Source organism: Histidinibacterium aquaticum, from assembly GCF_008710275.1.
Taxonomy (GTDB): Bacteria; Pseudomonadota; Alphaproteobacteria; order Rhodobacterales; family Rhodobacteraceae; genus Oceanicola; species Oceanicola aquaticus.
In genome coordinates, this window is sequence record NZ_VYQE01000001.1 from 941,600 (window position 1) to 993,307 (window position 51,708).

General features: G+C 68.7%; 67 protein-coding genes (2 of these 67 only partly in view). 38 read left to right on the forward strand and 29 right to left on the reverse strand.

What is annotated here, in order from left to right:
• Positions 1 to 353, reverse strand: the start of a protein-coding gene (locus tag F3S47_RS04720; RefSeq protein WP_150444034.1) for a uracil-DNA glycosylase. The gene continues 460 nt to the left of window position 1, outside the view; the window shows 353 of its 813 coding nt (coding positions 1–353); its start codon is at positions 351 to 353; the stop codon falls past the left edge of the window.
• Between the two features lie 117 nt (positions 354 to 470).
• Here F3S47_RS04720 and F3S47_RS04725 point away from each other — a divergent pair, with 117 nt between their 5' ends.
• From F3S47_RS04725 to F3S47_RS04755, 7 genes are all read left to right on the forward strand, one after another.
• Entirely contained in the window at positions 471 to 1,427 is a 957-nt protein-coding gene (locus tag F3S47_RS04725) for an aspartate carbamoyltransferase catalytic subunit (protein ID WP_150444035.1), read from the forward strand.
• Positions 1,428 to 1,490: 63 nt separating this feature from the next.
• Positions 1,491 to 2,012 (forward strand): hypothetical protein, encoded by a 522-nt coding sequence (locus F3S47_RS04730; RefSeq protein WP_150444036.1) that lies wholly within the window; start codon positions 1,491 to 1,493, stop codon positions 2,010 to 2,012.
• Positions 2,009 to 2,437: a hypothetical protein gene (locus F3S47_RS04735; protein WP_317978253.1), complete on the forward strand. Its 429-nt coding sequence runs from the start codon at positions 2,009 to 2,011 to the stop codon at positions 2,435 to 2,437. Before F3S47_RS04730 ends, F3S47_RS04735 begins: the two co-directional genes overlap by 4 nt.
• Positions 2,438 to 2,514: 77 nt before the next feature.
• Positions 2,515 to 3,774, forward strand: a complete 1,260-nt coding sequence (pyrC, locus tag F3S47_RS04740) for a dihydroorotase (RefSeq protein ID WP_150444037.1) — start codon at positions 2,515 to 2,517, stop codon at positions 3,772 to 3,774.
• Positions 3,771 to 4,205 (forward strand): CPBP family glutamic-type intramembrane protease, encoded by a 435-nt coding sequence (locus tag F3S47_RS04745; protein ID WP_150444038.1) that lies wholly within the window; start codon positions 3,771 to 3,773, stop codon positions 4,203 to 4,205. Before pyrC ends, F3S47_RS04745 begins: the two co-directional genes overlap by 4 nt.
• Positions 4,198 to 4,815: a glycerol-3-phosphate 1-O-acyltransferase PlsY gene (gene plsY, locus F3S47_RS04750; protein ID WP_317978254.1), complete on the forward strand. Its 618-nt coding sequence runs from the start codon at positions 4,198 to 4,200 to the stop codon at positions 4,813 to 4,815. The genes F3S47_RS04745 and plsY overlap by 8 nt, the downstream gene beginning before the upstream one ends.
• Entirely contained in the window at positions 4,815 to 5,306 is a 492-nt protein-coding gene (locus tag F3S47_RS04755) for a hypothetical protein (RefSeq protein WP_150444039.1), read from the forward strand. Before plsY ends, F3S47_RS04755 begins: the two co-directional genes overlap by 1 nt.
• Here the strand turns inward: F3S47_RS04755 and F3S47_RS04760 are convergent.
• The 3 genes from F3S47_RS04760 to mobA are packed head-to-tail and all read right to left on the reverse strand — an operon-like array spanning position 5,296 to position 7,291.
• Positions 5,296 to 5,880 (reverse strand): GNAT family N-acetyltransferase, encoded by a 585-nt coding sequence (locus F3S47_RS04760; RefSeq protein ID WP_150444040.1) that lies wholly within the window; start codon positions 5,878 to 5,880, stop codon positions 5,296 to 5,298. The genes F3S47_RS04755 and F3S47_RS04760 overlap by 11 nt on opposite strands.
• A complete protein-coding gene (locus F3S47_RS04765) occupies positions 5,877 to 6,713 on the reverse strand; it encodes a molybdopterin guanine dinucleotide synthesis (protein ID WP_150444041.1) in 837 nt (278 codons plus the stop codon). The genes F3S47_RS04760 and F3S47_RS04765 overlap by 4 nt, the downstream gene beginning before the upstream one ends.
• Complete coding sequence (gene mobA / locus F3S47_RS04770) at positions 6,710 to 7,291, reverse strand: molybdenum cofactor guanylyltransferase MobA (RefSeq protein WP_150444227.1); 582 nt, start codon at positions 7,289 to 7,291, stop codon at positions 6,710 to 6,712. Before mobA ends, F3S47_RS04765 begins: the two co-directional genes overlap by 4 nt.
• Positions 7,292 to 7,370: 79 nt before the next feature.
• On the opposite strand from mobA, the gene F3S47_RS04775 reads away from it, so the two are divergent.
• The gene (locus tag F3S47_RS04775) at positions 7,371 to 8,066 is read left to right on the forward strand and encodes an AzlC family ABC transporter permease (protein WP_150444042.1); all 696 of its coding nucleotides are present in this window, start codon (positions 7,371 to 7,373) and stop codon (positions 8,064 to 8,066) included.
• Positions 8,063 to 8,386 carry an AzlD domain-containing protein gene (locus F3S47_RS04780; protein ID WP_150444043.1) on the forward strand — a complete coding sequence of 108 codons (324 nt, stop codon included), beginning with the start codon at positions 8,063 to 8,065 and terminating at the stop codon, positions 8,384 to 8,386. The genes F3S47_RS04775 and F3S47_RS04780 overlap by 4 nt, the downstream gene beginning before the upstream one ends.
• On the opposite strand, the gene F3S47_RS04785 is transcribed toward F3S47_RS04780, so the two are convergent.
• The 5 genes from F3S47_RS04785 to F3S47_RS04805 form a co-directional block, all read right to left on the reverse strand.
• On the reverse strand, positions 8,376 to 9,017 hold the full coding sequence (locus tag F3S47_RS04785; RefSeq protein WP_150444044.1) for a hypothetical protein: 642 nt from the start codon (positions 9,015 to 9,017) through the stop codon (positions 8,376 to 8,378). The genes F3S47_RS04780 and F3S47_RS04785 overlap by 11 nt on opposite strands.
• Before the next feature lie 5 nt (positions 9,018 to 9,022).
• A complete protein-coding gene (locus F3S47_RS04790) occupies positions 9,023 to 9,157 on the reverse strand; it encodes an aa3-type cytochrome c oxidase subunit IV (protein WP_150444045.1) in 135 nt (44 codons plus the stop codon).
• Positions 9,158 to 9,229: 72 nt separating this feature from the next.
• Positions 9,230 to 9,688: a DUF6173 family protein gene (locus tag F3S47_RS04795; protein WP_150444046.1), complete on the reverse strand. Its 459-nt coding sequence runs from the start codon at positions 9,686 to 9,688 to the stop codon at positions 9,230 to 9,232.
• Positions 9,689 to 9,748: 60 nt separating this feature from the next.
• Positions 9,749 to 10,786 (reverse strand): MBL fold metallo-hydrolase, encoded by a 1,038-nt coding sequence (locus F3S47_RS04800; RefSeq protein ID WP_223877718.1) that lies wholly within the window; start codon positions 10,784 to 10,786, stop codon positions 9,749 to 9,751.
• Positions 10,783 to 12,480, reverse strand: a complete 1,698-nt coding sequence (locus tag F3S47_RS04805) for an acyl-CoA dehydrogenase (RefSeq protein WP_150444047.1) — start codon at positions 12,478 to 12,480, stop codon at positions 10,783 to 10,785. Before F3S47_RS04805 ends, F3S47_RS04800 begins: the two co-directional genes overlap by 4 nt.
• A 120-nt stretch (positions 12,481 to 12,600) precedes the next feature.
• On the opposite strand from F3S47_RS04805, the gene F3S47_RS04810 reads away from it, so the two are divergent.
• A complete protein-coding gene (locus F3S47_RS04810) occupies positions 12,601 to 13,536 on the forward strand; it encodes an L-threonylcarbamoyladenylate synthase (protein WP_150444048.1) in 936 nt (311 codons plus the stop codon).
• A 122-nt stretch (positions 13,537 to 13,658) separates the two neighbouring features.
• Here F3S47_RS04810 and F3S47_RS04815 read toward each other — a convergent pair whose 3' ends face one another.
• Genes F3S47_RS04815 through ubiA form a run of 3 tightly spaced genes read right to left on the reverse strand, consistent with a single transcriptional unit; the run spans position 13,659 to position 16,911 of the window.
• A complete protein-coding gene (locus F3S47_RS04815; RefSeq protein WP_150444049.1) occupies positions 13,659 to 13,988 on the reverse strand; it encodes a hypothetical protein in 330 nt (109 codons plus the stop codon).
• Positions 13,975 to 15,891 carry an OmpA family protein gene (locus F3S47_RS04820; protein ID WP_150444050.1) on the reverse strand — a complete coding sequence of 639 codons (1,917 nt, stop codon included), beginning with the start codon at positions 15,889 to 15,891 and terminating at the stop codon, positions 13,975 to 13,977. Before F3S47_RS04820 ends, F3S47_RS04815 begins: the two co-directional genes overlap by 14 nt.
• Before the next feature lie 60 nt (positions 15,892 to 15,951).
• A complete protein-coding gene (ubiA, locus tag F3S47_RS04825; protein WP_150444051.1) occupies positions 15,952 to 16,911 on the reverse strand; it encodes a 4-hydroxybenzoate octaprenyltransferase in 960 nt (319 codons plus the stop codon).
• Between the two features lie 16 nt (positions 16,912 to 16,927).
• On the opposite strand from ubiA, the gene F3S47_RS04830 reads away from it, so the two are divergent.
• The 5 genes from F3S47_RS04830 to F3S47_RS04850 all read left to right on the forward strand — a co-directional run bounded on the left by F3S47_RS04830 (position 16,928) and on the right by F3S47_RS04850 (position 20,840).
• Positions 16,928 to 17,638 carry a 16S rRNA (uracil(1498)-N(3))-methyltransferase gene (locus tag F3S47_RS04830; protein ID WP_150444052.1) on the forward strand — a complete coding sequence of 237 codons (711 nt, stop codon included), beginning with the start codon at positions 16,928 to 16,930 and terminating at the stop codon, positions 17,636 to 17,638.
• On the forward strand, positions 17,635 to 18,465 hold the full coding sequence (locus F3S47_RS04835) for a GNAT family N-acetyltransferase (RefSeq protein WP_150444053.1): 831 nt from the start codon (positions 17,635 to 17,637) through the stop codon (positions 18,463 to 18,465). The genes F3S47_RS04830 and F3S47_RS04835 overlap by 4 nt, the downstream gene beginning before the upstream one ends.
• Entirely contained in the window at positions 18,458 to 18,976 is a 519-nt protein-coding gene (locus F3S47_RS04840; protein WP_150444054.1) for a hypothetical protein, read from the forward strand. The genes F3S47_RS04835 and F3S47_RS04840 overlap by 8 nt, the downstream gene beginning before the upstream one ends.
• A 102-nt stretch (positions 18,977 to 19,078) precedes the next feature.
• A complete protein-coding gene (locus tag F3S47_RS04845) occupies positions 19,079 to 20,449 on the forward strand; it encodes a glutamate--cysteine ligase (protein ID WP_150444055.1) in 1,371 nt (456 codons plus the stop codon).
• Between the two features lie 103 nt (positions 20,450 to 20,552).
• Positions 20,553 to 20,840 carry a hypothetical protein gene (locus F3S47_RS04850; RefSeq protein ID WP_150444056.1) on the forward strand — a complete coding sequence of 96 codons (288 nt, stop codon included), beginning with the start codon at positions 20,553 to 20,555 and terminating at the stop codon, positions 20,838 to 20,840.
• Between the two features lie 17 nt (positions 20,841 to 20,857).
• Here F3S47_RS04850 and mscL read toward each other — a convergent pair whose 3' ends face one another.
• The gene (mscL, locus tag F3S47_RS04855) at positions 20,858 to 21,280 is read right to left on the reverse strand and encodes a large conductance mechanosensitive channel protein MscL (protein ID WP_150444057.1); all 423 of its coding nucleotides are present in this window, start codon (positions 21,278 to 21,280) and stop codon (positions 20,858 to 20,860) included.
• 140 nt (positions 21,281 to 21,420) lie between these two features.
• Between mscL and F3S47_RS04860 the strand changes: the two genes are divergently transcribed.
• Positions 21,421 to 22,122: a glutathione S-transferase family protein gene (locus F3S47_RS04860; RefSeq protein WP_150444058.1), complete on the forward strand. Its 702-nt coding sequence runs from the start codon at positions 21,421 to 21,423 to the stop codon at positions 22,120 to 22,122.
• On the opposite strand, the gene F3S47_RS04865 is transcribed toward F3S47_RS04860, so the two are convergent.
• The 6 genes from F3S47_RS04865 to F3S47_RS04890 all read right to left on the reverse strand — a co-directional run bounded on the left by F3S47_RS04865 (position 22,119) and on the right by F3S47_RS04890 (position 28,510).
• Entirely contained in the window at positions 22,119 to 22,565 is a 447-nt protein-coding gene (locus F3S47_RS04865) for a YtoQ family protein (protein WP_150444059.1), read from the reverse strand. The genes F3S47_RS04860 and F3S47_RS04865 overlap by 4 nt on opposite strands.
• A 19-nt stretch (positions 22,566 to 22,584) precedes the next feature.
• Entirely contained in the window at positions 22,585 to 24,978 is a 2,394-nt protein-coding gene (gene pheT, locus F3S47_RS04870; protein WP_150444060.1) for a phenylalanine--tRNA ligase subunit beta, read from the reverse strand.
• Positions 24,979 to 25,082: 104 nt separating this feature from the next.
• A complete protein-coding gene (locus F3S47_RS04875; protein ID WP_150444061.1) occupies positions 25,083 to 25,364 on the reverse strand; it encodes a YrhK family protein in 282 nt (93 codons plus the stop codon).
• Positions 25,365 to 25,422: 58 nt separating this feature from the next.
• Positions 25,423 to 26,496, reverse strand: a complete 1,074-nt coding sequence (gene pheS / locus F3S47_RS04880; protein ID WP_150444062.1) for a phenylalanine--tRNA ligase subunit alpha — start codon at positions 26,494 to 26,496, stop codon at positions 25,423 to 25,425.
• Positions 26,497 to 26,555: 59 nt separating this feature from the next.
• Entirely contained in the window at positions 26,556 to 26,921 is a 366-nt protein-coding gene (locus F3S47_RS04885) for a histidine triad nucleotide-binding protein (protein ID WP_150444063.1), read from the reverse strand.
• 11 nt (positions 26,922 to 26,932) lie between these two features.
• Positions 26,933 to 28,510, reverse strand: a complete 1,578-nt coding sequence (locus tag F3S47_RS04890; protein ID WP_150444064.1) for a DUF5928 domain-containing protein — start codon at positions 28,508 to 28,510, stop codon at positions 26,933 to 26,935.
• 146 nt (positions 28,511 to 28,656) lie between these two features.
• On the opposite strand from F3S47_RS04890, the gene F3S47_RS04895 reads away from it, so the two are divergent.
• Together F3S47_RS04895 and F3S47_RS04900 are read left to right on the forward strand one after the other, a co-directional pair.
• Positions 28,657 to 29,475, forward strand: a complete 819-nt coding sequence (locus F3S47_RS04895) for a sulfotransferase family protein (protein WP_150444065.1) — start codon at positions 28,657 to 28,659, stop codon at positions 29,473 to 29,475.
• On the forward strand, positions 29,447 to 30,196 hold the full coding sequence (locus tag F3S47_RS04900; protein ID WP_150444066.1) for a hypothetical protein: 750 nt from the start codon (positions 29,447 to 29,449) through the stop codon (positions 30,194 to 30,196). Before F3S47_RS04895 ends, F3S47_RS04900 begins: the two co-directional genes overlap by 29 nt.
• A gap of 11 nt (positions 30,197 to 30,207) precedes the next feature.
• Here F3S47_RS04900 and F3S47_RS04905 read toward each other — a convergent pair whose 3' ends face one another.
• Together F3S47_RS04905 and nth are read right to left on the reverse strand one after the other, a co-directional pair.
• Positions 30,208 to 31,197 carry an adenosine kinase gene (locus tag F3S47_RS04905; RefSeq protein WP_150444067.1) on the reverse strand — a complete coding sequence of 330 codons (990 nt, stop codon included), beginning with the start codon at positions 31,195 to 31,197 and terminating at the stop codon, positions 30,208 to 30,210.
• Complete coding sequence (gene nth, locus F3S47_RS04910) at positions 31,194 to 31,838, reverse strand: endonuclease III (RefSeq protein WP_150444068.1); 645 nt, start codon at positions 31,836 to 31,838, stop codon at positions 31,194 to 31,196. The genes F3S47_RS04905 and nth overlap by 4 nt, the downstream gene beginning before the upstream one ends.
• Before the next feature lie 118 nt (positions 31,839 to 31,956).
• On the opposite strand from nth, the gene F3S47_RS04915 reads away from it, so the two are divergent.
• Positions 31,957 to 32,793, forward strand: coding sequence for a methylated-DNA--[protein]-cysteine S-methyltransferase (locus F3S47_RS04915; protein WP_150444229.1), 837 nt, complete (start codon positions 31,957 to 31,959; stop codon positions 32,791 to 32,793).
• 133 nt (positions 32,794 to 32,926) lie between these two features.
• A complete protein-coding gene (locus tag F3S47_RS04920) occupies positions 32,927 to 33,589 on the forward strand; it encodes an OmpA family protein (protein ID WP_150444069.1) in 663 nt (220 codons plus the stop codon).
• A gap of 141 nt (positions 33,590 to 33,730) precedes the next feature.
• On the opposite strand, the gene F3S47_RS04925 is transcribed toward F3S47_RS04920, so the two are convergent.
• The 5 genes from F3S47_RS04925 to F3S47_RS04945 all read right to left on the reverse strand — a co-directional run bounded on the left by F3S47_RS04925 (position 33,731) and on the right by F3S47_RS04945 (position 36,385).
• Positions 33,731 to 34,288 carry a F0F1 ATP synthase subunit B gene (locus F3S47_RS04925; protein WP_150444070.1) on the reverse strand — a complete coding sequence of 186 codons (558 nt, stop codon included), beginning with the start codon at positions 34,286 to 34,288 and terminating at the stop codon, positions 33,731 to 33,733.
• Positions 34,285 to 34,896 carry a F0F1 ATP synthase subunit B' gene (locus F3S47_RS04930; RefSeq protein WP_150444071.1) on the reverse strand — a complete coding sequence of 204 codons (612 nt, stop codon included), beginning with the start codon at positions 34,894 to 34,896 and terminating at the stop codon, positions 34,285 to 34,287. The genes F3S47_RS04925 and F3S47_RS04930 overlap by 4 nt, the downstream gene beginning before the upstream one ends.
• A gap of 88 nt (positions 34,897 to 34,984) precedes the next feature.
• Positions 34,985 to 35,221: a F0F1 ATP synthase subunit C gene (locus tag F3S47_RS04935; protein ID WP_007255395.1), complete on the reverse strand. Its 237-nt coding sequence runs from the start codon at positions 35,219 to 35,221 to the stop codon at positions 34,985 to 34,987.
• 56 nt (positions 35,222 to 35,277) lie between these two features.
• On the reverse strand, positions 35,278 to 36,060 hold the full coding sequence (locus F3S47_RS04940) for a F0F1 ATP synthase subunit A (protein WP_150444072.1): 783 nt from the start codon (positions 36,058 to 36,060) through the stop codon (positions 35,278 to 35,280).
• Entirely contained in the window at positions 36,044 to 36,385 is a 342-nt protein-coding gene (locus F3S47_RS04945; RefSeq protein ID WP_150444073.1) for an AtpZ/AtpI family protein, read from the reverse strand. Before F3S47_RS04945 ends, F3S47_RS04940 begins: the two co-directional genes overlap by 17 nt.
• Before the next feature lie 195 nt (positions 36,386 to 36,580).
• Here F3S47_RS04945 and F3S47_RS04950 point away from each other — a divergent pair, with 195 nt between their 5' ends.
• On the forward strand, positions 36,581 to 36,928 hold the full coding sequence (locus tag F3S47_RS04950; RefSeq protein WP_150444074.1) for an ArsR/SmtB family transcription factor: 348 nt from the start codon (positions 36,581 to 36,583) through the stop codon (positions 36,926 to 36,928).
• 165 nt (positions 36,929 to 37,093) lie between these two features.
• Here the strand turns inward: F3S47_RS04950 and F3S47_RS04955 are convergent, their stop codons facing one another.
• The gene (locus F3S47_RS04955; protein ID WP_150444075.1) at positions 37,094 to 37,975 is read right to left on the reverse strand and encodes a LysR family transcriptional regulator; all 882 of its coding nucleotides are present in this window, start codon (positions 37,973 to 37,975) and stop codon (positions 37,094 to 37,096) included.
• Positions 37,976 to 38,298: 323 nt separating this feature from the next.
• On the opposite strand from F3S47_RS04955, the gene ffh reads away from it, so the two are divergent.
• The 15 genes from ffh (at position 38,299) to F3S47_RS05030 (ending at position 47,497) form a co-directional block, all read left to right on the forward strand.
• Positions 38,299 to 39,783 carry a signal recognition particle protein gene (ffh, locus tag F3S47_RS04960; RefSeq protein WP_150444076.1) on the forward strand — a complete coding sequence of 495 codons (1,485 nt, stop codon included), beginning with the start codon at positions 38,299 to 38,301 and terminating at the stop codon, positions 39,781 to 39,783.
• 4 nt (positions 39,784 to 39,787) lie between these two features.
• Positions 39,788 to 40,336, forward strand: a complete 549-nt coding sequence (locus tag F3S47_RS04965; protein WP_150444077.1) for a GNAT family N-acetyltransferase — start codon at positions 39,788 to 39,790, stop codon at positions 40,334 to 40,336.
• Positions 40,333 to 40,860 carry a GNAT family N-acetyltransferase gene (locus F3S47_RS04970; RefSeq protein WP_150444078.1) on the forward strand — a complete coding sequence of 176 codons (528 nt, stop codon included), beginning with the start codon at positions 40,333 to 40,335 and terminating at the stop codon, positions 40,858 to 40,860. The genes F3S47_RS04965 and F3S47_RS04970 overlap by 4 nt, the downstream gene beginning before the upstream one ends.
• Entirely contained in the window at positions 40,857 to 41,429 is a 573-nt protein-coding gene (locus F3S47_RS04975; RefSeq protein WP_150444079.1) for a GNAT family N-acetyltransferase, read from the forward strand. Before F3S47_RS04970 ends, F3S47_RS04975 begins: the two co-directional genes overlap by 4 nt.
• The gene (locus tag F3S47_RS04980) at positions 41,426 to 41,935 is read left to right on the forward strand and encodes a GNAT family N-acetyltransferase (protein WP_150444080.1); all 510 of its coding nucleotides are present in this window, start codon (positions 41,426 to 41,428) and stop codon (positions 41,933 to 41,935) included. The genes F3S47_RS04975 and F3S47_RS04980 overlap by 4 nt, the downstream gene beginning before the upstream one ends.
• Positions 41,932 to 42,471 (forward strand): GNAT family N-acetyltransferase, encoded by a 540-nt coding sequence (locus F3S47_RS04985; protein ID WP_150444081.1) that lies wholly within the window; start codon positions 41,932 to 41,934, stop codon positions 42,469 to 42,471. Before F3S47_RS04980 ends, F3S47_RS04985 begins: the two co-directional genes overlap by 4 nt.
• Complete coding sequence (locus F3S47_RS04990; protein WP_150444082.1) at positions 42,471 to 42,770, forward strand: chorismate mutase; 300 nt, start codon at positions 42,471 to 42,473, stop codon at positions 42,768 to 42,770. The genes F3S47_RS04985 and F3S47_RS04990 overlap by 1 nt, the downstream gene beginning before the upstream one ends.
• 46 nt (positions 42,771 to 42,816) lie before the next feature.
• Entirely contained in the window at positions 42,817 to 43,212 is a 396-nt protein-coding gene (rpsP, locus tag F3S47_RS04995; protein WP_150444083.1) for a 30S ribosomal protein S16, read from the forward strand.
• Between the two features lie 52 nt (positions 43,213 to 43,264).
• Entirely contained in the window at positions 43,265 to 43,783 is a 519-nt protein-coding gene (rimM, locus tag F3S47_RS05000) for a ribosome maturation factor RimM (RefSeq protein WP_150444084.1), read from the forward strand.
• Positions 43,780 to 44,208, forward strand: coding sequence for a bleomycin resistance protein (locus F3S47_RS05005; protein WP_150444085.1), 429 nt, complete (start codon positions 43,780 to 43,782; stop codon positions 44,206 to 44,208). The genes rimM and F3S47_RS05005 overlap by 4 nt, the downstream gene beginning before the upstream one ends.
• A 92-nt stretch (positions 44,209 to 44,300) precedes the next feature.
• On the forward strand, positions 44,301 to 44,462 hold the full coding sequence (locus F3S47_RS05010; protein ID WP_150444086.1) for a DUF1328 family protein: 162 nt from the start codon (positions 44,301 to 44,303) through the stop codon (positions 44,460 to 44,462).
• Positions 44,463 to 44,554: 92 nt separating this feature from the next.
• Positions 44,555 to 45,349: a tRNA (guanosine(37)-N1)-methyltransferase TrmD gene (gene trmD / locus F3S47_RS05015; protein WP_150444087.1), complete on the forward strand. Its 795-nt coding sequence runs from the start codon at positions 44,555 to 44,557 to the stop codon at positions 45,347 to 45,349.
• A gap of 264 nt (positions 45,350 to 45,613) precedes the next feature.
• Positions 45,614 to 46,027, forward strand: coding sequence for a 50S ribosomal protein L19 (gene rplS / locus F3S47_RS05020; protein ID WP_150444088.1), 414 nt, complete (start codon positions 45,614 to 45,616; stop codon positions 46,025 to 46,027).
• Entirely contained in the window at positions 46,024 to 46,245 is a 222-nt protein-coding gene (gene rpmE, locus F3S47_RS05025; protein ID WP_150444089.1) for a 50S ribosomal protein L31, read from the forward strand. Before rplS ends, rpmE begins: the two co-directional genes overlap by 4 nt.
• 442 nt (positions 46,246 to 46,687) lie before the next feature.
• The gene (locus tag F3S47_RS05030) at positions 46,688 to 47,497 is read left to right on the forward strand and encodes a division plane positioning ATPase MipZ (RefSeq protein WP_150444090.1); all 810 of its coding nucleotides are present in this window, start codon (positions 46,688 to 46,690) and stop codon (positions 47,495 to 47,497) included.
• Positions 47,498 to 47,500: 3 nt separating this feature from the next.
• Here F3S47_RS05030 and F3S47_RS05035 read toward each other — a convergent pair whose 3' ends face one another.
• Positions 47,501 to 48,583 carry a hypothetical protein gene (locus F3S47_RS05035; RefSeq protein WP_150444091.1) on the reverse strand — a complete coding sequence of 361 codons (1,083 nt, stop codon included), beginning with the start codon at positions 48,581 to 48,583 and terminating at the stop codon, positions 47,501 to 47,503.
• A 152-nt stretch (positions 48,584 to 48,735) separates the two neighbouring features.
• Here F3S47_RS05035 and F3S47_RS05040 point away from each other — a divergent pair, with 152 nt between their 5' ends.
• On the forward strand, positions 48,736 to 50,118 hold the full coding sequence (locus F3S47_RS05040) for a bifunctional enoyl-CoA hydratase/phosphate acetyltransferase (RefSeq protein ID WP_150444092.1): 1,383 nt from the start codon (positions 48,736 to 48,738) through the stop codon (positions 50,116 to 50,118).
• A 1-nt stretch (position 50,119) separates the two neighbouring features.
• Positions 50,120 to 51,256, forward strand: a complete 1,137-nt coding sequence (locus F3S47_RS05045; protein ID WP_150444093.1) for an acetate/propionate family kinase — start codon at positions 50,120 to 50,122, stop codon at positions 51,254 to 51,256.
• Between the two features lie 235 nt (positions 51,257 to 51,491).
• Here F3S47_RS05045 and F3S47_RS05050 read toward each other — a convergent pair whose 3' ends face one another.
• Positions 51,492 to 51,708: the 3' end of an aldehyde dehydrogenase (NADP(+)) gene (locus tag F3S47_RS05050; protein ID WP_150444094.1), read on the reverse strand. Its footprint extends 1,310 nt past the window's final position; only the last 217 of its 1,527 coding nucleotides appear in the window; its start codon lies off the right edge, out of view; its stop codon occupies positions 51,492 to 51,494.

Genomic DNA, 51,708 nt, shown 5'->3' on the forward strand with positions numbered 1-51,708 from the left:
CGTGCGCCGGGCTGGCCGTCGGCGAAGACGAAGCTGCGGGCCCCGGCCTTGAGCGCGCAGTGTTCGAAGGCCTGCATGGCGGCAGCGAGCTGGTGCAGGTCGGAGGCCGCTCCGGCGGCGGCACGGGCCTCGGCGACGGGGTCGGGCTCGGCCATCGGCGGGGGCGGCGCAAGCGGAGCGGCGGGAACGGCGGAGGGCTGCGCGGGGCCGGCCTCCGGTTGCGGCTGCGGCTCGGGCGGCGGCGCGAGGGCGTAACGGTCCACGGGCGCGTCGAGGATCGCCTCGTCCGCCCCGAGCTCGATCTGCCAGTCGAGCGCGGCCTTCGCCGCCCAGAAGCTCTGCGCCGATTCCATGGCGCGAGACTACCGGCGGAGGCCGGGAATGTGCAGGCGGAAATGGTGCGGGCATCGCGCCGCCTTGTCTTGACCCGGCCGGGCTTTCTATAAGCCCCCGAGCCGGAGGGACCGCCGATGACGTTCACGCAGAGCCATCTTCTGGGGATCGAGCCGCTGCACCCGGTGGAAATCACCGCCCTGCTCGACCTGGCCCAGGACTACGCCGAGGCCGCGCGCGCCGGGCGGCGGCGCTGGGACGCGCTGTCGGACATGACGCAGATCAACATGTTCTTCGAGGCCTCGACCCGCACCCAGTCGAGCTTCGAGCTCGCGGGCAAGCGGCTGGGCGCCGAGGTGATGTCGATGGCGATGCAGTCCTCCTCGCTGAAGAAGGGCGAGACGCTGATCGACACGGCGCTCACGCTCAACGCCATGCGGCCCGACCTGCTGGTGGTGCGGCATCCGAACTCGGGCGCGGTGGACCTGCTCGCGCAAAAAGTGACCTGCGCCGTGCTGAACGCGGGCGACGGGCGGCACGAGCACCCGACGCAGGCGCTGCTCGACGCACTGACGATCCGCCGGGCGAAGGGGCGGCTCCATCGGCTCACCGTCGCGATCTGCGGCGACATCGCCCATTCGCGGGTGGCGCGGTCGAACATCCTGCTGCTGGGCAAGATGGAGAACCGGGTGAGGCTCGTCGGCCCTCCCACCCTGATGCCGGCCGGCGTCTCGGACTTCGGGGTCGAGGTCGAGGACGACATGGAGCGGGGGCTCAAGGACGCCGACGTGGTGATGATGCTGCGGCTCCAGAAGGAGCGGATGGACGGCGGCTTCATCCCTTCCGAGCGAGAGTACTTCCACCGCTACGGGCTGGACGCCGCGAAGCTCGCCCATGCCAAGCCCGACGCCATCGTCATGCACCCCGGCCCGATGAACCGCGGGGTGGAGATCGACGGGACCATTGCCGACGACATCAACCGCTCGGTCATCCAGGAGCAGGTGGAGATGGGCGTCGCGGTGCGCATGGCCGCGATGGACCTGCTGGCCCGGAACCTGCGTGCCGCCCGTGCTCCGCAGGGCGTCATGGCCTAGGGTGCATCCGATCCGCCCCGACCTGCGTTGGACCGGCGACCGAAACCTGACCGGAGAGGCTCCATGACCACCATGACCGTCCCCGAGAACGAACACGGCCATGCCCGTGTCTTCGCCGTCGACCTGCGCGACGAGGAGGCCGAAGGCTTCCGCCAGAGGATCGGGGATGCGCTGGGCGCGGAGCCCGAGGAGGGGAAGTACGAGTACTTCCCCGTCTCCAACCTGGAGGGGCTGGGCCTCGCCGGGTATCTCGTCGAGGGGCTGGGCATGGAGGCGGACCAGGTCCGCGCCGATACCGGCCGACTCAACGCGATCAAGGGATACGTGCTGATCGTGCTGTCCTCGGGCGTGCGGGGCAAGACGCTCACGCCGGGCTCGCCGCTACGCTGGATCGGGACCTATTCGGAGCCCGTTCGCGTGGGCTCGATGGACAAGCTGCGCTCCGAGTCCGCCGCCGGACGGAGCGAGGAGAAGGAACCCGCACCACCGCCGAAGCGGAGCGATGCTGCGATGTCGGGGCGGATCGCCGTGGCCGCCATCGCCGTCCTACTTCTGCTGGTCCTCGTGATGATCCTCATCGCGTGACTGAGCTGACCCCGCAGACGCCCCTTGAGCCCGGCGAGAGGGTCATCGAGAGCTTCGCGCCGGACCGGCGGACCTACCTGCGCGACCATGCCTGGCTCGCCGTGCTGGCGATGGCGGGGGGCATGGCGGTGCTGTGGCTTCTGGGAAACCCGTACCTGTGGACAGGGGCGGTGGGCGGCCTCGCCGCCATCGCCCTGCGTGGCTGGTACCTTGCCTCCGAAGAGCTTTCGGCGCGCTGGGATCTGACCGACCGGCGGCTGCTGGGGCCGGGCGACCGCTCCGTTTCGCTCGACCGGATCGACAAGGTCCGGGTCATCGCCTCGGCCGTTCAGGTCATCTCGCTCGACGGCCGAAAGCATCTGATCCGATTTCTCCCGGACCCGCAGGCGGCGCGCCGGGCGATCGAAGCGGCAAGGCCGGGCTGACGCCACAATGCTTCCCGGCTGACATTGCCGCCGCGGGGAGGTAGGAGGCCCGGAAGCTTGAGAACGCGAGCCGACCCATGACCCTGATCGCCAATGCCCGCCTGATCGACCCTGAACGCGACGAGGTTCGCCATGGGGGTCTCCGGATCGAGGAGGGCAGGATATCGGCGGCCTGGGAGGGCGGCGAAATCCCCGAGGGCGCGATCGACTGTGCCGGGGCCTGCCTCGCGCCCGGGATCGTGGACCTCGGCGTGAAGGTCTCGGAACCCGGCGAGCGGCACAAGGAGAGCTTTCGCTCGGCCGGTCGCGCCGCGGCGGCGGGTGGCGTGACCACCATGGTCACCCGGCCCGACACCGATCCGCCTATCGATACGCCGGAGACGCTGGAGTTCGTCAGTCGTCGGGGTCAGGCGGACGCGGCGGTGCGGGTGCTGCCCATGGCGGCACTCACCAAGGGGCGGCAAGGCGGCGAGATGACCGAGATCGGGCTGTTGCTCGACGCGGGGGCGGCGGCCTTCACCGACTCCGCCGTGGTGCGAGACACCAAGGTCTATGCACGCGCGCTGGCCTATGCCCGGTCGCTGGGCGCGCTAGTCGTCGCCCATGCGCAGGAGCCCGGCCTCTCCGCCGGTGCCTGCGCGACCTCGGGCAAGTTCGCCTCGCTGCGTGGCCTACCCGCGGTCTCGGCCATGGCCGAGCGGATGGGCCTCGACCGGGAGATCGGCCTGTTGGAGATGACGGGCGGGCGGCTGCACATCGACCAGATCACGACCGCCCGCGCGCTGCCGCCGCTGGAGAGGGCCAAGCGCAACGGCTTCGACATCACGGCGGGGGTCAGCATCCACCACCTGACGCTCAACGAGTTCGACGTCGCGGACTATCGGACCTTCTTCAAGCTGGTCCCGCCCCTGAGGTCCGAGGACGACCGGAAGGCGGTGGTCGAGGCCGTGGCGTCGGGTCTCATCGATATCGTCTGCTCGATGCACACGCCGCAGGACGAAGAGAGCAAGCGGCTGCCCTACGAGGAGGCCGCGAGCGGTGCGGTCGGGCTGGAGACCTTCCTGCCGGCCGCGATGCGGCTCTTCCATTCGGGCGACCTGACGCTGCCGCAGATCTTCCGGGCGGTGTCGCTGGCGCCGTCGCGCCGGTTGGGACTGGAGACCGGGCGGATCGCCGAGGGGGCACCGGCGGACCTCGTGCTTTTCGACGACGGGGCGCCCTTCGTTCTCGACCGGTTCACGCTGCAGTCGAAATCCAAGAACACGCCCTTCGACGGGGCACGGATGCAGGGGCGCGTGCTCGGCACCTGGGTCGCGGGGAGGCGGGTGCATGGATGAGCGCGCGGGTCGAGACCGCCGCGGCGGCGCTGCTCTTCGCGGGCGTCGCGCTGCTGGTGCCGGGCGCGACGGGCGTCCTGGGAGCGTGGAGCCCGGATCCGGGCCGCTGGCCGAGGATGCTGGCCGCACTTGCCGTACCGGCGTTCGCGGAAGAGCTGGTGTTCCGGGGGCCGCTCCTGCGGTGGCGCTCGCGCGCCCTCGCGGCGGCGCTGCTCGCGGCCTACGTCGCTTGGCACCCCTTGGCAGCGGCGCTCTGGCGACCCGAGTTCGTGCCGCTGTTTACCTCCCCCGCCTTCCTGTTTCTGACGGCATTGCTCGGCGGGGTGGCCCTGACGCTCACGCTGAGGCATCGCAGACTCTGGCCGGCCGTGGTGCTGCACTGGCTGGCGGTCGCCGGATGGTTGCTGTTCTGGGGAGGTCCAAGTGTCTGAAGTGATCCCGGAAATCACCTCCGCCCCCGCGATCCTGCTTCTCTGGGCCGCGATCGGATACCTCGCAGGGTCGGTGCCCTTCGGCATCGTCTTCGCCTGGGTGTTCCGGCTGGGCGACCTGCGCCAGATCGGCTCGGGCAACATCGGGGCGACCAACGTCCTGCGGACGGGCAACAGGCTGGCGGCCCTGCTGACCCTCGTCATGGACAGCGGCAAGGGGGCCTTCGTCACGCTTGCGGCCCTCGGGGCGGCGGGCTGGGACGCGGCGCAGGTCGCGGCGCTCTTCTCGTTCCTCGGACACTGTTTCCCGGTCTGGCTGCGTTTCCGGGGCGGCAAGGGAGTGGCGACCTTCCTCGGCATCCTGATCGCGCTTTCGCCGGCGACGGGGGCCGCGGCCTGCGCCACCTGGCTCGTGGCGGCGGGCCTGACGCGGTACTCATCGGCGGGCGCGCTGGCGGCGGCGGTCCTCGCGCCGATCTGGGCGATCACGATGGCGCGCGGAGACTTGCTCATGCTTCTCGTCGCGCTGGCGTTCCTCGTTCTGTGGCGGCATCAGGGGAACATCACCCGCCTCATGGCGGGCACGGAACCCCGAATCGGCCGGAAGTGATGCGTCGCCTCGCCTGTCTTGTTGCCAGCCTGCCCTTCACCGCCTCCCCCGCCCTCGCCCAGAGCGAACGGACGGCGGCTATCCTGGCCGAGGCTGAACGGCAGTGCCAGGAGATCGACGCCGGCGGCCTGACGGTGGAGCCGGGGGCGATCACCCAGGCCGATCTGGACGGCGACGGCGCGGCGGACGACGAGGTCGTCAATTTCGCCGGGATCTTCTGCCAGTGGAACATGTCGCACTGGCACGGCACGGGCGGCGCGCCGATCCACTTCGTCATCGACGGACAACGTTCCGAGAGCTGGTGGGCGAATAGCTGGGCCCGCGTGCAGTTCGACGACATGCCGGTGATCCTGCTGTCGCGGCACGGGAGCCTCTGCGACAACTACGGCGCCTCGCCCTGCGTGCAGGCCATCGTTCCGACCGAGAACGGCTTCCAGGTCGTCGAGGACACCCGCTCTGAAGAGGCGACGCTGCGCGGCGCTAGCGAGTAAGCTTCCGTACCATCATGGTCGTCCGGCCAAGCCCGCAGAGCAGGCTGAGCGCCGGGCGGATACGTCTCGACACAGCCACGAAGCCGCGCTCCTCGTAGAGAGCGCGGGCCCGGTCGTTGCCGGCCGCGACCTCCAGCCGAAGGCTGCTCCGCCCGAGGGTGACGGCCTCGCGCGCCAGCGCCTCGATGAGGGCCGTGCCGATACCCCGTCCGCGCCAGGCGGGGTCGACGAAGATGCCGTCGACCATGAGCTCGTCCCGCGCCGCGGGCCGCTCCAGCATGCGGAGCGCCAGGGCGCGCCACGCGGCGCCGAGCGGGCCGTAGACCGCGACGAGGTCCTGGTAGTCCCCCGCGACCAACGAGCCGAAGGCGGACTGGAACCCCGCCACGCCGACGAGCGCGTCGCTGTCGTCGAAGACGCAGAGGGCGTGCTGTGGCGAGGCGGAGATCGCGATGAAGTCCAGGGCCCGCCGTTCCGGCCCGAGCACGCGGCCGAGCTTCGGGCCGAAGGCTCCCCAGTAGAGTTCGGCGAGCCGAGGTCTGTCGTCCGGCCCGAAGCCGCGGCGGACGATCACGCCAGGGCCTCCGCGAGCGCGCCTTCGTGCCCGAGGCCCAGGATCCAGCCCTCCTCATCCCGAGGGACATCGAGCATCTGCTCGAGCCTCCCGTCGGGCTGCGCCGCGAGGGCGCGGGCGAGGCAGGAGACCTGCGCGCGGTCTCGGATCGTCTCGTCCGGGTTCGCCCGGGCAATCGCCTTCGCGATCAGAGAGGGCCAGACCTCGACCAGCGCGACGGGCCGGTCGAGCGGTTCGAAGGGCCAGACCGCGATCCGACCGGGGAAGCGGGTCCGCAGTCGCTCCAGGACCGGGAGGCCCATCAGGACCTGGCTGCCCACCGCCCCTGTATAGGCGAGCTGCCAGACCTCGAAGGCCCCGGGGGCCAGACGTTCCGCCTCGCGGCGGGGCTGTTTCCACCGGCAGGTCCGATCGGAGCCACGCCGAGGCAGATCGGGTATCTCGCGCTTCAGGCCATTGCCCCAGAAGGGGCCGATGCCCGGGAAAATACGGTTGAGCGAGGCCGCGACATCGAAGCGGTTGTTCTGCTTCGGCGCGTCCTCGATACGCTCTTCCAGCCAGGACCAGAGCGCCAGCGGATCGTCACGCCCGGTGATTGCCCGGGCGAAACCGGCGGGGTAGCCGAAGGCGAAATCGAAGCAGAGCATGAGTCTGCGGTCCGTTGTGAGCGCGGCCTCGATGCGCTCGGTGAGCCAGCTCTCGGCCAGGGCGCGGTTGCGGCAGTAGACCGGCTCTTCGCCGGCAGCCCCGATCCAGATCGCGTCGGCCTCGGGCCGTGGCCCGGTGTCGTTCCCTGCGGACCAGTCGACCACGACGATCTCGTCCCAGCTCACGCGGCCCCCTCCTCGGCGAGGGCTTCCGCCCGGGCGAGATCCTCGGGCGTGTTCACGTTGAAGAAGGCGCGGTCGTCGTCGAACTCGGCGCGCGCTGCGCCTGCGGCATCGGCGAAAGCCATCAGCCGCCGGTCCCCCGCATCGAGCCTCTCCCGAAGCAGAGGGGCCAGTGCAACCGCCCAGAGTCCGCAGGTCGGATGATCCCGGCCACCCGAATGAGCGATGGCGACGGGGCCGGCCCGTCTCAGGCGCGGGACCAGGTCGGCGGGCAGGAACGGCGTGTCGGCGGGGGCCGTGACGAGGGCGTCGGCCCCCTGCCCGCGCGCCCAGTCGAGCCCCGCGAGGACCCCGGCCAGCGGACCGCGGTCCGGTGTCTCGTCGGGCATAACGGGAAGGCCCAAATCGGCGAACCGCTCGGGCGCCCCGTTGGCGGAGAGGGCGAGCCCGGCGACCTGCGGCTCCAGCCGCTGGATCACCCGCACCAGAAGGCTCACGCCGGAGATCTCGAGCCGGCCCTTGTCGCCGCCGCCCATCCGGCGGGCTGTCCCGCCCGCGAGGATCACTCCCGAGATCTGCATGTCCGCCATGCGATTGCCATTCCTCCGCGGCGGGACTAGGCCGACGCAAAGAGCCTAATCGAGCCGGGTGACCGCGACCATGCCGAAATCCGAAGCGCTGCGCGGCCTGCGGGACGCGGCGCCCTTCCTCATCGTGATCGCGCCTTTCGGGATGCTCTTCGGGGTGGTGGCGACCGAGGCCGGGCTGCCGATCGCGCAGACCATGGCGATGACCATGCTGGTGATCGCGGGCGCGTCGCAGTTCACCGCCCTTCAGTTGATGACCGACGGGGCGGGTGTCTTCCTCGCGCTGGCTGGCGCTCTCGCGGTCAACCTGCGGATGGCGATGTATTCCGCGGCGCTCGCACCGCACCTCGGGCCAGCGCCGTTCTGGCAACGGGCGCTCTGCGGCTATTTCAACTTCGACCAGTCCTATGCCCTGTCGGTCGCGCGCTACGAGGCGCAGCCGGCGCTGCCGCTGCCATCTAAGGTCGCCTACTTCCTCGGGGTGGCCCTGCCGATCGCGACGCTCTGGACGGGCATGACCCTCTTCGGGGCGCTGGTCGGAGGCCGTATCCCGGAGGCCTTCGCCCTCGACTTCGCCCTGCCGATCACCTTCATCTCGCTCATCGCGCCGATGCTGAAGACGCTGGCCCATGTCGCCGCGGCGCTGACCTCAGTCGTGCTGGCGCTGGCACTGGCATGGCTGCCCTCGGGCTTCGGCCTCCTGATCGCGGCGGCCTGCGCGATGGTCGCGGGCGCGGTGGTCGAGACACTCATGGTGCGACCGGCATGACAACGGCGGAAGTCTGGCTCCTCATCGCGCTGCTCGGCGTCGGTACATTCGCGATCCGGCTGTCTTTCCTCGGCCTGATTGGCGGGAGGGAACTTCCGCCCTGGGTCCTGCGGCTGCTGCGCTACACGCCGGTCGCGGTCATTCCAGGGATGGTCGCGCCGCTCGTGCTCTGGCCCGACGCGACCGGTGGAGAGCCGGATCCGGCCCGCCTCGCGGCCGCGGGTGCGACGCTTCTGGCAGGGCTCTGGACGAAGAACGTCCTGATCGCGATCGGGACCGGGGCGGCGGTACTCTACGCCGGGATCTGGCTTACCGGCTAGCGTCGCTCAGCCGGAAGTCCTCGGCGGCCGCCGTCTTGTCGTCGCTGTCGTTCTCCCGGTACTCCCGAGAGGAGACGCGCGGACGGCGGGCTAACTGGTCGGAAAGTCGATCGGGCCAGAGCGTCACGTTGATGTCGCCGAACCCGGGAACAGCCTTGAGGATGCGCGAGGTGGCGGTGGTGCACTGTGCCTTGGGCACCGCGCCGTAGGACAGCGCGTTGCGCAGCGCGACTTCGGCCTGCTGCGCGTCAACGGGAAGATCCTGCCGCAGGACGTAATAGCTCTGCCGCGCGTGGTAGCGGGCGTAAAAATCCTCGATCTCCGGCGTGATGCCGAAGTGGACGTCATTGTTCTCGGGCACGAGGTAGCCCCAGGGCTGCTCCGCCACGTCGCCGCCGAAGGTGCCCGCGGGATCGAAGATCACGCGCTGGCTGGCGTTGATCATCAGGCCCGTGTGCATGCCGTTGCCGTTGCTGACGTTCTTCATGGTGAAGAGCGACAGCATGGGAGGCCCGGGATGCACGTAGGCCCGGCTGTCCAGCACGCTCTGCGGCGTCGACACCGGTTCCGCCGCGCCGCAGGCGCTGAGTCCGAGCGCCGAGGCGCCGAGAAGGAAGACGCGGCGATCCATGTGTCCTACGCGTTCAGCAGCGCGAGGAAGATCAGAGACACGATGATGATGATGCCGCCACGGGTCACCATCTTCACGAAGCCCTCGAAGGTCTTCTCCTGGTCCTCGATGTTCATGTCGCCGTGCTTGTGCTCTGCCATGTGCCTGTTCCTGAATGGGCGTCCGGCGGTGGGATAGACGATGCGCGCGCCCGTGTCACCCACACGAAAACGTCACTCTGTCGCAGCCCCCTCCTCGAGCTCGCGCGCGAGCCGGAAGCCGATGCGGACCGCCTCCGGCCGGTCCACCTTCTTGGGAAGGGCGCGGAGCAGGACGTTCAACTGGGCGACGTGCTGCACCACCTGCGTCCGCGCGCCCGACGGATCGGAGCCGTAGAAGGTCACGATGTCGGGGTCGAAATAGCCGAGCCCCTCGATCCGGATGATGCCGGCATCGCCGCCGGTGAATCCCATCGCGACCTCTTGCTCGGCGTCGAGCCCCTTTTCGAAATTGCGGATGTAGACGATGAGCCGCTCGTAGGCCCAGCGCGCCGCGCTCTTTCCCCGGGCCGCTTCCGTAAGCGCCCTGGGAACCTCGATCTCGCTCTGGCCGGGGGCGGTATGGACTTCGCGGACCTGCGGCAGGACGGCGCGCTCCTCGAACTCGGCGGTGGTGTGAATCTCGTCTTCCATCATCCGGGGTAGCGTAGACGCGGACCCGTCCGCGTCAATCGGACCCGCGGAATGCCGCCGCTAGCGAACGGCCCGGAACCGCCAGACGTCGCCGTCCTTTTCGCGCGTGGCGCGGCCCGCGTGCCAGAGGTGGAGGCAATGGGCATAGGCCTCCCCCAGCGCGAGACCGTATTCCCCGCCCGACACCTCGCGCCGGAAGAGCGGCAGGAAGCATTCGCCGGCCGCGCGGGGCTCGGAGAGGTGGGCCTCCAGCCTGCCGAGCGCGGCGTGGTGGTTTTCTTCCATCTGCCGAAGACGGTCGGTCAGGCCGCGATAGGGCAGCTTGTGTCCGGGCAGCACGAGCTGCGACTCCGTCGCATGGCCCGCGAACCGCCGACAGGACTCGATCCAGTCGGACACCGGATCCGCCTCCGGCTCGGTGGCATAGACGCTGAGGTTCGGAGAGATTCCCGGCAGGAACTGGTCGCCGCCGATCACCAGCGGCGTATCCCTGTCCCATAGCGTGACATGATCGGGCGCGTGGCCGCCGCCCAGACGCACGTCCCAGCGCCGGCCGCCGATCTCGACGCACTCTCCCTCTTCCAAGCGGCGTAAGCCGAGCGGTAGGGGCGCGACGATGTCGGCGAAGTTGAACGGACGATCCTCGACCCTCGCGGCGTAGACCTCCTCCGACATGCCCGCGCCCCGGTAGAAGGCGAGCGTCTCCTCGGGCCAACTCTCCTGTTCGTCGAGCACGAGCATCCGGGCCATGAGGTAGGCCGTGCGCGAGCTCCAGAGCCGCGCGCCGCGCTCCGCGAACCATCCGGCCAGGCCCACGTGGTCGGGGTGGTGATGGGTGACGAGCACCCTAAGCACCGGCCTGCCGCCCAGCGGCGCGGCCAGCAGCCGTTCCCAGATCGCGCGGCTGCGCCCGCTGTCCATCCCGGTATCGACGATGGTCCAGCCGTCGCCCTCGTCCAGGGCATAGACGTTGACGTGGTCGAGCTTCATCGGAAGCGGCAGCCGCATCCAGAGGATACCCTCGGCCACCTCGATGGCTTCGCCATCACCGGGCGGTGTCTCCCAGGGGAATGTCAGCCCTGTCGGTCCGTCCTTCACGCCGCCAGCTCGCCCGCCTCGAGCGCAAGGACCGCCGCGCCCTCCGAGACGCCTGCCAGCAGCGAGGCATGCTCGGGGAGGATGGTCCGGATGTAGAACTCGGCCAGCCGCAGCCGCGCGGCATCGCCGTGAACGGCGGCGGCCAGGTGGGCGTGCCCGCCCAGCACGAGTGCGAAAGCCCGCAGGTAGGGCACGGCGACCGCGAAGCGCGCCTCGAGGTCGGCGGCCACCAGGGCCTCGGTCGCCTCCCGCAGGGTCTCCGCGGCCTCGTAGACGGCATGGGCGAGATCCGGCGCGCTGGACTTGGCGGCCTCGGCCCCCTCGCAGATCTCGTCGGTCAGAGCGAAGGCCGCCTCGCCCCCGTCCTTCATCTTGCGGCCCACGAGGTCCATCGCCTGAATACCGTTCGTGCCCTCGTAGATGGCGGTGACCCGCACGTCCCGCAGGAACTGCGCGGCGCCGGTCTCCTCGACGAAGCCCATGCCGCCATGCACCTGGATGCCCGTGTCGGCGGCCGCGATCCCGGTCTCGGTCCCGAAGGCCTTGGCGATGGGCGTGAGCAGGGCGGCACGCGCCGCCTGCGCCGCGCTGCCCGTGGCGGTCTCCATGTCGATGGCGCCCGCACACATCAGAGCGATGGCCCGCGCGGCAAAGGTCTCGGCGCGCATGGTCGCGAGCATCCGCTTCACGTCGGCATGTTCGACGATGGCGCCCGTCCCGGCGGCCTTGCCCTGCTTGCGGTCCCGCGCCCAGGCCGCGGCCTGCTGGAAGGCCGCCTCGGCGACGCCGATCCCCTGCGTGCCGACGCCGAGGCGCGCGTTGTTCATCATGGTGAACATCGCCGCCATGCCGCCGTTCTCCCGGCCGACGAGCCAGCCGGTCGCGCCCTCGTACTCCATCACCGCCGTCGGCGAGCCGTGCAGGCCGAGCTTGTGCTCCAGGCTCACGACCTTCAGCGTGTTCCGCTCGCCCGGCCGGCCCTCCGCATCGGGCAGGTACTTCGGCACCACGAAGAGCGAAATGCCCTTGGTCCCCTCCGGCGCACCGGGAAGGCGCGCCAGGACGAGATGGCAGACGTTCTCGGCGAAGTCCGTATCGCCCCAGGTTATGTAGATCTTCTGACCGGTCACCGCGTAGGTCCCGTCGCCCCTAGGCTCGGCGCGAGTGCGCAGCGCGCCCACGTCCGAGCCGGCCTGCGGTTCGGTCAGGTTCATCGTGCCGGACCACTCGCCCGACACCAGCTTCGGCAGGTAGAGCGCCTTGATCTCGTCGCTGGCATGGGCCTCCAGCGCCTCGATCTGGCCCTGCGACATGAGCGGAGCGAGCTGCAGGGCGAGGCAGGCACCCGACATCATGTCGTTGACCGCGGTGGTGAGCAGCATCGGAAGGCCGAGGCCGCCATGCTCGGGAGAGGCAGAGATGCCGATCCAGCCGCCCTCGGAGATCGCGCGCCATCCGTCACCGAAACCTTCAGGGGTGCGGACCACGCCGTTCTCGAGCCGGGCCGGGTCGGCGTCGCCCTTGCGGTTCAGCGGCGCCAGCACCTCGTCGCACATGCGCGCCGCCTCGGTAAGGATCGCGTCGACCATGTCCGGCGTCGCTTCGGCGAACCGCTCGGTCCCCGCAACGCGGTCGAGGCCGGCGACATGCTCCAGCAGGAAGCGAAGCTCGGATACGGGGGCGGCATAGGTCATGAAAATCAACTCCGGGGGCCACGCGGCTTGGCAGCGCCCGCGCGGAGCGGTATCCGGGCCGGGCGCGGTGCCCACAGGGTGATCCGCTGCCCCGGCCCGCCGCAACCGAAACGCCACGTCATGACCCTGCGCCTTGCTCCCGACGATGCCGGCCTCGCCCGCGCCGCCGCCCTGCTGGCCGAGGGCCGGACCGTCGCCTTCCCCACGGAGACGGTCTACGGGCTCGGGGCCGACGCGCGCTCGGACGCCGCGGTGGCCGGGATCTTCGCCGCCAAGGACCGGCCCCGGTTCAACCCACTCATTGTCCACCTGCCCGACGCCGAGGCCGTCGGGACCCTCTGCGAGCTGCCGCCCGGGGCCGAGAGGCTTGCCCGGTTCTGGCCCGGCGCCCTGACCCTCGTCCTGCCGCTCAGGGAGGGGGCGCCGGTCTCGCCGCTCGTCACTGCCGGACTGCCGACGCTCGCGGTGCGCGTCCCGGACCACCCCGTCGCCCGGGCCCTGCTCGCGGCCTTCGGCGGGCCGGTCGCCGCGCCCTCGGCGAACCCCTCGGGACGGCTGAGCCCGACCACGGCGGACCATGTCCTGGCCGGGCTGGAGGGCCGCATCAGCGCCGTGCTCGACGGTGGAGCCTGCGGCGTCGGCGTGGAATCCACCATCGTCTCGCTGGCCGGAGCCCCCGCCCTCCTGCGGGCTGGCGGTCTGCCGGCGGAGCGGATCGAGGAGGCCCTGGGGCAGCCGTTGACGCGTCCGGCGCAGGGCGAGACGCCGACCGCTCCGGGGCAGCTGGCGTCGCACTACGCCCCGGCGGGCCGGGTCCGGCTGGGCATCGAGACGCCCGAACGGGGCGAGACTCACCTGGGCTTCGGTGCGATCCGGGGCGATCTCTCCCTCTCGGAGAGCGGCGACCTGACCGAGGCCGCGGCGCGGCTCTTCGCCGCGCTGCACGAGATCGACAGGAGCGGCGCCGAGCGGATCGCGGTCGCCCCGATCCCCGACCACGGCCTGGGCGCCGCCATCAACGACCGCCTGAGACGCGCCGCGGCGCCGAGGGGCTGACCCTCCCCTTCATCTAGCCCCAAATACCTCTCGCACGCGCCGCGCTGTCGGGCCCGCAGGGCATCCGGGCACCCCATGGGACGGCGGGCGGGGCGTCGCCGGAGGCGAGCGCCGTCCCGGCATCAGGCGCCGACGTTGTAGCGTTCGATGTAGGCGCGCAGCTCTTCGGCCTCGTGCCGGGCCTCGCGCAGGCCGTCCATGGCCGCGCGCAGCTCGGCTTCGGTCTGGTGGAGCTGATTGGTCATCTCCGCTTCGCGCTGCTGGAGATAGGTGATCGCCTGGTCGCGGGTCTCCTCGGCTTCGTGGAGCGCCTGGGCCATGCGGTCGAGTTCCCCGATGTCGGCCTTGGTGACCCGGGTGAACCGGTTGATGAGCCAGGACGCGAACCAGCCGAGACAGAAGGCCACGAAAAGGATCGCGGCGGTCGCGATTATGAATTCAGTCCTGTTCATCGTCCCCGTCGTTCCCGTCCCCGTCGGTCTCCGCACTCTCGGAAACCTCTGCCGTCGGCTCGGTCTCCTCGTCCCCGGCCGCGGCGTCCTCCGCCTCGGGGTCGATCAGGCTGAACTCGATGCGGCGGTTGGCCTCGCGGCCCTCTTCCGTCTCATTATCCGCAATCGGGTTCTCTTCGCCATAGCCGACCGCGCGGAACGAGCCAACGGGCACGCGGCGCTCGCGCAGCCCGCGGAGCACCGACTCGGCGCGGTCCTGGCTGAGGCGCTGGTTCATCTCCTCGCGGCCCTGGCTGTCGGTGTAGCCCGCGACCTCGACCTGCAGGTCGGCGCAGCGGCGCAGGATCTCGGCGATGTCGTCCATCACCGATTGCGCCTCGCCGGTGATGTCGGCGCTACCCGGCTCGAAGGTGATCTTGCGGCCGTCCGTGACCGTGGTGATCTGCTGCAGGCACTCTTCCGGCGTCGGCAGGGCGGCGATCGGGTCGAGGCTTTCCTCGTAGCGCACCTGAACCTCGAATTCCGCCTCGGGTCCGAGCTTCTCCACCAGGAGCTGCGAGATCTCCGTCTGCGCCTGCTGCCGGCCCGACACGCCGCTCACGGAAAAGCTCTCGGGCCGAACGAGAACGGACCCGTTCTCGAGCACCGAAAGCGCCTCGATCGCGGCCAGGACCCGTACGGACCAGCCCTGCGGCACCTCCTCGGAGATGCGGGTGCCCATGGAGATCTCGGCGCTACCGAAGCTCGCCTTGGCGTAGTTCTCGGCCGTCGTGTTCATCAGCGCGTCCGCAACGCGCCCGCGCAGCTGGACGAGACCCTCCGGGCTCAGGGTCGCGGTGAACTCCGCGACTTCGTCCTCGGTCTCGTCCGGCGGCTCGGGCAGGACGGCTTCGAGCGCGAAGAGCTCCGGCAGATCATTTCCGAGTTCACCGACGACCCGGTCGAACATGGCCTGCTCCGTGCCGACCGGGGCGACGAGGGTGACGTCGGCATCGGTCAGCGTGACGGTTCCTCCGCCGAGTTCTCCGACGGCGGCGATCCCCTGGGCGACGGCCTCGCCCCAGGTGCGCGAGGGCACGCCGAGCCCGACGGGGCAGACGATGCTGCCCTCGAAGCCGGCCTCGCGCGCCGCCCGCGAGATGCGGCGGGAGGTTTCCTCGGAGTCGGCGGCACAGGCCTCGAAGCGCGCGCCGTCCTCGTCGATGACGAAGCGGGTGATGAAGGGCGTGATGACCGGTCGGGGCGCGGAGACGTCGAGCGCCAGCCTCACAGGATCGGGCCGGCGCTGGACAAGCTGGGACTCCAGCCGGCGCTTCGCCTCGGGGCTGTCGGTCATGGCGACGATGGCGACACGTCCGGCCGTCACCGACACCTTGGAGCGCGGCAGGTCCGCGAGGGACGAGATCGCGAAATCGAGCGCGGGCCGCCAGGACTCAGGCGCCGCGTGATCGGCGCTCTCCAGCAGGTCGGTCACGGTGATCCCGCCCGACAGCTGGGAGATCCGGTCGGCCATGGCCTCGCGGTCGGTCGTCTCGGGCACCAGCCCGATCAGCGTCACCCCACCGTCGTTCCGTAGAATCTCGATCGCGAACTCCGGCGGTGCGATCCCGTCCGGGTCGGCCACGGACATGTTGTCGATGACCCGGCTGGCATCCACCTGGGTCCCCGCGACGGTGATCGCGCGGAAGCGGACCGCCTCGGAGGGCGCCTCGCCCTCGAGGATGATCTGCAGCCCGTCGCCCAGCACGCTGGTCCAGCTCATGCCCTCGTCGGTCAGCGCCTCTCGGACGGCGGTGACCGAGCGGTCCTCCACCACGCCGACCGCGGCGCGCGCGCCCACGACGGACAGAAGCGCCGCGAGGGCGAAGACGGCGAGGGGCGGGAGGATGGCAGAGAGGCGCATGATCGGCCTGGGAGTCGTTTCGGGTCGCGCCTGATTAGTCGCGGCTGGCGGGGGCCGCAATCAGACCAGAAGGGCGCAGGCGAAAAACGGCAGGGGAATCAGCCCCGCGTCTCGGTTCGAACGAAAGAGGCTGAGAAGCCGCGGATCGTTGTCCGGATCGAAGCGGGTAAGCTGCCAGGTCAGGTGCCACCCCATGGCCCAGGCGCCGCAAGCCGCGAGGACGAGCGGCAGTATCCCGGCCTCCAGCGTCGCCAAGATCGCGGCGAGCGAGAGGAAGGCGACGGCCCCCATGAGGAATCGGCGCAGCCACGTCGGGGAGCGCTCGCCGAACAGGCGGGCGGTGGATTTCACCCCGATGAGCGCGTCGTCCTCCGCGTCCTGATGGGCATAGATCGTGTCGTAGAAGAGCGTCCAGAAGATGCCGCCGAGGTAGGCGGCGACAGCAGGCCAGCCCAGCGCCCCGGTGGAGGCTGTGAAGGCCAGGAGCGCGCCCCAGTTGAAGGCGAGCCCGAGAAAGATCTGCGGCCACCAGGTGAAGCGCTTGGCGAAGGGGTAGATCGCCACCGGTCCCAAGGCGAGCACCCCCAGGCCGATCGCGGCCCAGTTGAAGGTCAGCAGGATCAGCAGCGCGACGAGGCACTGCGCGACGAGCCAGGCGAGAGCCTGCGGCACCGTGACCCGGCCGGAGGGGATCGGGCGCTCTGCCGTGCGGCGGACGGAGCCGTCGATGTCGCGGTCCGTGATGTCGTTCCAGGTGCATCCGGCGCCGCGCATCAGGATCGCGCCGATACCGCAGCCGATCGCGATCCAGAGGTCGAGCAGCGTGAAGGCGCCCTTCGACAGCGCGCCCAGGCCCACGCCCCACCAGCAGGGCAGCAAAAGCAGCCATGTGCCGATGGGCCGGTCGAGACGCGACAGGCGCAGGTAGGGTTTCCAAGCCTCCGGCGCCCGGGTATCGACCCAATTGCCCGACACCGCGTCGGCGACTGCGCCCCTTGGCCCCGTACTCTGGTCCGTCATGGAGGATCCTTCTGCGATGCCCCGTATCCGCCTCTTTGTAGATCAGCCTCTGGGGTCGGAGCAAACCGTCGAGCTGACGCGGGACCAGGCGCACTACCTCTTCGGCGTAATGCGCCTGGGCGAGGGGGCGGAACTCGCAGTCTTCAACGGGCGGGACGGCGAGTGGCAGGCGCGGGTCGAAAGCGCGGGCAAGCGCGGCGGGACGATCCTCTGCGAGATCCGGACAGCGGAGCAGTGGCATCCACCCGACCTCTGGCTACTCTTCGCGCCGGTGAAGAAGACCGCGACGGATTTCATCGTCGAAAAGGCGGTGGAGATGGGCGTCTCCCGCCTCTGCCCCGTGCAGACCGAGTTCACCAATTCCGAGCGCATCCGGCGGGACCGGCTGCAGGCCCATGCCGTGGAGGCGGCGGAACAGTGCGGCGCGGTCACCGTGCCAGAGGTCGCGGAACTGGCACGGCTCGACCGGGTACTGGCCGACTGGCCGGAGGAGCGCGGTCTCGTCTTCTGCGACGAGGGTCTCGTGGGCGACGCCGTGGCGCGCGAGCTCCCTCCTGCCCCCGCCGCACTGCTGATCGGGCCGGAAGGTGGGTTCTCCGAGCAGGAGCGCGGCAAGCTCGCGGGACTGGCGCAGAGCCTCTCGCTCGGCCCCCGCATCCTGCGGGCAGAGACCGCTGCAGTGGCGGCCCTGGCCCTTTGGCAGGCCGCCTGCGGGGACTGGCGTTGAGGCGCGCGGGCCAATCGGACCTGCCCGGGATCCGCAGGCTGCTCGAGGCCCATGTCGAGCGGACGATGTTCCCGCTGTCAAACCTCCTCCGGCACGGTCTGGACGGGCCCGCAGAGTACGCGCCGAGCTTTTGGGTCGCCGGGCGGCAGGGCGTGACCGACGCCCTTGCGCTCAACCGCAACGGCTCGGTCAATCCCTGCCTGCCTTCGCAAGACTGGGCCGCCGCGGCACGGGCGCTCTCTGGCGCGGCGGTTTCCGCCGTGATCGGGCCGGCAGACGAGTCGCGCCCACTGATCGAGAGGCTCGGACTCGCCGGTCGGCCGACCATGCTCGACCGCGACGACCCGCACTTCGCGATGAAGCTGCAGGATTTGGCCGTACCCGACGGGCCCGGTGAGCTGATCCCGCTTGCCGAGGCGGACCGGGAGACGATGCTGAGGTGGCGCATCGCCTACGAGGTGGAGGCGCTCGGCCTATCTCCGGAGAGCGCGGAGCGCACGGGCGCGGACAGCCTCGCGAAGATCCTGGAGGCCGGGTCGCATCGCGTCCTGGTCGACGACGGCAGACCGCTCGCGATGACGGGTTTCAATTCCGCGCTACCGGAGATCGTGCAGATCGGCGGGGTTTACACGCCGCCGAAGCTTCGCGGAGAGGGCCACGCCCGCCGCGCCGTCGCCCTCCACCTGGCAGAGGCCCGGGCGGCGGGAGCCACGCGCGCCACCCTTTTCGCTGCCGGCGAGGCGGGGGTGCGTGCCTACACCGCCATCGGGTTTCGGCGGATCGGCGCCTTCACCCTCTTCCTGCTGAAGGACCGGGTTCATGTCTGATTTCATTCGTCCCGAGCTCCTCCGGTCGCTGCGTCGCTGGCGCGAGGTCATCGCGGCCGCCCTACTGATCGCTCTCGGCCTCTGGTGGGGCGTGACGAGCTTCGGTGTCCTGCGGTGGCTTGGCGTCGCCATTGCCATCTGCGGGCTGGCGCTGGCCTACGCCGGCTCGCAGCGCCTGCGCTTCAATCCCGGCGGCGGCGGACCGGGCGTGGTGACCGTCGACGAGGCACGGCTGGTCTACTACGGGCCGGAGACCGGGGGCGTCGCCGACCTCGACCTGCTGCACAGGCTGGAGCTCGACCCGGCCGCGCCACCGGGCGCGTCCTGGGTGCTGACGATGGAGACCGGCGAGGTCCTGACGGTCCCGGTCAATGCCGAGGGCGCGGACAGGCTCTTCGATCTCTTCGCCCGGCTTCCGGGCCTCAGGTCCGAGGCCGTGGTCAACGCCCTGTCCCACCGGCCCTCGGACGCGGTGACCCTCTGGCAGGCGCCTCCGCGCAGGCTTCATTGACATCATCCGGCGCAGAGACGCACCCGCGCCGCCGCACATTGACAATACCTCGGCCTTCGGCGCACCTCTGAGGGCCCGAGGCGCCGCCCCAAGGAGCTGACCATGTCCATTCCCCAGTCGGGCGGCGGCCCGATCGAGTCTCGCGACCAGCTCGCCGCTTATCTGGAGGCGGGCTGCAAGCCGAAGGCCGATTGGCGCATAGGGACCGAGCACGAGAAGTTCGGCTACTGCCGCGATACCCAGAAGCCCTTGCCCTACGAGGGTGAGCGTTCGATCCGGGCCGTCCTGGAAGGTCTGCGCGACCGCCATGGCTGGAGCCCCATCGAGGAGGGCGGGCATCTCATCGGGTTGGAGAAGGACGGCGCCAACGTGAGCCTCGAGCCGGGCGGCCAGCTCGAGCTGTCGGGCGCGCCGCTGGAGACGATTCACCAGACCTGCGACGAGGTGAACGAGCACCTGAGGGAAGTGAAGGGCGTGGCGGACGATCTCGGCGTCGGCTTCATCGGCCTCGGCGCGGCGCCGATCTGGCGGCAGGAGGACATGCCGCTGATGCCCAAGGGCCGCTACAAGCTCATGGACGGCTACATGAAAGAGGTCGGCACCATGGGCACCACCATGATGCGGCGCACCTGCACCGTGCAGGTGAACCTCGACTTCGGCTCAGAGCCCGACATGGTGCAGAAGCTGCGCGTCGCACTGGCATTGCAGCCTGTCGCCACGGCCCTCTTCGCGAACTCGCCCTTCCTCGACGGTCGGCCGAACGGCCACAAGTCCTGGCGGAGCAGGGTCTGGCGCGATCTCGATCCCAACCGCACGGGCATGCTGCCCTTCGTCTTCGAGGAGGGCTTCGGCTTCGAGCGCTGGGTGGACTACGCGCTCGATGTGCCGATGTACTTCGTCTACCGCGAGGGCAAGTACATCGACGCGCTCGGCCAGTCCTTTCGGGATTTCCTGAAAGGGGAGCTGCCCGCGCTGCCGGGCGAGACGCCCACGCTGTCGGACTGGGCCGACCACCTGACGACGATCTTCCCCGAGGCGCGGATCAAGAAGTTCATCGAGATGCGCGGCGCCGACGGCGGACCATGGAGGCGGCTCTGCGCCCTGCCCGCCCTCTGGGTCGGGCTGCTCTACGACCAGAGCGCGCTCGATGCCGCCTGGGACCTGGCAAAGGGCTGGGACGCGGAGACCCGCGATGCCTGGCGCGTGGCCGCCTCGGTCGATGGACTTCAGGCGGAGGTCGGCGGACGCCGGATGCAGGACCTCGCCCGCGAGGTCGTCGACATCGCGCGCTCCGGGCTGAAGAACCGGGCGAGGCCCGGGCTCGGGGGCATGGTCGCCGACGAGCGTCACTTCCTGCACGCGCTGGAGGACAGCATCGAGACGGGCATGGTCCCCGCCGATGAACTCCTGGAGCAATACAACGGCCCGTGGAAGGGCGACCTCTCCCGTATCTACGAAGACTACAGCTACTGACAGGATGCGCCGCGGCCACGGTCGCGGCGCCCCTGCTCCCCGCGCCCTTCCGTGCGCCGGGTGGCGGCGTCATCCTCTCCCTGTGTGGTTTACGGAGGAGCAGATGCGCGACTTTTTCATCAACCTGTTCGAGAGGCTCGTGGACGTGATCGTCATCCTGATGATGCTGGCGGTTGTCGCAGGCACAGTGATGACGGCAATCGGGTCACCCGCCGCCATGGCCCCGGGAATGGGTCCGATGGGCCAATTCGGCGGAGGGCCAGGCGCGGCCCTGCTCGTCTTCATCGTCGGGATGCTCTACGTGATCTTCTTCTCCGGGCTCCTCTACCTCGGACTGGGGATCTACCAGAACACCCGCCGCATGGCGGAGGCGATGGATCACCGGCCCTGACCACGGGCCGGTCCGGGTCACCGCTTGAGGGAGTCCCGGATCTCCAGCAGCACGTCGAGTTCGGAGGGGCCGGTATGCACCTCCGGCGCGACCTCGTCGGGCTTCTCAGCGGCGGCCTTCACGCGGTTCACCATCTTGACGAGCATGAAGACGACGAAGGCGATGATGAGGAAGTTGATCACCGCCATGAGGAAGTTGCCGACGGCGAAGACCGGCGCGCCGGCCTCCTGCGCCGCGGCGAGCGAGGGGTAGGTCTCTCCGTTCAGGGCGTAGAACCAGCCCGAAAAGTCGATCCCGCCGGTGAAGAGCGCGATCACGGGGTTGATGATGTCGGCGACGAGGGAGGTCACGATCGCGGTGAAGGCCGCGCCGATGATGATGCCGACGGCCATGTCCATGACGTTGCCCTTGGCGATGAAGTCCTTGAATTCCTGGATCATGACAGGCGCCTCCGCTCCGGATCGATCCGCCTCTCTGCGCGGACGCGCACATGCTTACCGCCGCATGACGGAGCGGCAAACGGTTTTCTTCGGCGCCCGGGCGCTTAGCTCTGGAGAAGCCTCAGAAAAGGGACCGCTCCATGGCCGACCTCTCCGCCTTCCCGATCACCCAGAAATGGGCCCCGACCAATCCGGATCTCATCCAGCTCTACTCCTTCCCCACGCCGAACGGGGTCAAGGCGTCGATCGCCCTGGAAGAACTGGGGCTGCCTTACGAGCCGCACCTGGTCAGACTCGGCGACGAGTTCGTCAAGAGCGACGCCTTCACCTCGCTCAACCCCAACGGCAAGATCCCTGCGATCATCGACCCCGACGGGCCGGGCGGTCGGCCGATGGGCCTTTTCGAGAGCGGGGCGATCCTGATCTACCTGGCCGAGAAGACCGGCAAGCTGCTTGGTGAGACGCCGGCGGACCGGCATCAGGTGATCCAGTGGGTCATGTTCCAGATGGGCGGCGTCGGACCGATGTTCGGCCAGCTCGGCCACTTCCACAAAATGGCGAAAGAGGACGTGCCCTACGCCAAGTCGCGCTACGCCGACGAGGCGAAGCGGCTGTACTCTGTCGTGGAGAGCGAGCTCGAGGACCGGGAGTGGATCGCGGGCGACTTCTTCTCGATCGCCGACATCGCGCTCGCACCATGGCTGAACGCGATCCACTTCTACGAGGCGGAAGAGGCCGTCGGCTTCGACGAACTGAAGAACGTGCCGGCCTACATCGAACGCTTCTTCGACCGGCCGGCAGCGCAGAAGGGCCGGAGAATCCCCGACCCCGACGCCGCTTAGGGCAGCTTGCCCGTCTCGACGTAGCGCAGGATCTGCGCGACCTGGAGCGGCGTCTCGGCCACCGCGGCGGCGGCGGCGTCGACTTCCTTGAGCGCATGCTGGTGCTCGGGCGGATGAACGATGACGAGCGGCTTGCCGAGGGCCGAGGCATAGCCCGCATCGAAGGCCGCGTTCCACTGCTTGTACTTCTCTCCGAAGCGCACGACGACCACGTCGGCCTTCTCAAGGCCAGTGCGGGTACGGATCGAGTTGACGCCCGCCCCCTTGCGGTCGTGCCAGAACTTGTCGCTCTCCGCCCCGAGGATCGCGACGCCGCAGTCGTCGCTCGCGCCGTGGTCTGTGACGGGACCCGAGAACTCTACATCGAGCCCCTCGCAGGCCTGGGCCACCTCGACACGCCAGTCGGTGTGGATCTCGCCGGACAGATAGACCTTGAGCGTCATGCCTCTCCCTTTCCTTCGATCAGCCGCGGAGCGTACCGCCCGTGGCCTTCTGGACCTTTTCAACGATTTTCGCGCCGACCGCCTCGATCTCCTTGTCGGTCAGCGTCGCCGTGGAGGGCTGAAGACGGACCGTGATCGCGAGGCTCTTCTTGCCCTCGCCGAGAGAGCCGCCGACGAACTGGTCGAAGACGCGCACGTCCTCGATCAGGCCCTTCTCGGCCCCTGCCGCGGCGTTGACGAGCGTGAGCGCATCGACGTCGGCATCGACGACGAAGGCGAAATCGCGCTCGACGGCTTGCAAATCGGGCGCGGTGAGCGCGCCACGCGTGGCGGAGGTCTTGCGCGGTTCAGGCACCGCATCGGGCCAGATCACGAAACCAACCGCCGGGCCCTTCACGTCGAGAGCCTCGAGCACCTTGGGGTGAAGCTCGCCGAAGACGCCGAGCACCTTCTTCGGGCCCAGGCAGATCCGGCCGTGGCGGCCCGGATGCCACCACCCCTCGGCCCCCCGTAGAATCTGGACCTTGGCGGGCGCACCGATGGCCGCAAGCAGGGCCTCGGCATCGGCCTTCGCGTCGTAGAGATCGACGGCCCGGGAGGTGCCGTGCACCTCCTTCGGGCCGGTGCGGCCGATCCGGACCCCGGCGATCTGCGTCTCCTGCTCGCCCGGCTCGCTTCCCGAGAAGGCGGCGCCGACCTCGAAGAGACCGACGTCGAGAAAGCCCCGCGCCTGGTTGCGGGCGGCGGCCTGCAGCAAGCCCGGCAGGATCTGCGGGCGCATGTGGCTCATTTCCGAGGAGATCGGGTTCTCCAGCCGAGCCGAGTCGTCACCGCCGAAGAGCTCCGCCGATGCCGCGTCGATGAACGAATAGGTCACGCACTCGTTCAGCCCGAGCGCCGCCGCCGTCCGGCGCGCGATCTGCTGACGCTTCTGGCCGGTGGTCAGGATGGGCTTCGGCACGCCCGTCTCGGTGCGCGGCATCGGCCGCCCCTCGAGCTTGGTCAGCGAGGCGATGCGGGCGACCTCTTCGACGAGGTCGGCTTCGCCCTGCACATCGGGCCGCCACGAGGGGACGCTGGCCATGTCGCCGTCGAGGGTGAAGCCCAGCGCCTCGAGCGAGTGCCGCTGTTCCTCGGCCGGGATTTCCATCCCCACGAGGCTGACGACGCGGTCGGTATCGAGCCGGTAAGCACGCGAGGTGTCGGGAACCTCGCCGGCCTGGATGAACTGCGAGGCCTCGCCGCCGGCGATATCGACGATCATGCGCACGGCATGTTCGACGCCCTGGGGAGTGAAGGCGGGATCCACGCCCCGTTCGAAGCGATAGCGGGCATCCGAATTGATCTTCAGCGCGCGGCCCGTGTAGGCGATCTGGATCGGATCCCAGTAGGCGCTCTCGACGAAGACGTTGACCGTCTCTTCGGTGCAGCCGGTCTCTTCGCCGCCCATGATGCCGGCGAGGCTCTCCGGCCCTTCAGAGTCCGAGATCACCATCTGGCCGGGCTGGAGCGTGTAGGTCCGCTCGTCGAGCGCGAGCAGGGTCTCGCCGCCCTCGGCGCGGTGAATGCGCAGGTCGCCCTTCACCTTGTCCAGGTCGAAGACGTGCAGCGGCCGGTTCAGGTCGTAGGTGAAGAAATTGGTCACATCGACGAGGAAGCTGATCGGACGCAGCCCGATCGCGCGCAGCCGGTCCTGCAGCCACTGGGGAGAGGGGCCGTTCTTCACGCCGCGGACCACGCGCCCGCAGAAGAGCGGGCAGCCGTCCAGGGTGTCCTCGGCGATGGTCACCTTGGTCTCCGCCTCGAAGCTGGCGGGGACCGGCTCGACGCTGAGCGGCTTCATCGTGCCGAGGCCCCGCGCCGCGAGATCGCGGGCGATGCCCCGGACGCCCAGCGCGTCGGGACGGTTCGGGGTAATCGCGATCTCGATCACCGGGTCGACCTTCGCCGGGTCATTGGCCGCGAGCCAGTCCACGAACCGCTCGCCGACTTCGCCGGAGGGGAGCTCGATGATGCCGTCGTGCTCGTCCGACAGCTCCATCTCGCGCTCGGAGCACATCATGCCGTGGCTCTCGACACCGCGGATCTTGCCGACCTGGATCGTCGTGTCGATGCCCGGGACGTAAGTGCCGGGATGGGCGATCACGACCGTGATCCCCTCACGCGCGTTGGGGGCGCCGCAGATGATCTGCTTCTCCCCCTGCGAGGTCTCAACCATGCAGACTTTCAGCTTGTCCGCGTCCGGATGCTTTTCGGCGGCGCGGACCTTGCCGATGGTGAAGTCCTTCAGGCGGTCTCCGGGGTTCTCCACCCCTTCGACCTCGAGCCCGAGGTCGGTGAGCGCGTAGAGGATCTCGTCGAGCGTGGCCTCGGTCTCCAGATGATCCCGGAGCCAGGACAGAGTGAATTTCATGGGTCGCCCCTGCGTTTGGCGGCATCGGTCGCGGGCGGTTTAGCCGAAGGCCCGCAGGGGGGAAACCCCGGCTTCGGCCCAGACCGCCAGAGCGCGCCCGCAGGTCAGCCGCTCATCCGCTCGGCGAGGTCCTCGTCGTCGCCCATCGCGGCCAGCTTGAGTTCCCGGACGAACCGCAGGGTCGGCTTCACGGCGAAGAGCGCGGAGCCGATCACGAAGAACCAGATGGCGGCCGTTTCGAGGTCGTTCCAGAAGAACAGGATCGACCCGATCAGGAAGGACATCGCCGCAGTGAAGTCGACGGCGGTGTAGGCGATCTCGAAAGAGGCGTAGAGCTTCCGCGAGCGTTCCGATTTCTGACGGTTCTCGTGCGAGAAGAGTTGCATGGGGTGTCTCCGCTGTTTCGCGCAGAACGCCCCTGCAAGGCTCACGTTCCGGTGACGGTCAGGCCGACAACCCGCGATGCAGCGTCGGCACGTCCAGGGCGCTGAAGCCGTAGTGACGGAGCCAGCGAAGGTCGCTGTCGAAAAAGGCGCGAAGATCGGGGATGCCGTACTTCAGCATCGCGATCCGGTCGATGCCCATACCGAAGGCGAAGCCCTGCCACTTGTCCGGATCGATACCGCCGGCCTGCAGGACCTTTGGATGCACCATCCCCGAGCCCAGGATCTCGAGCCAGTCGTCGCCCTCTCCGACCTTGAGCGTGCCGCCTTCCCAGGAACACCGAATGTCGACCTCCGCCGAGGGCTCGGTGAAGGGGAAGTGGCTCGCGCGGAAGCGCAGCTCGACGTCGTCGACCTCGAAATAGGCCTTCACGAATTCCTCGAGCACCCATTTGAGGTTCGCCATCGAGATGTCGCGGTCGATCGCGAGCCCCTCGACCTGGTGGAACATGGGCGTGTGCGTCTGGTCGTAGTCGGCCCGGTAGACCCGGCCGGGCGCGATGACGCGGCAGGGGGCGCCGTAGGCCTCCATGTGCCGGATCTGGACCGGCGAGGTATGGGTGCGCAGAACGTGCGGAGGACGGTTATCACCCTCGGCCCGTGCCATGTAGAAGGTGTCCATCTCGGCCCGGGCCGGGTGATGGCCGGGGATGTTGAGCGCGTCGAAGTTGTACCAATCGCTCTCGACCTGCGGCCCTTCGGCCACGGAGAAGCCCATGTCGGCGAAGATCGCCGTCAGTTCTTCCATCACCTGGCTGATCGGGTGGATCGTGCCCTGCGCCCGCGGCCGGCCCGGCAGGGTGACGTCGAGCCATTCGGCCGCAAGCCGCTCTTCGAGCGCGGCATCGCCCAGCGCCGCCTTCTTCGCCGTGAGGGCCGAGGTGATCTCGTCCTTGAGGGCATTCAGGCGCGGGCCGGCTTCCTTGCGCTCTTCCGGGCTCATCTTGCCGAGTTCGCGCATGGCGAGGCTGACCTCGCCCTTCTTGCCGATGGCCTGCACGCGCAGCGCCTCGAGCGCCGCTTCGTCGGAGGCCTCGGCGATGAGGCCCAGGTACTTCTGTCTCAGGTCGTCCATGCTCGCACCCCGGATGGTCCGCGACCGGTTAGCCCCCGGCCGCCCGGTTTGCAACCGGCTCAGGCCGGGTCGAGCATCCGGCCCATGGGCCGTCCGCCGAGGATGTGGACATGAAGATGCGGGACTTCCTGCACGCCGTTCTTGCGCGCGTTCATGATCGCGCGGAAACCGTCCTCAACCCCCTCGGAGCGGCAGACCTGTCCGACGCAGCGCCAGAAGTCGACGATCTCGGCGTCGGTCGCCTCTTCGCAGAAATGGTCGAGCGTGGCGTAGGGGCCCTTCGGGATCACGAGCGCATGCACCGGCGCCTGCGGCCGGATGTCCCGGAAGGCGAGAGAGTGCTCCGTCTCGTGGACCTTGTCGCAGGGGATCTCCCCGCGCAGGATCTTGGCGAAGATGTTCTCGGGATCGTAGTCGAAGGGCATCGGTGTCTCCGTCAGTCGGCAAAGAGATCCGGGGTCTCGGCCACGCTGCGGGCCGTTTCCTCGGGCACGGTCAGGAAGCTCCGGATCGGCTCGGCGTTCTCCGCCGGCGAGCGGCGGTCGCTGATCTGCCCCGAGTTGGGGAAGCTGGCGTCCCGGATGCATTCGCTTTCGTAGAGGATGTCGTAGCGGATGGTCGGCAGCAACCGGTCGATGGTTTCCGGCGGCGCCTCCGCCCCGGCGAGCCCGATCCGCTTGGCATGCCCGGCGAGGTAGTCGTCCGAGAAGCTGCACTGGACCTCCAGCATCCGGGTCACGGACCTGTCGGCGTAGAAGTCCTGCATGAGATCGATGGAGGCCGTGTCCAGGCAGATGATGAGCCTGTCCGTCTCGTAGTAGTCGAAGAGCATCCGCATGAGGGCCCTGCGGTGGCGGGTCCTCTTTTCCAGCGTGGCCTGAATGCCGCCGAGATCGGGAAGCTCGGTGTCGGCCTCGTTGAAGAGGTATTCGAGCGCGGGGATGTTGGTGTGGTGCTTGATCGACCCGACGAGCCGCTTGGCGACGTGCCACTTCTTGCAGGCGACGATGAGCAGTTCCTTGTCGCGGCCGAGCGAGGTCTCCGTCTCCCAGAAGCGGGGCGCGAAGCGTCGGCCGATCCGCCCCCGACCCGCAAGGAAGCCGTAGAGCCTGCGACCCTCGTTCGAGACACTGAAGTCGCGCCGGTCCGAGGCATAGAGCACGCCGAGCCGCTGCCGCAGGTCGGAGGCCTCCGGACTGATCTTCCGGGCGAAGAGCGCATCCTGGCTGAGCAGCAGGTCGTAGTGATCGTTGTAGAATGTGACCGGCATCCCGTAGTCGCTGAACATCAGGAAGGTGAGCGACCGGTTGACGATCTCGGTCTCGGGCACGAGGTGCCGCACGAGGGTCTGGAAGAAGGTCTCGTCCGGAATCCAGGTGGTCCGGAAGAAGCGCATCACGTCCGGCCGCTCGCGCCGCATCCGGAGGATCGCCTCGATGGTCCGGCGTCGCAGGCACCACCACTGGCTCCCGATCATGATGCGGAGATCCGACGGGATGCGCCGTTTCAACCCAAGCCGCCGCTGAAGGTCCATCGAGGCATAGAACAGGGACTTCCGCGACCGTTCGTTGAACCAGTGGCGATAGATCAGCCGCTCTTCCTTGATCCCCGTCTTGATCCAGTCGCTTTCAAAGAAATCCTCGCTCTCGATGTAATCGACGTCCCGGGAGTCCAGCAGGTCGTGGGCGTAGCCGGAGGACTTGATCGCCATGCAGTCGCCCGAGACCATGTAGAAGTGGCTCGCGCGCGGGAAGGCCTCGACCGCGGCCTCGATGGCGTTGAGCGTCGCCTGGACGAGGCTCCACTCCCCCCAGCCGCCCTTCACGCGCCGACGGGCGAAGGTGACGTTCGGATCATCGGCGAGCTCCGCCCGGATCCGTCGGTAATCCTCCTGCGGAGCGCGGGCATCGAAATGGATCGAGATGTAGTCGCCGACCGCGGTCAGTTGCCGGGCCTGCTGCACGATCCGCTCGGGGTTCTTGTGACACAAGAGTATGAAGGCGATGCGCGCCATGTCCCGCCGATGTGTCCCCGATTGGCCGCTGTCCTGCCGTAATAGCTTGAAGGCGCATTGAATAAACAGGGGGCGATTGCGATTCTGCAGCCGATGTTGCGGCCGGGCGGCCGGCACATCGGCCCGCGTGCACAGGGAGGACGTGAATGGGGTTTCCCGGGACCTGGATGACCGAGAGCGAGAGCGTGGTGTACCGCGTGGTACCCAAGTGCGCCTGCTCGACCATCGGGCAGATCCTCTATTACTCGGACCACGGCCGTTACTTCGACGGCGACATCCACGACGCCAAGGACGGCCTGCACAAGTGGGCGATGGACGAGAGTCAGCCGCTGATCGAGGCCAACGTCTCGGCCCACCGCAGCTTCGCCTTCACCTGCGTGCGCAACCCCTACACCCGCATACTGTCCTCCTTCTTCGACAAGATCTGCGGCATCCAGCGGAACGGCAAGCGGTACCGAGGGAACCTCGTGCCGATGCTCGTCCAGAAGTACGGGGTCGAGGTGGGCGATCCGGAGAACGGCTTCGAGTTCGACCAGATCAAGAGTTTCCGGCGCTTTCTTCTGTTCGCGCGCGATACCATCCGCTGGCGTCGCCCGATGGAGCCCGACATCCACTGGTCGGCCATGTCGGGCCATATCTCCACCTTCATCGTCAACGGCGGCCGCTACGACCACATCTTCTGGACCGAGAAGTTCAACGAGGGGATGCAGCAGGTCCTCGACCGGATCGAGACGCCGGTGGCGGTGGAGATCGACAAGGTCCCGCGCTTTAACGAGAGCGAGGGGCACGGCCCCAAGCGCGCCCATCCGGTCGAAGACTACTTCGACGACCTGGCGATGCATCTGACCTACGAAATCTACAAGCGCGACTTCCAGCTCTTCAGGTATGATTTCGAGAATCCGGCCAACAAGATGCCGGTGGGTGAGATCGATTTGGATGAAGTTCACGCGAAACTCGGCGAATGACGCTCCCGCGGCGATCGTTCTGATCCTCGGCAGCGGCCCAAACGTCACCGACTGCCAAGTGTGGCCGAGGGCGCCCTTCGACAGGATTGTCGCGATCAACAACGCCTGGCGGGTCAGACCCGACTGGGACCACTGCATCTACCCCGAGGACTTTCCCGAAGACCGGCACCCGCCAGAGGGTCCGGGGCATGTGCGGGCGGAGGCCTTCGTGCCGGCGCAGAACGCCTATGGCGGCTTCGTCTATGCCGGAGGAACGATGGCCTTCACGGCGGGCTACTGGGCGCTTCACGCCCTCGCTCCACGGGTCATCGCCTGTTTCGGCTGCGACATGGTCTACGAGGGGGCGCGCACGCACTTCTACGGACGCGGTACCGCCGACCCGCTCCGTCCCGACGTCACGCTCCGCTCGCTGGAGGCGAAATCGGCCCGGCTGATGCTGCTGGCGGCGCGGCAGGGATGCGCGGTGGTCAACCTGTCGACCTCCGGCAGCCGCCTTGCCCTGCCCCGCGCGAGGTCCGACGGGCTTGGGGACCTGAGGCCCCTGCCCGCCGAGGGTGAGGCCGTCGAGGCCCTCCTGGAGCGCGAGAGGCGGCTTGGCTACCACGTTCCTTCCGGCCGGTACTGGGAGGAGGCCGAGCGCTTCGACCCCGAGGAGATCGACGCGCTCGATGCGGGATGGCTCGCTGCGGCCCGACTGGACCTGGAGCCCGCCCCCGCCTGAACCACCTCGTGTCAGAGCAGCCCGTGGTTCCGGAACAGTTCCTTCAGGTCCGCCTCGGGACGCGCGCCGTAGTGCGAGATCACCTCGCGCGCGGCGATCCCGCCCATCCGACCGCAGGTCATCATGTCATGGCCCAGCACGAGACCGTAGAGGAACCCGGCCGCGAACTGGTCGCCCGCCCCCGTGGTGTCCATCGGGACGATCTTGTCGACCGGCACGTCGGTTCGATGCCCCTCGCGGATGATTGTGTCGCCGTTCCCCGACCGCGTGCAGACCACGAGCGAGCAGGCCTCGGACACCCGCTTCAGGTCGGCCTCGAGGTCGTCGTTCTGGTAGAGCGAGCGGATCTCGTCCTCATTGCCGATCACGAAATCCAGCTCGTTCTCGATCAGCCGCTGGAAATCCTCGCGGTGCCGCTCGACGCAGAAGGGATCGGAGATCGCGATACCCGCCATGCCCCCGTGTGCGCGGCAGGTTCGGGCGGCCTTGGTGAAGGCATCCTTCCCCTTGTCCTTGTCGAACAGGTAGCCCTCCAGGAACATGATCTCGGCATGGGCCGCCACGTCCTCGGACACGTCGTCCGGGCCGATCTCGGCGGAGATGCCGAGGTAGGTGTTCATCGACCGCTCCCCGTCGGGGCTCACGAAGATCATCGACCGCGAGGTCGGAAGCTCGCCGTCTGGGACGGGCGGGTTCACGAAGTCAGGCCCGTCGCCCGTCATCGCGTCGGCATAGAACCGGCCGAGCGCGTCGTCCCGGACACGGCCGATGAACGCGCCTCTTAGACCGAGGTTGCCGATCCCGGCGAGCGTATTGGCGACGGAGCCGCCCGGCGCCTGCGTCCGGTGCTCCATCGCGCCGTAGAGCGTCTCGGCCCGCTCGCGCTCGATGAGCTGCATGATCCCCTTCTCGATTCCCATGTGGTCGAGAAAGCTGTCGTCGGCCTGGGTGATGACGTCGACGACGGCGTTGCCGATGCCGACGACCTGGTATTTCTTCATGCTGTCTTGTCCTCGTATGGGCAGAGATCGCGGATGAGGCAGGCGGCGCATTTTGGCTTGCGCGCCACGCAGATGTATCGGCCGTGCAGGATCAGCCAGTGATGGGCATGCAGCTGGAACTCGACCGGCACGTTGTCCTCAATGGCCCGCTCGACCGCCTCGACATCGCGCCCCGGGGCGATGCCGGTGCGGTTGCCGACCCGGAAGATATGCGTATCGACCGCCTGCGCGGGGAAGTGAAACCACATGTTCAGGACGACATTCGCCGTCTTCCGTCCCACCCCCGGCAAAGCCATAAGGGCGGCGCGCGAAGACGGGACCTCGCCACGGTGTTCCTCGACCAGAATGCGCGAGAGCTTGATGACGTTCTTGGCCTTGTTCCGGTAGAGGCCGATGGTCCGGATGTGTTCGGTCAGGCCCTCCTCGCCGAGCGCCAGCATCTTCTCCGGCGTGTCCGCGATCTTGAAGAGCTCGCGCGTGGCCCGGTTCACGCCGGCGTCGGTCGCCTGCGCCGAGAGCGCCACGGCCACGACGAGGGTATAGGCGTTGACGTGTTCGAGCTCGCCCTTGGGCTCGCCCTCGGCGGTGCGAAAGCGCGTGAAGATCTCGCGCATCGTCTCATAGGGCAGCTGCTTGGCCATCGGACCGGGTATGGCCCGGCTCACTCCGGACGGCAAGCCGATGCCCGGCTGGACTGGGCTGGCCGGATGCGCAGGAACCGGGTCGCGCGAGGACGGGGAGCGGCCTAGTCTCCGGCGCATGGAGATTCATGACGCATATCACTACCGGGTCATCGGCCGCGCGATCGAGCTGATCGACGCCGCCGACGCTCCGCTGTCGCTCGAGGGCCTCGCGGCCGAGATGAACATGAGCCCCGCCCACTTCCAGCGCGTCTTCTCGCACTGGGTCGGCGTGAGCCCGAAGCGCTACCAGCAGTACCTCACGCTCGACCATGCGCGGCGCCTGCTGGCGGAGCGTTTCACGACGCTGGAGACCGCGGATAGCGTGGGTCTTTCCGGCCCTGGACGTCTGCACGATCTCTTCCTGCGGTGGGAAGCGATGAGCCCGGGCGACTACGCCCGCGCCGGGGAAGGCCTGACCATTCGCTGGGGCTGGTTCGAGAGCCCCTTCGGCCCCGCCCTGGTCATGGGAACGGACCGCGGTCTCTGCGGCATCGCCTTCGCCTCGGAGACCGGGCCCGAGCCCGCCATGGCCGACCTCCGCTCCCGCTGGCCGAAGGCCGACTACGTCGAGGACCCGACCTTCCTGCGCGACTGGACCGAGGCGGCCTTCGGAGGCGGCGGCGAGGTGCCGCTCCTGCTCTCGGGGCGTCCCCTCCAGATCAAGGTCTGGGAAGCGCTCCTGGCGATCCCCTCCGGTCACGTGACGACCTACTCCGAGCTTGCCCGGGCGGCGGGGTCTCCCGGCGCGGTCCGGGCGGTGGGCACGGCCGTGGGCCGCAACCCGATCTCGTTCCTGATTCCCTGTCACCGCGCCCTGCGAAAGTCCGGGGCGCTCGGCGGGTATCACTGGGGACTGCCAGTGAAGCGCGCGATCCTCGCCTGGGAAGCCGCAAGGGCGGATGCGACGGCCTAGGGACCTCGGCGCCGTCTCGCGCGTCTATCGCACAGCAAGGCCCTGCTATTGGCTATCACGGGGCTTTTGCCCATAGACTCATCGCGACGGGCGCAGTCTGCCCGCATTTCAGAACCGAACGGAACGGACGACCATGACACTCAGACTCTTCACCCTCGCCGCGACCACCGGGGCGCTCACCCTCGCGGGTTGCGCCGATATGCGCGATCCCAACAACCCGAACCGCAACACCCAGACCGGCGCTGCTGCCGGCGCCGTCGTCGGTGCACTGACCGGGGCTGTCACCTCGCAGGGCGAAGACGACGAGGAGCGTCGCCGCCGTATCCTCGGCGGTGCCGCCATCGGCGCTGGCCTCGGCGCCGCTGCGGGCTATTCGCTCGATCGCCAGGAAGCGGAACTGCGCCAGCAGCTCGGCAGCCAGGTGGATATCCAGAACACCGGGTCCAACCTGATCGTCACCCTGCCGCAGGACATCCTCTTCGCCACGGACAGCGCCACGCTGACCGGCGCGTTGCAGTCCGACATCGCGGCCCTCGCCCGGAACCTGAACCAGTACCCGGGCACCACGGTCACCGTTGTCGGCCACACCGACAACGTGGGCGACGCCTCCTACAACCAGAACCTGTCGCGCCGCCGCGCGCAGGCCGTGACCTCGGTGCTGGTCTCCAACGGCGTCTCGCCGAACCGCATCCAGACCATCGGCCGCGGCGAAGATGCGCCCGTCGCGGACAACCTGACGCCGCAGGGCCGTCAGCAGAACCGCCGGGTCGAGATCATCATCAACCCGCCGGCGTAATCGCCGGATCACCGCTGCAAACAAAGAGGGGCCGCCTCGAGCGGCCCCTTTTTTGTGCCTGGACACATAGGTCCAAGGATAAAAGAAAACCCCCGGCTCTTTCGAACCGGGGGCCCCTGTCCCTCGAACCCTCTCGGGTCGTCAGTGCAGCTTGCGATCTGCCTCGGCGATCGACTCGTCGATCAGGCGGTTGGCGTCCTGGGCCGTCATCTGCTTGGCGATGACCTCGCGCGCCGCCGCTACGGCGACGGTGATGGCCTGGTCGCGCACTTCGCGGATGGCGGAGGCCTCGGCGTTGGCGATCTGCTCTTCCGCGGCCGCCATGCGGCGGTCGACGGATGCAGAGATGTCGTGCTTGGCCTGTTCCGCGGCACGGTTCGCCTCGGCGCGGGCATTCTCGACGATGCGGTCGGCCTGTTCCTGCACTTCCTTCTGCTTGCGCTCGTAGGAGGCCAGCAGCGACTGCGCCTCTTCGCGCAGCGCCCGCGCCTCGTCGAGCTCCGAGCGGATGCCCGAGGCCCGGTCATCGAGCATCTTCGTCAGCATGCCCGGGACCTTGAAGTAGATCAGCACGCCGATGAAGAGCAGGAAGGCCAGCAGCACGACGAAGTCGGTGTTGGTCAGCGAGAAAAAGGTCTCGCCTGCTGCGAACGCCGGGGAGGCGGCGAGCGCAAGGCTCGCTGTCAGGATGGCTCTCATCTGTCGTTCCCCTTCACCCGCTCGGCGACGGCGGCCTCGACCGCGGCGTCGTCCTGTTTGCCCATGAGCGCCACGATCTCTTTCGCGGTGTCGGTCGCGACCTGCCGGACGCTGTCCAGCGCGCTCTCGCGGATCGCGGCGATTTCCTTCTCGCTCTCGGCCGTTCTGGCCGCGATGCGTTTGTCCGCCTCGGCCAGTTCGGCGTCGAGTTCCGACTGGATCTCGGCGCGGGTTTCCTCGGAAATCCGGTTCGCCTCGGTGCGCGCGTCGGCGAGCGACTTCTGGTAGGCCTCTTCGGCCTCCTGCGCCTTGAGCTTGAGCTCTTCCGCCGCGGCGATGTCGTTGGTGATCGTTCCCTGGCGCTCCGCCAGGATCGCGCCGATACGCGGCAGGGCCACGCGGCTCAGCACGAAGTATATGACGAGGAGCGTGACCACGAGCCAGAAAATCTGGTTCGGGAACCACTCGCCGCAGAGCTGCGGCATGCCGACGGCGCTGCCGCCGGAGTCGACGCAGGCGCTGGCGACGGTCGTGCCGGCCTCTGTCAGGTCCTCACCGAGCGCGCCGGATTGGGCGGCACCTTCGGCCTGTGCAATATGTTGCGCCATGTCGGTCGTCCCCTCTGGAACCTTTGTCGTCACCAGGCGGGCCCACTCGGGAGCCCGCCCAGCCGTAAGGATCGGTACAGAGACTGCCTTAGACGGCGAACATCAGCAGGAGCGCGACGAGGAACGAGAAGATCCCGAGCGCTTCCGCGAAGGCGATGCCGATGAAGAGGGTGGCGGTCTGCGAGGCAGCCGCGGAGGGGTTGCGCAGGGCGCCGGCGAGGAAGTTGCCGGCGACGTGGCCCACACCGATGGCGGCCGCGCCCGAACCGATGCCCGCGAGGCCGGCACCGATGAATTGACCCATGTTTGCGATATCGCCTTCCATGACATTGTCTCCTTACGATGGAAGTTTGCGTCGGGTGCGCTGCCGCGCACCGAACCTTAGTGAGAGGGGTGAAGCGCGTCCTTGAGGTAGACGCAGGTCAGAATGGTGAACACGTAGGCCTGAATGAAGGCGACCAGCACCTCCAGCCCGTAGATCGCCGTGATCGCGAGAACCGAGATCGGCGCGATCGTCGCCACGGCGGCGAAGCCGGCGAAGACCTTGATGACCGCGTGGCCCGCCATGAGGTTGCCGGCGAGACGCACGGAGTGGCTCACGGGGCGCACGAAGTAGGAAATCAGCTCGATGATCGCGAGGATCGGCCGCAGCGCGAGCGGCGCCGAGCTGACCCAGAAGAGCCCGAGGAACTTGGACCCGTTCAGGACGAAGCCGAGCACCGTCACCGTCAGGAAGACCGCGAGCGCGAGAACCGCCGTCACCGCGATGTGCGAGGTGGTCGTGAAGGCCGTCGGGATCAGGCCGAGGAAATTCGCGAACACGATGAAGAGGAAGAGCGTGAAGATGTAGGGGAAGTACTTCACCCCGTCCTTGCCGCTCACGTCCTCGACCATCTTGTAGACGAAGCCGTAGGCGAGTTCCGCGACAGACTGCGACCGGCTCGGGACCTGGGCGCGCCCACGCGTGCCCCAGACGAGGAGCGCGACGATGCAGAGCACCGTGATCGCCATCCAGAAGGTCACGTTGGTGATGGTGTACCAGCGGATGGGACCGTCGCCGAAGAGCGGCTCGACGATGAACTGATCGAGCGGGTGGAAGACGAGACCGCCGCCTTCGCCGTGATCTGCTGCCGCTGCGCCTTGGGCTTCAGTGTTCTCTGCCATCGCCGTTTCCCTCTTCGCCCTCGGGGGCGCGATATTCTACCTGCATCTCCTTGGCCGAGCGCATCATCGTCTTTACGCCGGCCGCGAAGCCCAGAAATATGAACAGCACCATCAACAGGGGCCGCGTGCCCAGCAGAGCATCGAGCCCGTATCCGATGCCGAAGCCGATCCCCAGACCGGCCACCAGCTCTATCACCATCCTCCAGGCCAGCTGCGCCTGGGAGTGATGGCTTTCCGAGTGATGCTTGACCTCGGGTTGTCCCTTCGCCTTGCGCAGCCGCTCTTCGAGGGCCTTCATGCGGTCGGCGTCATCGGGCTCCGTCACGTCTCGCTCCGCTCGGATGTCGGAGAGGTGAGTAGGCGGCAGGCCCGCCCGAGTCAAGCGAGGGGGAAATGGCCGCAACCTGTTGAATAGGAATAGCTATTTTGGAGGGAGCGACAAGGCACCGCAGCAGCACGAGCACTATCCATATTCAACCCGCCGGTTGACTTTCGCCTCTTGGCGCTGTTCTGCGAGACCATGAGCGCCGATCTCGACACCGTCTTTTCCGCCCTGGCCGACCCGACGCGGCGCGCGATCCTGTCGATGCTGTTGGAAGACGACATGGCCGTCAGCGACGTGGCGGACCCCTTCGACATGTCGCTTGCGGCGATCTCCAAGCACCTGCGCGTGCTGACAGCCGCCGGCCTCATCGAGCAGGAGCGTCGCGGCCGGGTGACGTGGTGCAAGCTGCAGCCGGACGCGCTCAGGTCGGCCTCGATCTGGATGCAGAGCTTCGGGCAGTTCGAGGCCGTCGAACTCGACGCCTTCGAGCGTTTCCTGCGGTCGGAACTGCTGGAGCTGGGGGAGGGTCCGGCCCGGCCCTGAGGGGCGCGGGCCGTTCAGGTCCCTCAGAGAACGAAGCCGATGATGGCGACGACGATCACAACGAGACCCACGAGGTAGATGATCCGGTTCATTGGTCGGGTCCTTTCCTGTCGGTCGGCGACCAAACTTTCAGACCCGGTCCGCGGTTCCTCCGCCCCATTGACGCTAGTCGAAGTTCCAGGTCTTCGCGCGCGCCTTCAGGAAGGACAGGAAGGCCTGGACCTTCGGCGTCCGGTGCAGGTCCACGTGGGTCACGAGCCAGAGCGAGGCCGACCAACTCTCCTCGGGCGGGAGGATCTCGACCAGCCCGTCTCGCTGGGCCACTTCCCATTCGGCCATGAACCCGATTCCCGCCCCGGCGAGAATGGCGTCGACCTGGGTGCGGTTGTCCATCGTGCGGAAGACAATCCGGTCTTCCGGGACATGGCTGCGCAGCCAGCGCATGAAGGGCGCTCGGCTCTCGCGGTTCTCGTGTCCCACGAAGTCGTGGTTCTTGAGGTCCTCGACGCTCTCGGGCCGGCCCATCCGGCTTACGTAGTCCTCCGTCGCGACCATCTTCATCCGCTGCGGGTGGAACGGCTGGACCACATTGTCCGGCTGCTCCGGCGCGGCGCCGGCGCGGATCGCGACGTGGGCCTCGCCGTACTCCAGGCGGAAGAGCCGGTCGCCGGTCAGGTAGCGGACGGTGACGCCTTCGTTCTCGCGCTGGAAATCCGCGAGGACCGGGGTGAGCAGGGGCGCGATGGCGGCGAGCGAGGTGACGGTCAAGTCGCCGGTCACGCCCTCCCCCAGCCCCTTGATCCGTCCCGTCAGCTGCGTGAACTGGTCGTCGGTCGCCTGCGCGACGCGCAGCAGGTCCTGTCCCGCCTCGGTGGCCGTGTATCCCCGCGCGTGCCGCTGGAAGAGCTTGACCCCCAGCCTGCCCTCGAGCGCATCGATGTGGCGGATCACCGTGGCATGATGGACACCCAGAACGTCGGCGGCGCCGCTCACCGTTCCAAGCCGCGCGACCTGGTAGGCCGTGCGAATTTCATCCCAGTTTATCATCGGCCCCTCGCTGTGCGTTCAGTAACAAAGACGCGGTCAACATGTGGCCGTTGTTCGGAAATGCAAGTTGTACCGCCGAGCTCGGGCCTCATGGCGAGACATCGGGGCCACGCCCTCCCGGGCGCCGAGGACGGCCAGGGATGGATTGACAATCGACCCCCCGACACATTAAGGGCTGGCCGATCCGGAAGTGCGACAGCTTCCGGTCCCGGCGCGTGCCGGGATCGCCCCCCGTCAGCGAGTGTTCGCCCACGGGGGCGTTTGTCGTTTGATCCGCCGGTCCTTATCTCGGGGCCGAAACCGTAGCAGCCCGGAGGGCACCCATGTTCGAAAACCTCTCTGAACGCCTCGGCGGTGTCTTCGACCGGCTGACCAAGCAGGGCTCGCTCTCGGAGGAGGACGTGAAGACCGCGCTGCGAGAGGTGCGGGTCGCTCTGCTCGAAGCGGACGTCTCGCTGCCGGTGGCGCGCAACTTCATCAAGGCGGTGGAGAAGAAGGCGACCGGGGCCGCGGTGACCAAGTCGGTCACGCCCGGCCAGCAGGTCGTGAAGATCGTCCACGACGAACTGGTCAGCGTGCTGACCGGCGACGAGGATCCCGGCAAGCTCAAGATCGACAACCCGCCCGCGCCGATCCTGATGGTCGGCCTGCAGGGCTCGGGCAAGACGACGACCACCGCGAAACTCGCCAAGCGCCTGAAGGAGCGGGACGGCAAGCGGGTTCTCATGGCCTCGCTCGACACCAACCGTCCCGCCGCCATGGAGCAGCTCGCGATCCTCGGCAGCCAGATCGGGGTCGACACTCTGCCCATCGTGAAGGGCGAGGATGCCGTCGCCATCGCCAAGCGCGCCAAGACGCAGGCGAGCCTCGGCGGCTACGACGTCTACATGCTCGACACCGCGGGCCGCCTGCACATCGACCAGGAGTTGATCGCCCAGGCCGCCGCCGTGCGCGACGTCGCCAACCCGCGCGAGACGCTGCTGGTGGTCGACGGCCTGACCGGCCAGGACGCGGTCAACGTGGCCGAGGAATTCGACGACAAGATCGGCGTCTCCGGTGTCGTCCTCACCCGGATGGACGGCGACGGCCGCGGCGGCGCGGCGCTGTCGATGCGCGCGGTCACCGGCAAGCCCATCCGCTTCGTCGGCCTCGGCGAGAAAATGGACGCCATCGAGGAATTCCATGCCGAGCGGATCGCCGGCCGGATCCTCGGCATGGGCGATATCGTCTCCCTCGTGGAGAAGGCGCAGCAGACGCTCGAGGCCGAGCAGGCCGAGCGCATGATGAAGCGCTTCCAGAAGGGTCAGTTCAACATGAACGACCTGAAGATGCAGCTCGAGCAGATGCAGAAGATGGGCGGCATGGAATCGATGCTCTCGATGATGCCGGGTGCCGCCAAGATGCAGAAGCAGATGGGCGAGGCCGGCATGGATGACAGCATCCTTTCGCGGCAGGTCGCCCTCATCAATTCGATGACCAAGAAGGAGCGCGCCAACCCGCAGGTCCTCCAGGCCTCCCGCAAGAAGCGGATCGCCAAGGGCGCGGGGCTCGAGGTGAGCGAGCTCAACAAGCTCCTCAAGCAGCATCGGCAGATGTCCGACGTGATGAAGAAGATGGGCCGCATGGGGAAAGGCGGCGCCATGAAGCAGATGATGAAGGGCATGTTCGGCAAGGGTGGCCCCTCCGAGGCCGACCTCGCGCAGGCCCAGGCCGAGGTGGGCAAGATGGGCGGAATGCCCGGCGGAATGCCCGGCATGGGCAGCGGCGGCCTGCCGCCCGGCCTCTCGGGGTTCGGCAAGAAGAAGTGACGCCATGAGAGCCCGAACCGACATGCGCTCCGGTCCCGGAAAGCGTGGCGCGAGCCGCCTGCCTCCCGAGACCCCCCGCCTCCGGCTGGTGATGCCGCGAGAGGCGCATCGCGTCGCGCACGAGGCTTTCTGCGCGAGCGACCGGAGCCATGCCGGGATGACGGACCAGGACGCCGGCGATTTCGCCGCGCTCGTCCGACATCACGAGGTCCTAGGCTATGGGCCCTTCGTCGCCGAACTCAAGGAGGACGGGCAGGCCATCGGCGTCTTCGGCCCGTTGAAGCTCGACAGCCAGCCCGACCCCGAGATCGTTTTCCTGATCTGGAACGCCGCGAACGAGGGCCGCGGCCTCGGCTACGAGGCCGCCGTCGCGACCCGCGCCTTCGCCCATTGGGTTCTCGGCTGGCGCAGCGCCGTGTCCTACATCGCGCCGGGCAATGCCCGGGCCACCCGGCTCGCCATCCGTCTCGGCGCCCTTCGGGACGGCGTCTGGGTGACCCCGAAAGGCAATTCGCTCCAGGTCTGGCGCCACCCCGATCCGGAGGCGGCATGATCGAGCGTCTGGAAACCGAGCGCCTGATCCTGCGCAAGCCCGCCGCCCGCGACTGGGAGATGGGGCGCGATTTCTTCATGTCCGAGCGGGCGAAGGGGATCGGCGGCCCATATGAGGAGGGCCGCGCCTGGCTCATCTTCGCCGCCGAGATCGGTCACTGGGAGATCCGCGGCTACGGCATGTTCGCCGTCACCCGGAAGGGCGAGGACCGCGCGCTCGGACTTATCGGCCCCTGGGTGCCTTCGATCTGGCCCGAGACGGAGGTCGGCTGGACGATCTGGGACCCCTCGGTCGAGGGAACCGGCATCGCCACCGAGGCCGCTCGCGCCTGTGTGCTGCATGCCTACCGTGACCTCGGCTGGTCCACGGTTGTCAGCTATATCGCCCCGGACAACCACCGCTCCATACGTCTCGCCGAGAAGCTGGGCGCCGTCCACGACGTGCATGCGAAACAGCCGATGAAGGACAAGCCCTCGCTCGTCTATCGTCATCCGCGCCCGGCCGACGAACGGGGCGCGGCATGACCGAGCGCCCCTGGCTCAATCCCCCTCCTGGCCCCGCGGCGGAGCGCGCCGCCGGCGTGACCGAAGCGATCCCTTCGCTGGAGACGCGTCGTCTGCGGCTACGCGCGCCGCGGCTCGACGACTGGCCCGTTCTCGAACCGATCTGGACGACAGAGCACGGCCGCCATATCGGCGGCCCGATGTCGCCCGAGGAGGCCTGGCTGGACTTCAACCAGATCGTGGCCTCCTGGCTGCTGCGCGGTTTCGGGGCCTTTACCATCGAAGACCTCGAGACCGGCCGCGTCCTCGGCATCGCGACGCTTGATCATGAGTGGGGCGACCCGGAGCCCGAGATAGGCTGGCTGCTGATCCCCGAGGCCGAGGGGCGCGGCTTTGCCGTCGAGGCCGGCCGCGCGCTGATCAGCCATGCGCGGGAGTTGCTCGGCGGGCAGGATTTCGTGGCCTACATGGACGCGAGCCACGAGCGGTCGATCCGCGTCGCCGAGGCGCTCGGCGGCAAGCTGGACGAGGCGCGGCACCCCGAGGACAAGGATGTTCTCGTCTACCGGTTCGAGGAGGAGGACGCATGACGATCCCGACCCTCAGAACCGAGAGACTGGTGCTGCGGCCCTACGAGATGTCGGACTTCGCGTCCTACAGCGCCTTTCTCGCGTCGCCGTCGGCGGCCCACATGGCAGACGACGGCGGAAGCAGCGCCTGGGACTGGTTCTGCCACGATGTGGCGAGCTGGCACCTCAAGGGGTTCGGCAGCCTGACCGTCACGGAAGCCGAGGGCGGCCGCCCACTCGGTCATGTAGGCATCCACCAGCCGCCGCGCTTCCCGGAGATCGAGATGGGCTGGTTCCTCTACGACGGCGCCACGGGCAAGGGCTTCGCCTTCGAGGCCGCCGCCGCCCTGCGCGCTCATGTCACCGAGCGCATGAAGCTTCCGTCTCTCGTGAGCTACATCGACCGCGAGAACGCCGCCTCGATCCGACTGGCCGAACGCCTCGGCGCGCGGCTCGACCCCGATGCCGCGCGGCCCGAGGGCGACGACTGCCTGGTCTACCGTCACCCCCTGGGAGAGGCGGCATGACCGAGACCGTGATCCACATCCCGACGCTCGAAACCGAGCGGCTGCGTCTCCGGGCGCCGGAGCAGCGCGACTTCGAGGCCTACGCCGACTATTGCGCCGGTGACAGGTCGCGGACCGTCGGCGGACCTTTCGACCGTTCGGCGGCCTTCGACCGGTTCTGCGCTCTGATCGGCCACTGGCAGATACGCGGATACGGCCGCTGGATCGTCGCGGACCGTGCCACCGATGCGGCCCTGGGCCTGTCGGGTCTCTTCCGCCCGGAGGGCTGGCCCGAGCCGGAGATCGCCTGGACCGTTTTCGACCATGCCGAAGGCCGCGGCGTGGCCTTCGAGGCCGCGAAAGCCGTTCGCGCCCATGCCTACGAGACCCTCGGCTGGTCCACCGTCATGAGCGCGATCGACCCCGAGAACGCCAGATCCATCGCCCTCGCCCGCCGCATGGGCTGCACGCCAGAGGGCGAGTTTCATCACCCCGTCTACGGGCGGCTCGGCATCTGGCGGCATGTCGCCCCCGCCGAGATCAAGGAGAGCGTCTGATGACCGAGACCACTGCCGCCCGCGCCGCGGAGCTCCTTCGCGAGCACCGGGAGAGCATCGACCGGCTCGATGCGATCCTCGTCTTCACGCTCGCCGAACGGTTCAAGCACACGCAGGCCGTGGGCCGGCTCAAGGCCCAACACGACCTGCCCCCCGCCGATCCGGTCCGCGAAGAGGCCCAGATCGCGCGGCTCACCGATCTTGCGAAGGCGGCCGATCTCGACCCCGCTTTCGCCAAGAAATTCCTGGCCTTCATCATCCAGGAAGTCATCCAGCACCACAAGAAGCTGAACGCCTGACGGGCCCGGAGGCCCGCCTCACGCCATTCGAAAGGAGATACTCACGATGGCCATGAAGATCAGACTGTCCCGCGGCGGTTCCAAGAAGCGCCCGTTCTACTCCATCGTCGCCGCCGACAGCCGCATGCCGCGCGACGGCCGCTTCATCGAGAAGCTCGGCACCTACAACCCGCTGCTGCCCAAGGACAGCGAAGAGCGGGTGAAGATGGATCTCGAGCGGGTGCAGTACTGGCTCGACCAGGGCGCCCAGCCCTCCGACCGTGTCTCTCGTTTCCTCGAGGGAGCGGGCGTGCTCGAGAAGAAGACCCGCAACAACCCGAACAAGGCGAAGCCGGGCAAGGCCGCCCAGGAGCGCGCCGCCGCCCGGGCCGAGAAGGAAGCCGCCGCCGCCGAAGCCGCGAATGCCGGCGACGAGGCTGCTGCGGAAGAGACCACCGAGTGATCGGTGCGGGGGCCGGACTCACGGGTCCGGCCCCTCCAGCGGGAGGCCAAGCATGACTGATCGTGTCATCGTCGGCGCCCTGGCCGGAGCATTCGGCGTACGGGGCGAGGTGCGGCTCAAGAGCTTCTGCGCCGACCCCGCCGCCATCGTCGACTACGCGCCGCTCTACTCCGCGGACGGCAAGCGCTTCGCCGAGCTGGTCCTGACCGGCGAGGCCAAGGGTTCGCTCGTCGCGCGCGTCGACGGCGTGACGACAAAGGAAGAGGCCGACGCCCTGAAGGGAACGGAGCTCTACGCCGACCGCGAGCGTCTGCCCGAGCTCGAGGAAGACGAGTTCTACCACGCAGATCTCATCGGCCTGCCGGTCCACGATACGGGCGGGGCTCTGCTCGGCCATGTGAAGGCCGTCCATGACCACGGGGCGGGCGACCTCCTCGAGATCCACGGACCGGGGCTGAGCGCCACCGTCCTCCTGCCCTTCACCCGGGAGATCGTGCCGACCGTCGACATCGGCGCGGGCCGGATCGTTGCCGACCCGCCGGCGGGACTCTTCCCAGAGGATGCGGAGTGACGCCGCTCCTTCCGGAGCTCTACTGCCGCGATCTTGCGACAAGCCTTTCCGTCTACCTGGGACCGCTTGGTTTCGAGACACTCTACGAGCGGACCGGCTTCGCGCGGCTCTCCCATCACGGGGCGGAGCTGATGCTCGAAGAGATCACGCCCGACAGTTGGTTCGCCGCGCCCGCGGCGCCGCCGTTCGGCCGGGGCGTGCATTTCCAGATCGCCACGCCGGATGCCGCAGCGCTCCACCGCGACTGCCGCGCCGCCGACCTTCCGGTTTTCCGGCAAATCGAGGATGCCTGGTACCGGGCGGGCGACCGCTATCTCGGGCAGCGCCAGTTCGTCGTGGCCGATCCGGATGGATACCTTTTGCGCTTCGCGGAGCCGCTCGGCGAGGCGCGTCATCATCCCGCGGAGGGAAGGACCGTCACCTGAGTCGCGGCGCGTTTGCGACCGCAGGGAACGTCATGTGACACACCGGCGTTGGCTGGCGACTGGTACAAGCCCAAGCTGAAAGGCCGTTTCCCATGATCGAATGGATCCTGATCCTCCTCGCCGTTGCCGCCATCGCAGCCCTGCTCGGCTTCAACAGCCTCGCCGGCGTCGCACTGACAGGCGCCCGCATCCTGATCTTCGTGGTCCTGATCCTGTTCCTGCTGGTTCTCTTCGGCGTCATCGCGCTCGCCTGACTCAGGCGATGCGGAGGCGCGCCGAAACCGGCTCCGCATCGTCCCACTCCACGACAGTTCCCTCCCTCCGCGTTCCGGTCTAGACGGAGCGCATGTCCGACACGCCCAAATCCCACGGCCGAAAATCCATCCGCGCCTCTCTGCAGCCGCGCGACCTGATGGAGGACCGGGCCGATCTCGCCCGCGCCTGGACGGCGCAGGTCATCACCCTTTTTCCCGATGCCTTCCCCGGTCTTCTCGGAGAGAGCCTCACCGGCAAGGCCCTGAAGGACGGCATCTGGCAGCTGCGACCCATCGATCTGCGCCGCTTCGGCGAGGGCAAGCACCGCAACGTCGACGACACGCCGGCGGGCGGTGGTGCCGGGATGGTGCTGCGCCCCGACGTCGTGGGTGCGGCCATCGAGTCTGCCCGGGAGATGTCCCGGGGCCGCATGCCCATCCTCTACCTCTCGCCGCGCGGCCGTCCGTTCGACCAGGCGATGGCCCGGGACCTCGCGGCCTGCGACGGCGTCACGCTGCTCTGCGGCCGGTTCGAGGGGGTCGACCAGCGCGTTCTCGATCACTACGAGATCCAGGAGGTCAGCCTCGGCGACTTCGTGATGACCGGCGGAGAGATCGCCGCGCAGGCGCTTATCGACGCCTGCGTCCGTCTCAGGCCCGGTGTGCTGGGCAACGAGGCCTCGGCCGTTGAAGAGAGCTTTTCCGACGGGCTCCTTGAACATCCACAGTACACCCGCCCGGCGGAGTGGCAGGGCCGGACCATCCCCGAGGTCCTGCTTTCCGGCCATCACGCCCGCATCGCCGACTGGCGCCGCGCACAGTCAGAAGAACTCACCCGGGAACGCAGGCCGGACCTCTGGAAAGCCTACAAGGCACGACGGGGCTGACCCCCCCTGCCTCCGAACCGGCTTGATTTCGAGTCTCCCGTTGCGTATGACGCGCGCGTCCCGGGAGTCGGCTGGCTTGTCCGGGGTGTGATCTTTCGCGCCGCGCGGCATTCTTCTGCCGCCACGGGCGGCGCGGCGGACGACACAAGGAATGACGGCTCGAACCTCTGGCGGGCGCATGGGCGGACCCGGTCGAAGACCAGAGCTCTGGAGACGCGAGACACCTTCACGGACCAACCGTGAGCAGCTTTAGGAGTTGATCAGATGGACCTGATCGCTGAACTGGAGGCGGAACAGATCGCCTCTCTCGGGAAGAAGATTCCCGACTTCAAGGCGGGCGACACCGTTCGCGTCGGCTACAAGGTGACCGAGGGTACCCGCACCCGCGTGCAGAACTACGAAGGCGTCTGCATTAGCCGCAAGCACGGCGAGGGGATCGCCGGGTCGTTCACCGTCCGCAAGATTTCCTTCGGCGAGGGCGTGGAGCGTGTCTTCCCGCTCTACTCGACCAACATCGAAGAGATCACGGTCGTGCGCCGCGGCAAGATCCGCCGGGCGAAGCTGTATTACCTCCGCTCGCGCCGCGGCAAGTCGGCCCGTATCGCCGAGCAGACGAACTATCGCGCGCCGAAGCCGAAGAGCGACGGCAAGAAGCCGGTGCAAGGATCCGCGACATGAAAAAAGACATCCACCCCGACTACCACCTCATCGACGTGAAACTCACGAACGGCGACGTCGTGCAGATGAAGTCGACCTGGGGCAAGGAGGGGGAGCAGCTCTCCCTCGACATCGACCCCTCCGTTCACCCGGCCTGGACCGGTGGCGGCACCCGCCTGATGGACACCGGCGGCCGCGTGTCGAAGTTCAAGAAGAAGTACGAGGGCTTGGGCTTCTGAGAGCCACCCCTTTCGACGACCGGACGCCGCCCCTCGGGGCGGCGTTCCTCTTTCCGGGGGCCGGTTTCCGCTTGATGAGGTGTTCGCCGGGTCAGAAGGCGGTGCTCTGGTCGATGAGTCCTGCGCTCGCTCGGGGTCCATGTAGATGATGACCCGCCCGCCGGGCACGTCGGCCCCGATCGCCGACCAGCTCCGTCCCGCATCGCGACACCCCGCCCTATGCCGCTAGGTGAGCCTAGCAGGCCGAAACGCCGTCCGGAACCGGCTCCCGATCAGGCTATTGCAGCCGACCGACCGGCGCACCGCGGGGAGATGAGTCCCCCGCGCCACGCGTCGCGGGCTTTGCCCTCGGACTTCTTTCATTCCCCCGATACGGGCTTTAGTTTTGCGCAAACAAAGAACGCCGCCGGGCATTGGCGGCGCGGGCAAGGGGCCGTTGGCAGTGGCGCATATCATCGTCGTGGGTAACGAGAAGGGCGGCGCGGGGAAATCCACCGTGTCGATGCATGTCGCGAGCGCGCTCGCCCGACTGGGTCACAAGGTCGGCACGCTCGATCTCGACCTCCGCCAGAAGAGCCTCGGCCGCTACATCGCCAACCGCCGGAGCTACATGGAGAAGTCCGGTCTCGACCTGCCCACACCGGCCTACCACGAATTGCCGGAGGTCGATCAGGCGAGCCTTCAGCCGGGCGAGAATGCCTCGGACCATCGGCTCTCGGCGGCGGTTGCAGGGCTGGAGCCGGACAGCGACTTCATCCTGATCGACTGCCCGGGCTCTCACACGCGTCTTGCCCAGGTGGCACACTCGCTTGCGGATACGCTGATCACGCCGCTCAACGACAGCTTCGTTGACTTCGACCTGCTGGCCCATATCGACACCGACGGCGAGAAGATCATCGGCCCCTCGGTCTACTCGGAAATGGTCTGGAGCGCGCGTCAGTTGCGGGCGCAGGCCGGGCTGGAGCCCATCGACTGGGTCGTCGTCCGCAACCGCCTCGGCGCGCAGCAAATGGTCAACAAGGAGAAGATGCAGAAGGCGCTCGACCTGCTGGCCAAGCGCATCGGCTTCCGCGTCGCCCCGGGTTTCAACGAGCGTGTCATCTTCCGCGAGCTGTTCCCGCGCGGGCTGACCCTTCTCGACCTGCGAGATATCGGGGTCAAGAACCTCAACATCTCCAACATCGCCGCCCGCCAGGAGCTGCGCGACCTGATGAAGGCGCTCAATCTCCCCGGCGTGGATGTGACTTTCTAGAGGTCAGGCCGGCGTGCCGGACCGGTCGGCAGACGCCTGCTCCTCCGCGCGCTGCCGGGCCTGGTCGACGCGCGCCTGGTAGCTGAGGCGGGCCCAGGCGAGCAGCATCAGCGCGAAGAGCGCCACGAAGCCGGCGGCCGCGCCGGCATGACCGGCCATCGCCTGCCTCCACTTGAGCTGTAGCCAGTCACGCGTCTGCAGGAGCGAGAGGCCGGCATCCTCCGACCCGCCCACGATGGCGGAGACGATCTTGCCGCTTGTCCCGGCCTCGATCTCCGGCTGGCCCATCCACACGAGCATCGCGCCACCGGCCACCACTACCGCAACCGACAGTCCCGCCAACGCAGGCACGCGGCGGCCCATTGGCGCGTTTTCCTCCCGTTCGGCCATGTCCTCGGCCGATGCGGGCTCAGTGCTTTTTCGGGGCCGCGTCACCGCGACCATGGCCAGGGCCGCGAGACCGAGCCCTGCGGCCACCAGGCAGAAGAGATCGAGGACCGACTTCCCATCCTCCGGCGCCGAGAAGGCCGCGCGACGGCCTTCCACGAAGGGAAAGACCACCGGAAGGCGCGGATCGAGCCCGGCGCGCGCCAACGGCGCCGACCATTCGCCCGGGGCCTGGAGCCAACCGTTCAGCGTCAGGACCGGCCCGCTTCCGCCCGAGCGCTCCGCGATGGCCGCGAGACCGGCGGCGGTGATGCGGCCGTCCTCGAAACCAGGACCGGTGAAGATGGCGAGCGCGCGCCGGGTCCGTCCGTCGCCCAGCCCTTCCAGCGGAAGCGCGAAAGCGGCAGGACCCTCGCCTCCGACAGGCGCCAGGGTCCGCGCCGCCTCGAGGTCGAGCTGCGCCGTCAGGAGGACTTCGCCGAGCGGGCTGGCATGCCGCTCCGGATCGAACCGGTCGAGCGTCACCGCCCTCGGCGGCCCCGCCACGTAGGCCGCAGTGCGCGCCTCTGACACGCCGCCCCCGAGAACCTGCAGCGCGATCCCGGCGGCAAGCGCCGCAAGGGACAACAGGCCGAGCACGGCCGGAACGATGCGGCGGAGAACGGCGGAGCTGGAGGAAGGGGCGGTGGCGTCGGTCATGTCTTGTCTCCCGGCGTGTCGTCTTTTCCGAGGGATCGCCCCGGAATGCGGCAGGCTCGCGGCGGGGGCGGCGCGATTTACAGGCGTCTCCGGGTTGCGCTCGGGGAGGGCCGGCGCGAAGACTTCGGCACGAGGCCTGCCCGGGAGATCCGATGCGTTACGCCAATACGCCCTATGACCGTCTCGAGGTCGGAATGGAGGCCGAGACCACCCGCCTCTGCGTGGCCGACGACCTCTACGTCTTCGCCCACGCCAGCGGAAACCTGAACCCGCTGCACCTGCCCGAAGCCGACGGTGACGGAGACGGCGTGCCCGAGGCCGTGGCCCCCTCAGCCTGGATCGCCGCGCTGATTTCCGGCGTCCTGGGCAACCGCCTGCCGGGACCGGGCACCCTCTACAAGTCGCAGTCTCTCACCTTCCTCGGCCGGGCCCGGCCGGGCGAGGAGGTAACTGCACGCGTCCGCCTGACCGAGCTCGGCCCCGACCGCGAGGCCCGCTTCGAAGTGGAGGTCAGCGGCGCCGAGGGCCCGCTCGCCCGCGGCGAGGCGGTGGTCATCGCGCCGCTTCGACCGGTCAGCTACGATGCCGCCGACATCCCCGGCCTCACAGTGCAGCGGCACGTGCATTTCGACGCGATCCTGGCCCGCGCGGAACCTCTCGACCCGATCCCCACCGCCGTTGTCGCACCCGAAAGCCCAGATGCCCTGGCCGGAGCGCTGCTCGGCCGCGACCACACGCTGATCACTCCCATCCTCGTCGGCAGCGCCGCGCGCATCGCCACCGCGGCCACGGAGGCGGGAGTCGACATCTCCGGCCTCGAGATCGTCGAGGAGCCCGACCACCTGCGCGCCGCCGCCCGTGCCGTGGCGCTGGTCCACGAGGGGCGCGCCCGCGCGGTGATGAAGGGCCACCTGCACACCGAGGACCTCCTGCGCGCGGTGGTCCGCCGCGACGGCGGCCTTCGGACCGCGCGGCGGCTGTCGCATGTCTTCGTGATGGACGTCCCCGGGCTCGATCACCCGCTCCTGGTGACCGACGCCGCGATCAACATCGCCCCCGATCTCGCCACCAAGGTCGACATCGTTCAGAACGCCATCGACCTCGCGTTGGCGCTCGGCATCGAGGAGCCCAAGGCGGGCATCCTCTCGGCCGTCGAGACGGTGAACCCCTCCATCCCCTCGACGCTCGACGCCGCCGCCCTCTCCAAGATGGCCGAGCGCGGGCAGATCACCGGCGGACTGGTCGACGGTCCACTCGCGATGGACAACGCCGTGGACCTGCAGGCGGCCGCCACCAAGGGCATCAAGTCCCTCGTCGCCGGCCGGGCGAACATCCTCGTCGCCCCGAACCTCGAAAGCGGCAACATGATCGCCAAGCAGCTCACCTATCTCGCCCATGCCGAGGCGGGCGGGCTGGTGATCGGGGCCCAGGTCCCGGTGATCCTCTCGTCGCGGGCAGACGACGACAAGGCGCGCCTCGCCTCCTGCGCCGTCGCCGCGCTCTTCGCGGCGCACGCGCCGGTGCCGGGACACTGACATGGCCATCCTGACCCTCAATGCCGGATCGTCCTCGCTCAAGGTCTCGCTCTGGGAGGAGGGGCGCCGCCGCCTCGCGGCGCAGGTCGAGCGCCTCGGCTCGGACGCGCGGCTGAGCGTCGAGTACGGCGACGACAGCATGAGCCGCGACATCGGCCAGGCGGACCAGGCCCAGGCGCTCGACGCGGTCCTGTCTGAGCTTCCCGACACGCGGATCGAGGCGGTCGGCCACCGGATCGTCCATGGCGGCCCGGACCGCACCGAACCCGAGAGACTGACCGAGGAGGTCCTGCGCGACCTCGCCCGCCTCTCTCCCTTCGCCCCCCTCCACCAGCCGCACAACCTCGCGGGGCTCCGTGCCGCCCGCGCGGCCTTTCCCGAGGCACTCCAGGTCGGCTGCTACGACACTGCCTTCCACCGGGGCCACCCCTGGGTCAACGACACCTTCGCCCTGCCCCGCCGCTTCTACGACGAGGGCGTGCGGCGCTACGGTTTCCACGGTCTGAGTTACGACTTCGTGACCACCCTGCTCGCGCGCGACTACCCCGACCTCCACGCGGGCCGGGTCATCGTCGCACACCTCGGAAACGGAGCCTCGACCTGCGCAATCCGGGAGGGGCGCAGCATCGGCTCCTCGATGGGTTTCTCCGCCCTCGACGGTCTGCCCATGGGTACGCGCTGCGGCCAGATCGACCCAGGAGTGCTGCTCTACCTGATGGACCAGAAAGCGATGCAGCCGGCCGAGATCTCCCGGCTGCTCTACAAGGAGAGCGGGCTGAAGGGCCTCTCCGGCCTCAGCTCCGACATGCGCAGCCTGCTCGCCTCCGACGCGCCCGAGGCCGCCGAGGCCGTTTCCTACTTTACCTTCCGCCTGGCGCGCGAGATCGGCGCCATGGCCGCGGTCCTGGGCGGGATCGACGGGCTGGTCTTCACCGGGGGCATCGGAGAGAACGCAGCCCCCGTGCGGGCGCAGGCCCTGGAAACGCTGGCTTTTCTCGGTCTCGAGCTGGACCCCGGCGCGAACGCCGCCAACGCCCGCGAGATACACGCCGGACCCGTCCCGATCCTGCGCATCGAGACCGACGAGGAATCGGTGATCGCCCGGGCCTGTGCCAGGATCCTCACCTCTTCTGGGTAGAAATATCCCGGGGGGCCGGCGGAGCCGGCGGGGGCAGAGCCCCCTGCCCCCGTTCGAACCCTCGCACGGTGGATTTAGAGAGCGAGCCGCGAGGGTTCGAGGCCACCGGGACCGAATGCAACTAACGGCCGGGAAGCGCCCCCTCTCCCGGTCGCCTCCCCGCGCGCCGCCCACGGGGCGGCGGGCGGGGCGCCTTCCTCCGCGCGCCGGCGCGGAGGAACAGCGCCGAGCGCCGTCAGGCGAGATCGACGGGCAGCAGCGCGTCGGGAAGGTTCTGGTAGCACACCGGCCTCAGGAACCGCCGGATCGACAGCGTCCCGACCGAGGTCGCGCCGAAGTTCGTGGTCGCTGGATATGGCCCGCCGTGGACCATGGCGTCGGCGACCTCGACACCGGTCGGGAACCCGTTGACGAGGATCCGCCCCGCCTTGCGCTCCAGCACCGGCATCAGG

Excerpts from the sequence above, each read along its gene's own strand:
- F3S47_RS04725 (WP_150444035.1), top strand. The coding sequence starts at position 471 with ATGACGTTCACGCAGAGCCATCTTCTGGGGATCGAGCCGCTGCACCCG.
- F3S47_RS04730 (WP_150444036.1), top strand. The coding sequence starts at position 1,491 with ATGACCACCATGACCGTCCCCGAGAACGAACACGGCCATGCCCGTGTC.
- pyrC (WP_150444037.1), top strand. The coding sequence starts at position 2,515 with ATGACCCTGATCGCCAATGCCCGCCTGATCGACCCTGAACGCGACGAG.
- F3S47_RS04745 (WP_150444038.1), top strand. The coding sequence starts at position 3,771 with ATGAGCGCGCGGGTCGAGACCGCCGCGGCGGCGCTGCTCTTCGCGGGC.
- F3S47_RS04755 (WP_150444039.1), top strand. The coding sequence starts at position 4,815 with ATGCGTCGCCTCGCCTGTCTTGTTGCCAGCCTGCCCTTCACCGCCTCC.
- mobA (WP_150444227.1), bottom strand. The coding sequence starts at position 7,291 with ATGCAGATCTCGGGAGTGATCCTCGCGGGCGGGACAGCCCGCCGGATG.
- F3S47_RS04775 (WP_150444042.1), top strand. The coding sequence starts at position 7,371 with ATGCCGAAATCCGAAGCGCTGCGCGGCCTGCGGGACGCGGCGCCCTTC.
- F3S47_RS04780 (WP_150444043.1), top strand. The coding sequence starts at position 8,063 with ATGACAACGGCGGAAGTCTGGCTCCTCATCGCGCTGCTCGGCGTCGGT.
- F3S47_RS04785 (WP_150444044.1), bottom strand. The coding sequence starts at position 9,017 with ATGGATCGCCGCGTCTTCCTTCTCGGCGCCTCGGCGCTCGGACTCAGC.
- F3S47_RS04790 (WP_150444045.1), bottom strand. The coding sequence starts at position 9,157 with ATGGCAGAGCACAAGCACGGCGACATGAACATCGAGGACCAGGAGAAG.
- F3S47_RS04795 (WP_150444046.1), bottom strand. The coding sequence starts at position 9,688 with ATGGAAGACGAGATTCACACCACCGCCGAGTTCGAGGAGCGCGCCGTC.
- F3S47_RS04805 (WP_150444047.1), bottom strand. The coding sequence starts at position 12,480 with ATGACCTATGCCGCCCCCGTATCCGAGCTTCGCTTCCTGCTGGAGCAT.
- F3S47_RS04810 (WP_150444048.1), top strand. The coding sequence starts at position 12,601 with ATGACCCTGCGCCTTGCTCCCGACGATGCCGGCCTCGCCCGCGCCGCC.
- F3S47_RS04815 (WP_150444049.1), bottom strand. The coding sequence starts at position 13,988 with ATGAACAGGACTGAATTCATAATCGCGACCGCCGCGATCCTTTTCGTG.
- F3S47_RS04820 (WP_150444050.1), bottom strand. The coding sequence starts at position 15,891 with ATGCGCCTCTCTGCCATCCTCCCGCCCCTCGCCGTCTTCGCCCTCGCG.
- ubiA (WP_150444051.1), bottom strand. The coding sequence starts at position 16,911 with ATGACGGACCAGAGTACGGGGCCAAGGGGCGCAGTCGCCGACGCGGTG.
- F3S47_RS04830 (WP_150444052.1), top strand. The coding sequence starts at position 16,928 with ATGCCCCGTATCCGCCTCTTTGTAGATCAGCCTCTGGGGTCGGAGCAA.
- F3S47_RS04840 (WP_150444054.1), top strand. The coding sequence starts at position 18,458 with ATGTCTGATTTCATTCGTCCCGAGCTCCTCCGGTCGCTGCGTCGCTGG.
- F3S47_RS04845 (WP_150444055.1), top strand. The coding sequence starts at position 19,079 with ATGTCCATTCCCCAGTCGGGCGGCGGCCCGATCGAGTCTCGCGACCAG.
- F3S47_RS04850 (WP_150444056.1), top strand. The coding sequence starts at position 20,553 with ATGCGCGACTTTTTCATCAACCTGTTCGAGAGGCTCGTGGACGTGATC.
- mscL (WP_150444057.1), bottom strand. The coding sequence starts at position 21,280 with ATGATCCAGGAATTCAAGGACTTCATCGCCAAGGGCAACGTCATGGAC.
- F3S47_RS04860 (WP_150444058.1), top strand. The coding sequence starts at position 21,421 with ATGGCCGACCTCTCCGCCTTCCCGATCACCCAGAAATGGGCCCCGACC.
- F3S47_RS04865 (WP_150444059.1), bottom strand. The coding sequence starts at position 22,565 with ATGACGCTCAAGGTCTATCTGTCCGGCGAGATCCACACCGACTGGCGT.
- pheT (WP_150444060.1), bottom strand. The coding sequence starts at position 24,978 with ATGAAATTCACTCTGTCCTGGCTCCGGGATCATCTGGAGACCGAGGCC.
- F3S47_RS04875 (WP_150444061.1), bottom strand. The coding sequence starts at position 25,364 with ATGCAACTCTTCTCGCACGAGAACCGTCAGAAATCGGAACGCTCGCGG.
- pheS (WP_150444062.1), bottom strand. The coding sequence starts at position 26,496 with ATGGACGACCTGAGACAGAAGTACCTGGGCCTCATCGCCGAGGCCTCC.
- F3S47_RS04885 (WP_150444063.1), bottom strand. The coding sequence starts at position 26,921 with ATGCCCTTCGACTACGATCCCGAGAACATCTTCGCCAAGATCCTGCGC.
- F3S47_RS04890 (WP_150444064.1), bottom strand. The coding sequence starts at position 28,510 with ATGGCGCGCATCGCCTTCATACTCTTGTGTCACAAGAACCCCGAGCGG.
- F3S47_RS04895 (WP_150444065.1), top strand. The coding sequence starts at position 28,657 with ATGGGGTTTCCCGGGACCTGGATGACCGAGAGCGAGAGCGTGGTGTAC.
- F3S47_RS04900 (WP_150444066.1), top strand. The coding sequence starts at position 29,447 with ATGAAGTTCACGCGAAACTCGGCGAATGACGCTCCCGCGGCGATCGTT.
- F3S47_RS04905 (WP_150444067.1), bottom strand. The coding sequence starts at position 31,197 with ATGAAGAAATACCAGGTCGTCGGCATCGGCAACGCCGTCGTCGACGTC.
- nth (WP_150444068.1), bottom strand. The coding sequence starts at position 31,838 with ATGGCCAAGCAGCTGCCCTATGAGACGATGCGCGAGATCTTCACGCGC.
- F3S47_RS04915 (WP_150444229.1), top strand. The coding sequence starts at position 31,957 with ATGGAGATTCATGACGCATATCACTACCGGGTCATCGGCCGCGCGATC.
- F3S47_RS04920 (WP_150444069.1), top strand. The coding sequence starts at position 32,927 with ATGACACTCAGACTCTTCACCCTCGCCGCGACCACCGGGGCGCTCACC.
- F3S47_RS04925 (WP_150444070.1), bottom strand. The coding sequence starts at position 34,288 with ATGAGAGCCATCCTGACAGCGAGCCTTGCGCTCGCCGCCTCCCCGGCG.
- F3S47_RS04930 (WP_150444071.1), bottom strand. The coding sequence starts at position 34,896 with ATGGCGCAACATATTGCACAGGCCGAAGGTGCCGCCCAATCCGGCGCG.
- F3S47_RS04935 (WP_007255395.1), bottom strand. The coding sequence starts at position 35,221 with ATGGAAGGCGATATCGCAAACATGGGTCAATTCATCGGTGCCGGCCTC.
- F3S47_RS04940 (WP_150444072.1), bottom strand. The coding sequence starts at position 36,060 with ATGGCAGAGAACACTGAAGCCCAAGGCGCAGCGGCAGCAGATCACGGC.
- F3S47_RS04950 (WP_150444074.1), top strand. The coding sequence starts at position 36,581 with ATGAGCGCCGATCTCGACACCGTCTTTTCCGCCCTGGCCGACCCGACG.
- F3S47_RS04955 (WP_150444075.1), bottom strand. The coding sequence starts at position 37,975 with ATGATAAACTGGGATGAAATTCGCACGGCCTACCAGGTCGCGCGGCTT.
- ffh (WP_150444076.1), top strand. The coding sequence starts at position 38,299 with ATGTTCGAAAACCTCTCTGAACGCCTCGGCGGTGTCTTCGACCGGCTG.
- F3S47_RS04965 (WP_150444077.1), top strand. The coding sequence starts at position 39,788 with ATGAGAGCCCGAACCGACATGCGCTCCGGTCCCGGAAAGCGTGGCGCG.
- F3S47_RS04970 (WP_150444078.1), top strand. The coding sequence starts at position 40,333 with ATGATCGAGCGTCTGGAAACCGAGCGCCTGATCCTGCGCAAGCCCGCC.
- F3S47_RS04975 (WP_150444079.1), top strand. The coding sequence starts at position 40,857 with ATGACCGAGCGCCCCTGGCTCAATCCCCCTCCTGGCCCCGCGGCGGAG.
- F3S47_RS04980 (WP_150444080.1), top strand. The coding sequence starts at position 41,426 with ATGACGATCCCGACCCTCAGAACCGAGAGACTGGTGCTGCGGCCCTAC.
- F3S47_RS04985 (WP_150444081.1), top strand. The coding sequence starts at position 41,932 with ATGACCGAGACCGTGATCCACATCCCGACGCTCGAAACCGAGCGGCTG.
- F3S47_RS04990 (WP_150444082.1), top strand. The coding sequence starts at position 42,471 with ATGACCGAGACCACTGCCGCCCGCGCCGCGGAGCTCCTTCGCGAGCAC.
- rpsP (WP_150444083.1), top strand. The coding sequence starts at position 42,817 with ATGGCCATGAAGATCAGACTGTCCCGCGGCGGTTCCAAGAAGCGCCCG.
- rimM (WP_150444084.1), top strand. The coding sequence starts at position 43,265 with ATGACTGATCGTGTCATCGTCGGCGCCCTGGCCGGAGCATTCGGCGTA.
- F3S47_RS05010 (WP_150444086.1), top strand. The coding sequence starts at position 44,301 with ATGATCGAATGGATCCTGATCCTCCTCGCCGTTGCCGCCATCGCAGCC.
- trmD (WP_150444087.1), top strand. The coding sequence starts at position 44,555 with ATGTCCGACACGCCCAAATCCCACGGCCGAAAATCCATCCGCGCCTCT.
- rplS (WP_150444088.1), top strand. The coding sequence starts at position 45,614 with ATGGACCTGATCGCTGAACTGGAGGCGGAACAGATCGCCTCTCTCGGG.
- rpmE (WP_150444089.1), top strand. The coding sequence starts at position 46,024 with ATGAAAAAAGACATCCACCCCGACTACCACCTCATCGACGTGAAACTC.
- F3S47_RS05035 (WP_150444091.1), bottom strand. The coding sequence starts at position 48,583 with ATGACCGACGCCACCGCCCCTTCCTCCAGCTCCGCCGTTCTCCGCCGC.
- F3S47_RS05040 (WP_150444092.1), top strand. The coding sequence starts at position 48,736 with ATGCGTTACGCCAATACGCCCTATGACCGTCTCGAGGTCGGAATGGAG.
- F3S47_RS05045 (WP_150444093.1), top strand. The coding sequence starts at position 50,120 with ATGGCCATCCTGACCCTCAATGCCGGATCGTCCTCGCTCAAGGTCTCG.